This is a genomic window from Gibbsiella dentisursi (assembly GCF_039539505.1).
GTDB classification, from domain to species: domain Bacteria; phylum Pseudomonadota; class Gammaproteobacteria; order Enterobacterales; family Enterobacteriaceae; genus Gibbsiella; species Gibbsiella quercinecans.
This window is the reverse complement of record NZ_BAABDG010000002.1, coordinates 802472-860142: the sequence shown is the minus strand read 5'-3', so window position 1 is coordinate 860142 and position 57671 is coordinate 802472. Positions and strand designations below refer to the sequence as shown.

Sequence of the window (57671 nt, the reverse complement as noted above, 5' to 3'; positions counted from 1 at the left end):
ACAACTTAGGCGCACAGCCGTAGGCTTCAACAAACATATTCAGAACCATTATTTATAATACCGATTCTTTCATCAGGAGAAATAATGAACCTAAATTTTGGCAAGCTTCGCCTGCGCGCCGTTGCCGGCGCCCTGATGTTAGCCAGCCTGGGCACCTTTGCCACCCAGGCCCAGGCTGAAGGCAGCATCAGCATCGCGCAGCAATTTGGCATTGGTTATCTCATTCTGGACGTGGTGCGGGATCAAAAATTAATTGAAAAACACGGTAAGGAACAGGGGCTGGATATTAAAGTCGACTGGCGCACCCTTTCCGGCGCCACCGCCATTAACGAAGCGCTGCTTTCCGGCGCGCTGAACGTGGCTTCTGCCGGCGTGCCGCCAATGCTGACGGTGTGGGATCGCACCCGCGGCCGGCAGAACGTTAAGGCCATCGCTTCGCTCGGCTCCATGCCCAACTATTTGCTTAGCAATAACCCGGCGGTGAAAAGCGTTAAGGATCTAAGTGATAAAGACCGCATTGCCGTGCCGGCCGCCGGCGTTGGCTTCCAATCGCGCACCTTGCAAATCGAAACCGCCAAACTGTACGGCGACAGCGAATTCAAGCGGTTTGACAATATCAGCGTTAGCCTGCCCCACCCGGATGCCAGCGCGGCACTGATCGCCAACGGTACCGAGATCACCGCGCACTTCTCCAGCCCGCCGTTCCAGTACCAGGCGCTGGAGCACCCAAATGTGCATAAGATCCTCAGTTCATACGATGTGCTGGGCGGGCCGGGCACCTTCAATGTGCTCTACACCACGCAGAAGTTCCACGATCAAAATCCGAAAACCTACCGCGCTTTCTATGATGCGCTGGCAGAAGCCGCGCAGATCATCAAGGCAGACAAGGCCGCCGCCGCCCAAACCTATATCCGGGCGGAAAACTCTAAGCTGCCGCCGGCCCTGGTGCAGAAGATCGTGGAAGATCCGGAAATCGACTTCACCATTTCGCCAGAGCGCACCTTCGTTTATGCAGAAAAACTGCACCAGCTCGGCGTGCTCAAGAATAAGGCCGACTCCTGGAAGGATTATTTCTTCCCCGAAGCCTATGCCAACCCAGGCAGCTAACCCGAACCAAACAGGAGAACGATTGTGACCATTGCCCTTGCCGCTGAACCAACGATTGTCGGCCAGAATTTTACCGTACGTCCCCTGGGTGGGCTGGGTGCGGAAATCATAGGGCTGGATCTCGGCCAGCCGCTGAATGAGCGTGACTTTGCCCGCATTCATCGTGCCCATTTGGAACATCACGTGGTGGTGTTCCGTAACCAACAGATTACGCCGGAACAGCAAATCGCCTTCAGCCGCCGTTTCGGCAAACTGCAGATCCACGTATTGGCACAGTTCCTGTTGCCTGGCCATCCGGAGATCCTGATCGTTTCCAACATCATTGAAAACGGCAAACCGATCGGCCTGGGCGATGCCGGCAAATACTGGCACTCGGATCTCTCTTACAAAGCATTGCCAAGCCTTGGCTCGATGCTGTACGCACAGGAATTGCCTGCGGAAGGCGGCGACACGCTGTTCGCCGACATGCACCAGGCCTGGGATACCCTGCCGGCCGCACTGCGCGCCGCCGTTGAGGGGCGTAATGCGGTGCATGCCTACACCGCCACCTACAGCAAGCCGAAGTTCGGCGAACACTGGCGGCCACAGTTAACGGCGGAGCAGTTGGCGCAGGTGAAAGCCGTTTCCCAGCCCATTGTGCGTACCCACCCGGAAACCGGGCGCAAGGCGCTGTTCGTCAGCGAAGGTTTTACGACCCATATCGAAGGGCTGCCGGAAGACGAAAGCCGCGAGATCCTGCAGGCGCTGTATGCCCACAGTATCAAACCACAGCATATTTACCGGCACGTTTGGCAGCCGGGCGATCTGGTGTTTTGGGACAACCGCTCGTTGATCCATCTGGCGACCGGTTGCCCCGCACACCTGCGCCGCAAACTGTATCGCACCACCATCGAAGGTGATGCGCCGTTCTGATTTTCAGGCCTCGGGGGAAAACACCATGACTCACTCAAGCCAAAACCCGCTGTTGCAAGTCCGCAGCGTTGGGCTGGAATACCGCACCCGCCATCGCCAGGTGCGCGCCACCCACGATGTCAGCTTCGACGTCTGGCCCGCCGATCGCTTTATTTTGCTCGGGCCTTCCGGCTGCGGTAAATCCAGCCTGCTGAAAGCCATCGGCGGCTTTTTACCGCCGGTCAACGGTGAGATCCAGCTCGACGGCAAACCGGTGGTGCAGCCCGGCCCCGATCGCATGATGGTATTTCAGGAGTTTGACCAGTTGCCGCCGTGGAAAACCGTGCTGGAAAATACCCTGTTCCCACTGCTGGCCAGCCGCAAGGCCACCCGCGCCGAAGCGCGCGAGCGGGCGCTGCACTTTTTGGATAAGGTGGGGCTTGCCGGCTTTGCCGATGCGTTTCCCCACACCTTGTCCGGCGGCATGAAGCAGCGCGTGGCGATTGCCCGAGCCTTGACCATGCAGCCGAAAATTCTGTTGATGGATGAACCCTTCGCCGCACTGGACGCGTTGACGCGGCGCAAAATGCAGGAAGAGTTGCTGGCCCTATGGGAAGACGAGCGCTTCACGCTGCTGTTCGTCACCCATTCGATCGAAGAAGCGCTGGTAGTGGGCAGCCGCATTTTGCTGCTATCACCGCACCCAGGGCGGGTGCGTGCCGAGTTGAACAGCCACCAGTTCGCCCTGCACGACAGCGGCAGCGAACCCTTCCAGCATGCCGCGCGGCAGATCCACGATCTGCTGTTTACACCTGAACCTTCCGCGCCGCAGCCGGCGCCGCGCCCACTGTTGCCGCTAACCGCGAGTGCTTTGCAATGACCACACCAAGCCCTGAAACCCTGACGCCGCCGATCCGGCCCGAATACCAGCGTGAACTGACGCCGCTGCACAACCTGCCGCTTGAACGCCCGTTGCCGCTTGCCACACGGCTATGGAACCAAACCTGGCTACGTAAAAGCGTGCTGCTGGCGGCCTTGCTGCTGCTGTGGCAAGGGGCGGCGCAGTGGCAGCAAAACGATCTGATGCTGCCCAGCTTTACCCAAACGCTGCACGCCTTTGTTGATGATATGCTCAGCGGCGAACTGCCGGCTAAAATTGCCATTTCACTCGGCACCTTGCTGAAAGGCTATGCAATTGGCAGCCTATTGGCGCTGACGCTGAGCGCGCTGGCAGTTTCCACCCGCTTAGGGCGCGACTTGCTTAGCATGTTGACCTCAATGCTCAACCCGCTGCCCGCGATCGCCCTGTTGCCGTTGGCGCTGCTATGGTTTGGCCTGGGGGAGAAGAGCCTGATTTTCGTGCTGGTTCATTCCGTACTGTGGCCGATGGCGCTCACCACCTGGTCGGGCTTTATGTCGGTTTCCGAAACGCTGCGCATGGCCGGCCGCAACTACGGCCTGAGCGGATTACGCTATGTCTGGCATATTTTGATCCCGGCGGCGTTGCCCTCGATCCTGGCCGGCCTGAAGATCGGTTGGGCCTTCGCCTGGCGCACGCTGATCGCCGCCGAGCTGGTATTCGGCGCCTCCAGCGGCGCAGGTGGCCTGGGGTGGTATATCTTCCAAAACCGCAATGAATTGTTTACCGATCGGGTGTTTGCCGGCCTGGCTTCGGTGATTATCATCGGCCTGCTGGTGGAAAGCCTGGTGTTCGCCACGCTGGAGCGGATAACGGTGAAACGCTGGGGAATGCAGCGCTAGGCTTAGCGCAACTGCAACCCGCCTGCGGTGATGGCCGGCAGGCGGGTTGCGTGATATATCAGAGCGCAGGCGCCAGAGCCTGCAACTGTTGCCAGCTCACCTCGTCCACCTCAATGCCATGTTGCAGACGATGCTGATAGGCGTTGCGTTCGGCATCGCCCGGCAAGAGCAGTTCGCCGTCATCACGCGAACTGCGTACCCAGGCCAGCAATGCCGGCACTTCCTGCCGCCAACTCTCGGCGCCCCCCAAACGATCCGAATCGATATAAATCGACAGCATACTGTTGATGATGCGTTTTTTGCCTGGTGCAACATGGCGCTCGGTGATACCGCCGGTCAGCGCCGCCCCCAGCAGAGAACAGACCAGCGCCAGGCCGGATCCTTTATGTTTGCCGAACGGCAGCAGCGCGCCCAACGGCGGCTGCACCACCCAACGCGGATCCTGCGTCGGCTGGCCGGCATCGTCAACGATGCAGCCCGGCTCCACCTGCTTGCCGGCGTTCCAGGCAATGCGCGCCTTGTTGCCGGCAATCGCGCTGGTGGCGAAATCCAGGATCACCGGCGCCCCTTCGGCCTGTGGAATACCCGCGCAGAATGGGTTGGTGCCCAATCGCGAATACTGCCCTTGCCAGGGCATCACAATTGCCCGGCTGTTGACGTTGGCGAAGTGCAGCGAAACCAGGCCGGCTTGCGCCGCCTGCTCCGCAAAGGCGCCAATCCGCCCCAGATGATGGGCATTGGCCAACCCCACCACCGCCACCCCCAACTGTGCGGCGCGCGCAATGCCCGCCGCTGCCGCCTGGCGGCCCACCACCTGGCCAAAACCGTGCTGGCCGTCAAACGCCAAAAGCGCCCCGTTGTCTTGCAGCAACTCGGCGCTCGCTGCGGGGTTAAGCCCTCCCTCAGCAATGGCTTCCAGATAGCGCGGCAACATACTGACCCCGTGCGAATCGTGCCCCTTAAGGCACGCCTCCACTAAATTTTCAGCCACCTGTTCGGCGGTTGCCTGATTAACGCCCTTCTCGCCCAAACGGGCCGCGACATAGTCACGCAAAAAAGGCGCAGAAAAAGTCGGCATAGTGATCCCCCTGTAAAAGGCGCTAGCTTATTACTGCGTTTATCGAGCGCTAACTATGCCTTTCGCATAAGCAATGCCGTTTTTGTGCTAATGACGCCCGGTCGCCGCCCCTTTTCTGATCCCGCTGATGGCTAAAAACTCAACTTATGATCCAGGTCAATGTAACGCCATACCAATAAATGATAACAATAACGATTATCATTAACACGCTAATGGTGTGTGCCCCTAATGCCCATAATACGTTTTCTGCTCATCCTCCTCAGCGTACTGAGCAGCGCGGGTGTATGGTCAGCTTCTGGCTATGCGCCTTATATCAACGACATTCAATCCCGCCTGGACAAAACCGCCGCACTTTACCAAAACCAGCAAGCCAATGACGCCCGCCGCGAAGTGCAAATGGCGTATTTTGAAGTGTTTGAAAATCTTGAAGGCCCGATTCGCATTAATATCTCGGCGCAAAAAAGCTATCAGATGGAAGCCGCCTTTGGCGATATCCGCCGCATGATCGGCGAAGGGAAACCGCAGCCGGAAGTGCAGGCAAAAATCGACTGGCTGAAAAGCGAGCTTAGCGGCGTTGAAGCCGTGCTGGACGGCGGCCACCAGTTAGTGGCCGAACAGCAGCATGGCGCCTATGACAACCAGGCCATCGCGCTTTACTGGCAGCAGAGTTTTAAAACCATAGACGATCTGCTGGCCCAGGCCATCAGCCAATATCAGGCCGGCGACCGCGCCGCGGCGGCCAAAAGCATCCAGCAGGCACATTTTCAGGGCTTTAAAAATTCAGAAATGGAAATGTCGATCCGGCAGAACCGCGCTTCGCAAACGGCCGCCGGCATCAATCAGCAATTTACCGCGTTGATTGTGCTGAGCAACCAGCCAGACCAGTTGAGTGAACTGGGCTACCGCACCACCGAACTGCTGCAAACCCTGGAAGATATACTGCCTGGGCTGCCCACCACCCGCGCCGATCAGGCGGTGGCCGCACCGGGCCCCGCCGGCCAGCCCGCATCGGATGCTGATGCCAACGCCTCGGCGGACTGGAGCGCAGTGGCCGCCAGCATTAACCAAAGCGTGCAGGCGGCGATTCAACAATACCGCGCCGGGCAGGCACAGGATGCCATTCTGGCCATTCAGGACGCCTACTTCGATCACTTCGAAGCCAGCGGCATGGAAAACAAAATCGGTTCGCGCGACGCCGCCTTCAAAACCATGCTGGAGGGCCACTTTACCCGCCTGGTCAGCCTGATGAAATCCGGCCAGGCCGCCGCGCAGATAAACGCGGAAGCCGATGCACTGCAGCAAGATCTGGCCCAGGCGGTGGCGCTGATCGGCCAAAGCGGCGAAAGCCCGTGGAGCCTGCTGGTGTACAGCCTGCTGATTATCGTGCGCGAAGGGATGGAAGCGCTGCTGATCGTCGCCGCCATCGTCGCCTATCTGATTAAAAACCAACAGCATGACAAACTGCCGATGATCCGCCAGTCGGTGTGGGCGGCTCTGGCCTGCAGCGTGGTGACCGCGCTGCTGTTCCAGTGGCTGTTTACCAATTCGGGGGCCAGCCGCGAGCTGCTGGAAGGCATCACCATGCTGATCGCCGTGGTGATGCTGTTCTTCATGAGCTACTGGCTGCTGTCCAAGGTGGAAGCGCGCCACTGGAAAGCCTACCTGGAAGGCAAACTGTCGCACGCGCTGACCAGCGGCTCGCTGCTTGGCCTGTGGCTGACCAGCTTCCTGGCCGTGTACCGCGAAGGGGCGGAAACCGTGCTGTTCTACTATGCCTTGCTGGGGGATGCCCAGACGGTCACCGGCCATGCGGCCGTGCTGGCCGGGTTCGTGCTGGGTTGCATTATCCTGCTGCTGGCCTGGTTCATCATGCGCTACACCGTGCTCAAACTGCCGCTGAAGCCGTTCTTCATGTTTACCGGCTCGTTCATGTATTTGATGGCCTTTATCTTTGCCGGTAAAGGCATTTTAGAACTGGTGGAAGGCAAGTTGTTCCAGCCGACCCTGCTGCCGGGATGGCCGGAGATTGGTTGGCTGGGCGTCTACCCCTATGTCGAAACGCTGTTGCCGCAGGCGGTGCTGGTGCTGGCCGCGCTGGTCGCTCTGTGGATCATGCGGCGCCGCAATACCGCTTTACCACCCATGTAATGAACCACACAACCGTTAAACCAAGAGGATGAGTGAATGAGCATCAACAAAAGCCTGATCGCCGGCGCCATAATCACCAGCGTCTTCACTGCGCCCGCCGCTTTCGCCTTCAAAGAGTACCCGGCCGGCGAAGCCGTGAAGATCAATGAAATGGAAATCGCCGCCGTTTACCTGCAGCCGATTGATATGGAACCCCGCGGTATGGGGCTGCCCGCCGCCAAAGCTGATATTCACCTGGAAGCCGACATCCATGCGGTGGAAGGCAACAAAAACGGCTTTGGCGCTGGCGAATGGATGCCGTTCCTGACCATCGCCTATACGCTGGTCAACACCGATACCGGCGCCAAACAGGAAGGAACCTTCATGCCGATGGTCGCCAGCGACGGGCCGCACTACGGCGCCAACATCAAAATGATGGGGGTGGGCAACTACAAAGTAACCTACCATATCGATCCACCGTCCAAGGCCGGTATGCACCGCCATACCGACAGTGAAACCGGGGTTGGCCGCTGGTGGAAACCGTTTGACGTCAGCTATGACTTCAAATATGTCGGTCTGGAATAACAGCAGGATAACCGGTTACGCACAGGGGCGCACCGCCGCCCTTTTGCTTCATGCTGAGCCCAGGTTTTCATGAACTATTTTTTTGTCGTTACTCTGCAGGCGTTTGCCTGCGTCGCCCTGCTCGCCGGCCTTAATGGCTGCCGCCAGCCAAGGCCGGCGCTGCGCCGGCTGCTGTTGCTGAGCCTGATTGGGCTGCTGCTGGGGAGCTGGGCAGGGCTGAACGAGCCGAAATCCCAAACCCTGCAGTTGGCCATTACGGGAATTGAGATCGCCGCGCTGCTGCTGTTTTTACTCAGCCTGTGGCGCTGCCCTGCCCGCCTGGTCTATGCCTGGCAGGCGCTGTTGGTCTTCGGCGCCGCGCGCCATTGGGCCAACAACCCCAATCTTGGCGCACTGTCCACCACCCACGTGCTGAACACCGATCTGCTCATTAACCTTAGCGCATTGGTGCTGGCTTTCTTTTGCCTGGCGTTGGCCGCGGTGTTGACCGCCATGCTTTGCCGCCGCATCTCCTGGCTGCGCTGGCCGGTGGCGCTGATTACCGTGCTTTCCCTGCTGTTGCCGCTCACCGGCAACGTCCTGTTGCTGCTGATGAAACTGCAAGCGCTGGCGCTGACCAAGCCGCGGCTAAGCTTTGTCGCCCACGTCACCAATAATCTGCCACTGCTGATCTACCTGGCCGCGGCGCTGCTGTTGCTGCAGGCGTTGCTGTGGCTGCCTCAGGCGCTGGGGCGCCGGCAGGTTGCCCGGCAAACCCAGGCGGCGGTCGCCAGGCGGCTGGCGCTGGCCCGCGCGCGCAACGGCTGGCGTTTGTTTGCCGCACCGTTGGTGCTGGCCGCCTTTGTGGTTGCCAATCAGTTGTACTGGGACAACGTGGCCTCCCGGCCGCCGCGGCTCTCAGAAGCGACGCCGGTTCAACTTGCCGCCGACGGCCTGGTGCACCTGCCGATCGCCCAAATCCGCGACGGCAAACTGCACCGCTTTGTCTGGGTTGCCGACGATGGCAAAGCGGTGCGCTTTTTCGTGATTAACCGCTACCCGGATCGCCTGCGGCTGGGGGTAGTCTTCGACGCCTGCCTGCTGTGCGGCGATCAGGGCTACGTGATGGAAGGCAACCAGGTGGTCTGCGTGGCCTGCGGTGTTCACATCTTTATCCCGTCGATCGGCAAAGCCGGCGGCTGCAACCCGGTGCCGATCGACGGTTGGCAAAATAACGAGCAGGAACTCACTATCCCACGCGCAGCGCTGGAGGCCGGGGTCAATTACTTTTCTACCGTCGTTACGCTGCAAGTCACCGATCCGGTAGACGGCGGCCGGTTAACCAACGTGCAGGCGGAATACAAATATCAATACGGCGGTAAAACCTGGTTCTTCGCCTCCGAAGCCAACTACAACCGCTTCCGTAACGCGCCGGAGCAGTTCGTTGCGCCGGCGGAGGGGGAATAATCATGCTCTGGCGGATGCTGTGGCAATCCTGGCGGCGCAACCTGCGGCGCAAGGCGCTGGCGGTCCTGACGGTGTTTTTGGCCGCGGGGCTTATCTCGGCGCTGTTGGCGGTTTCTATCGACGTGGGCGATAAAATGTCGCGCGAACTGAAATCCTACGGCGCCAACATTCTGATCGAGCCCGCCAGCCAGGCCATTTTGCCGGCGATATCCGGCGAAAGCGGCAACCCGCTGGACGGGCAAGACTTCCTCGATGAAGCCGAACTGCCGGCAATCAAAGACATTTTCTGGCGCAACAATATCGTCGGCTTTGCGCCGCTGTTGAGCGGTGAAGTCACCGTGGGCAACGACCGCATCAGCGTGCTGGGGACGTTTTTCTTTCAGCCGGTGAATGTGCCGGACGAAGAAGATTATCGCACCGGCCAGCAGACGATCAGCCCATACTGGCAGGTTAGCGGCCAGTGGCCCGCGGAGCCGGCAACGCCGGGCAAGCTGCAGGCCCTGGCGGGCGCCGCGTTGGCGCGCCATTACGGTTGGAAGCCGGGCGACGCGTTGCAGTTGCATGGGCCGAGTGGTGAACGCACGGTAACGCTAAGCGGCATTCTGGCCAGCGGCGGCGATGAAGATAACCAACTGGTGATGCCGCTGGCGATCGTCCAGGATCTGTTAGGGCTACAGGGCAAAGTGCAGGCAATCCGCGTTTCCGCGCTGACCGTGCCGGAAAACGCCCTGTCCCGCCGGGCGCGGGAGAACCTGGATGCGCTGAATGCCGAGGAATACGATCTGTGGTACTGCACCGCGTACGTCTCCTCGATCGCCCATCAGCTTGAAGAGGCCATTTCCGGTTCCGTGGTGCGGCCCATCTGGCAGGTGGCCGCTTCCGAAGGGGTGATCATCGATAAAATCCAGCTGCTGCTGGGCGTGGTTACCGCAGCGGCCTTGCTGGCGGCGGCGATGGGCATTGCGTCGTTGATGACCAGCACCATTATGGAACGGGCGAAGGAGATCGGGCTGATGAAAGCGCTCGGCGCGCGCCAGTGGCAAATCCTGCTGCTGTTTTATCTGGAGGCGGCACTGAGCGGCGTGCTCGGCGGGCTGGCCGGTTGTCTGGCTGGCTGGGGGCTGGCGCGCGCCATCGGGCTGATGTTGTTTGGCGCGCCGCTTGATTTTGCCTGGGTGGTGGTGCCCTGCGTGCTGGTGGTTGCGGTGCTGATTGCGCTGATCGGCACCTGGTTCCCGGCGCGGCGTATCGCCCGGCTCTACCCGGTGGAGGTGCTGTATGGCCGTTAACGCCAGCATGTTCTGGCGCCTGGTTTGGCGCGCGTTGCGCCTGCGGCTACAGCGGGTGAGCGTGGTGTTCGCCGCCCTCACCGTGGGTGCGGCCATCGTTACCGCCATGTCGGCAGTGTGGTTCGATATCAATGCCAAAATGAGCGAAGAGCTACGCACCTTCGGCGCCAACTTTTACATCGGCCCGGGCCACGGCAATACCCTGGCGCAAGCACAGTTGCAACCGATACTTGACGCCGCGCCACCGGGGTTAATCAACGCCGCCAGCCCCTACCTGTACGGCATGGCGCGTACCGAGCTGGAAAAAGTGGCGCTGATGGGCGTGTGGTTTGAATCGCTGCAAAAGCTGGCGCCCTACTGGCAGGTTAGCGGCAGTTGGATCGGCGTCAGTTTTGACGATCGCAACGCCATGATCGGCGTGCGTCTCGCCCAGCGCCTGAACCTGCGGCTTGGCGACAGCGTTACCCTGGTCAACGGCAGCGAACGCCAGCGCCTGACGATCAAGGGCATCGTCGAAGCCGGCGACGCCACCGACAACATGTTAATCGTCAACCTGGATCTGGCGCAAAAATGGCTTAACAAAAGCGGGCAGATCAGCAACGCGCTGCTGAGCGTTAATAACGATCTGGGCCAGGTCGATCGTTACGCCGCGCGGCTGCAGCAAACATACCCGCAGCTTGAGATCCGGCCGATCCGCAAGGTATCGGCCTCTGAAGGCCAGGTGCTGGATAAGATCAAAGGGTTGATGGGGCTGGTATCGGTGGTGATCCTGGCGCTGTCTTCCCTGTGCGTGAACACCACGCTGATGGCGATTGTCAGCGAACGCGCGCGTGAATTCGCCTTGCAGAAAGCGCTCGGCGCCCGCAACCGCGACATTATTTACCAGATGCTGGCGGAAACCGCGCTGATCGCGCTGGCGGCAATCCTTTGCGGCTGCCTGCTCGGTTATCTGCTGGCGCAACTGCTGGGCCTGACGGTGTTTAACGCCACCATCTCACTGCGCCTGCCGGTGTTCCCGATCACGCTGGTGCTGTCGTTACTGATCGCCACGCTGGCGGCCATTGTTCCCGTCAGCCAGGCGGTGCGTATTGAACCCGCGAAGACCCTGAAAGGAGAGTAGCCTATGCCGTTGTCACCACGCCCCAACACGGTGATTGAAACCCGCCATCTGTTCAAACGTTTCGGGCAGGTAACCGCGCTGGACGACATTAACCTGCATATTCAACGCGGGGAGTTTGTCGCCATCATGGGCGCTTCAGGATCGGGCAAAACCACGCTGATGAATATCCTTACCTGCCTGGATACCGCCACCAGCGGCCAGGTGTTCCTGGACGGCACCGATGCCGCCACGCTGGATGAAGAAGGCCGCCGCCGCTTCCGCGCCGAGAAAATCGGCCTGGTGTTCCAGCAGTTCCACCTGATCCCGTTTCTGAATGCGCTGGAGAACGTCATGCTGGCCCAGCACTACCACAGCGTCACCGATGAGGCGGCGGCCAAAGCCGTGCTGGCGCAGGTGGGCCTTGAACACCGGATGACTCACCTGCCCAGCCAACTTTCCGGGGGCGAGCAGCAACGGGTGTGCATTGCCCGCGCGCTGGTCAATGAGCCGCCGGTGATCTTCGCCGATGAGCCCACCGGCAACCTGGACGAAGAAAACGAACAGCGCGTGCTGGACGTGCTGAAGGCCCTGCACCGCCAGGGGCGCACCATTGTGATGGTGACGCACAATCCGGCGTTGGGCGAATTTGCCGATCGCATTATCCGCCTGCAACACGGCAAATACCTTAGCGAGGAGGCGCCATTCCATGCGCTGGCTTAATCTTTTTCTGCTTATCTTGCTGCTGGCCGGCTGTAAACAAGAGCAGTTGGCGATCGGTGAACCGGCGCCGGCGCTGGCAGCATTCGATCTGCAAGGCAAACCAACGGCGCTCAGCCAATGGCAGGGGCGGCCGATCTATCTGAACTTTTGGTCAGCCAGCTGCGGCGGCTGCCTGGCGGAAATGGAAACGCTCAGCAAGCTCAGTGAACAATGGCAAGGCAAGGTGGTGGTGCTGGCCATTAACACCGACGCGGACGATTTGGACATCATGGCGCTGCTACGCCAGCGGCGTATCCATTACCCGGTGATCCGCGATCAGCTTAACATCACCCAAGAGCGTTACCAGGTCATCGGCACCCCAACCTCCTTCCTGCTGGATGCCCAGGGGCGGGTGATCGCCCAGCATCAGGGCGCCCACAGCCCGCAGGAACTGGCGGACATCTTTCGCCGCCTGGCGCAGGAAGGCTGACCATGAAAGCGTTGTTGCCGTCCACCCGCTCGCCGCTGCTCGTGGCAGGGCTTCTGCTTTGCACCCTGTTGCCGGTGGCCCCCAACGTGCGGGCAGACGTTGCACGGGATTATCAACGCGACTGCGGCGGCTGCCATGGCCGCAAGGCGGATAAACCGGCCTTCAACCGCGCGCCGCCGCTGACGAGCCTTTCCCGGCAGGAAATCATCGCCGGCATGACCCGGCTACGCGACGGCGGCGGCGTTGATGCCGCCAGCCGCGCCAAAGCCCGGCTCAGCGACGCGCAAATCAATGCCTTCGCCGATTACATCATTACGCTATCGCCCAACGTCACCGCGCCCGGCGGCCAGCCAGCGGCGCCAGACAACGCCGGGCAAACGCCCTAAAAGCAAAAAGCCCGCCGGCGTGTTGCCTACGGGCTTTTTCAGTGCGGTCTATCCAAAGACTGCCGGCGAGGGTTACTTCACTTCACCCATCGCTTTCAGTTTCTTCGACAGATCGCGGCGTTCTTTCGACAGATCGGCGTTTTTGATGATGTAGTCATCAACGCGATCTTCATAGTCGCTACGCATGTTGGCGATGATCGCCTGAATGTCTTCGATGCTCATACCCGGCTTGATATATTGACTCAGGTTGTCAAGCAACAGTACGCGCTTCTGGTTGTCACGAATTTTCTTTTCGTTGTCGATAATTTCACGCTGCAGCTTATTTTTACGGCGGAACATACGCACAAACTCCAGAACGTCCTGGAAACTCTGCTTATTTGCATTATCCATCTTCATACCCTTGCTTAAGTAATACACAGATTCATTTACTTACGGCCACGATGCCACCAAGATACAGGTTAGTGGCCGCCAGACACAACCGGTCATTTCCCTATCTTACCCGCTTTAGGCTCCCTGACCAAAACCCGAAGCGCCTGCTTCATGATCTCACCCCCTAATTTCGCAGCGGAGTGGTACAAAGCTTGAGCAAATCGCCCAGCTCTTCCAGCTGTTTCGCCAGTTCCATACTTAGCCAGACGTAGCCGTAGATAGGTGCTTCGTTGTGCGGGCTGGTGCTTGCCTGCTGCATCAGCGCCTTCAATTCACTGGAGATTTCGCTCAGTTCACTGGCCACTTCACGCTCTTCATCTTCCTGCACGCCGTTACGCATAATGTCGGCCAGGGATTCCAGCGAGCGCAGCGTCAGCAACTGCGCGCTGCGCAAGGTTTTGGCATTCAGCATGATGAAGTGCGTCTCACGCGAGGCCCAGTAGGCATCCGCCAACAATTCCAGCGTACACACCAGATTGCGGCTTAGGGTTTGCACAGCCTCAAGCACCGGTTTGGGAATATGGGTTTCATTGCTGCTGGGGGTGATCATCGTGCGCAGCTTAACCACCTTGGTGAGCAGTTTCTTCAGCCGCAGCTCAAGACGGGGGCGCTCGATGATGTTCAGCGACAGGTAAGCGCCGTAGATTTTACCCACTTCGTCCAGGCAATCCGCCATGTGCATACGCCAAAGTATGTAGGCGCGCTGCGGATAGATGCTGGTAAACAACAGCGCCAATAGCGAACCGATGATCACATCGCCGCTGCGCCACAGCGCGGTATACATATCCCCCGGGCTGGCACCGCACACCACCGCCAGCGTGATGCCGATCAGCAGCGCCATATAAGGCCGTTTGCCTAACGTCAGGTAGCCGCAGACAAACATCACCACACCGCACCACAGCAGCATAATCGGTAAGGAGAACAGCTCCAGATAGAGCGCGATCAAGCCGGAAACCGCGCCAAACACCGTGCCCGCAATACGCTGCAGCGCACGCTGCACCACGTTGCCCCAAAACGACAATGGCCCCATCACCACCACTAGCGTAATCAGCGGCCAGGACCCCTCGGGCACGTCCAGCAGGCGGACGAGCAAAAAGGTCAGGATGAATGCCAGCGCGATCCGCAGCCCATGCACAATGCGATGGTTACGGTAAATCAGTAATTCGAAGGGGGAAATTTTCCTGTCCAGACGCACAACGAAACTCACTTGCCAAAACAAAGAGCACATAGTTTAGCGGAGGAATCACTCCAGGGTATATCAGTTCTGTGTTGGCAGATATTTCCCCTCCGCCAATATCACCGGGGGTAATGACGTTAACCGGTGTATTTTTCCACCAGCGCCCGCAAGATTGCAGCGGTTTCCACATCCATCACGCCGCTATAGTGCTGTGGGCGGAAATGGAGCTGGAACGCGCGCACTAAATGGCGATAACCTTCATCGCTCTGCGCGCCGGCAATGTCGTAGCCGTATTGGGCAAAAGAGGCCAACAGCACTTGCCGATCCGGCAGGCCGTTGCGGCAATAGTCCTGCTGATAGTGCCGCTGGGTGGCCCGATCGTACCAGGCGCCAATCCCCGCCTGGTAAAGCTGGTGCCAGGGGAACTGCGGGCCGGGATCGCTTTTGCGCCCTGGCGCGATATCCGAGTGTGCGAGCACATTGGCCGGGGTAATATCGGGGTAGCGCGGCAGAATGTTTTGCACCAGTTGGATCACTGCCGCAATCTGCTCTGGGTGAAACGGGGGAAAAGTGGCCTCCTCACCGTCGCCGCTGGCCAGATTGACGATCTCAATACCGAGGGCGCTATCGTTGATATTGGTGCGATCGCCCCAGCGGCTGGCGCCGGCGTGCCAGGCGCGATCGTTTTCATCCACCAGATTGAAAATACGCAGATCGGTAAAGCCGGCCTGCCGATAGCTGGGATCGGCCGGATCCGGCACCAGATAATGCGCGCTGACCGCATCGCCGGTCAAAGACTGTACCGAGTCGGCAAAGTTCTGCGCGGTATAGTGCAGCACCAGGAAGCGAACACGGCGATTGAAACTGGCTACCGCCCGGTAGCTGTGGTAATCGATACTGAACATGAAGGCCCTCTTTTCGCTGGCAATACCGGCCCGGCGGCCTGGCTTTTTCGCCACGGTGGGATTTATCTTTTGGCTAAAGAGTGAGAGTATCGCGCAATGGAAACGAAAGAAATACGCCGCAATAACCTGCGCGATCTGATGGGGCACTTTGCTCGCCAGGGCGTTAGCCAGAATGCGTTCGCCATCCGGGTGGGCTCTTCCGCGCCGACGCTCAGCCAAATCATCGGTGAAAAATTCTCCCGCAACCTGGGCGATAACCTGGCCCGGCGCATTGAGGCCAGCCTGGATTTGCCCAAAGGCTGGCTGGACGTTTTCCATGAAAAGCATCTGGCGCACCCGTTCGACAACGCGGCAACGGAATCCGACTTTCAGTTGGCGCGGTTAAAGCCCGCCGTGTGGGAAGACACCCCGCAGGACAAAGAAGAATTTGTGGAGATATCACTGCTGGATATTGATTTTTCAGCCGGTGATGGCTGTTACGAGCTGATCGACCGCGAGGAGTTTTCGCTGATCTTCCGCCGTTACTATCTGCACAAAATGGGGGTGGCGGTGAATGCCGCCCGCATTATCCGCATCTGCGGCTCCAGCATGGAGCCACGCCTGCAGGATGGCGATGTGGTCGGCATCAATACCGCCGATACTCGCATCCGCGACGGCAAAACCTACGCCATTCGCCACGGCAGCCTGCTGCGCGTTAAAATGCTGCTTGAACAACCGGACGGCGGCGTGCTGATCCGCTCGCTCAATCAGGCGGAATACCCGGATGAATACCTAAGCTATGCGCAACGCAGAGATCAACTGGTGGTGCTTGGCCGGGTTTTCTGGTCGTCGTCGTCCTGGTGAATCCCCTGGGGGTTCACACCTAAATAACGCATTCGTTTAAAGAAAATAGATAAGTTTGCATCACACCTTGTCAGCCGCCTTATACTTTTTCCTTCACAACAATGCCCGCAGGAAATAACACAGCAAACCCTTTCCCCTCTCCAGCGAAAATAAAAAGGTAAAAAACCCGTAATGGCGGACAATAAAGTAATATAGCTAAGTTACAGTAAAATATTAATTTAACCATTAAGAAAAAAAATCATGATCATCCCGTTTAGCCGTGAATTGACATATCTTCAAAGAAAAATAAATAACATCAGATAAGATTATATTAGATTACATTGGTGAATGATAAGTAACAAAATGATAGGCATTGATTATGCATTTCCCACCGATGTTTAGTTTGCATTGAGGTTTCCTATGTTTTAATTAGCAGGAAATTTAAATCATCTCTCGCCAAGGAGCCGCTAATGAGCTACAACAGCAGGGTTTGGTGGTGTATGTTAGCCTTGTGTGCCTTGTTTTGGTTAACAGTGTTTGCTAGCCTATTTATGCTTCAGCAACATATTTTTGAAACCACGCACCACTACCAACATAAGACGATAACAACAACGCATTCAATGAATGATTATGAGGCGGCATCCTTGTTTGCCCATCATTCTGGCTAACAACAGCCAGCAATAGTGAGGTAATGCTACGCTATGGCGCCTTTCGGTTATAAGGAAATAACATGAACATGAAAGTGTGGTTAGGCATACTCATTATTTGCTCATCGTTTTGGTTGACAATCATCAGCAGTTTGCTCTTCATCTGCGATATATTTTGACCATTAACGAGGTGCCAATCGTCAAATTGCAACGTTCAGCGTTAACAATGGAAGATTCCCTTTAGCCAACGGGAGGTGAATATCATGGATAAAGACACAGTTCGCTCGTCACAGGCCGAAGATGAAAGAGTAGCGGCTGATTTGCTCGCGCTGACAGTGACCTATCACGAACGTTATGGTCACGAATCCAACCTGAAGACCGCCGAGAAACAGGTTCCAGCGCATTTGCGCAGTTACTTTCACCAGCAGCTCAAGAAATACCGCACTACACCATCGCTGGAAGGCTAACGTTTCTCTGGGCTGGTGCGCATTGCCGCCAAGCTTTACTTGGCATCAGGCATGGCGAGGTTACAATAGGCGCATAATCATTCCGCCACTGAAGAGATAACACGTTGAGTAGCAAGGCACCGGCCACATTCTACATTCACGATTACGAAACCTTCGGCAAGAGCCCGGCGCTGGATCGTCCGGCCCAGTTTGCCGGCGTACGTACCGATATGGACTTCAACATCATTGAAGATCCGCTGGTCATTTATTGCGCGCCATCAGACGACTACCTGCCCGAGCCGGAAGCCGTAATGATCACCGGCATTACGCCGCAGGAAGCCCTGGCCAAGGGCCTGAACGAAGCGGAGTTCGCACGGCAGATCCATGCCGCCTTCAGCCAACCCAATACCTGTGTCCTGGGCTATAACAACGTCCGTTTCGATGATGAAGTTAGCCGCAACATCTTCTACCGCAATTTCTATGATCCCTATGCCTACAGTTGGCAGAACGGCAATTCACGCTGGGATCTGCTTGATGTGATGCGTGCCTGCTATGCGCTGCGCCCAGACGGTATTATCTGGCCGGAGAACGAAGACGGCTTCCCCAGCTTCCGGCTGGAACACCTGACGCAGGCCAACGGGGTTGAACACGAACATGCGCACGATGCCATGTCCGATGTGTACGCCACCATCGCCATGGCAAAATTGGTCAAGCAAGCGCAGCCGCGGCTGTTTGATTACCTGCTGCAGCATCGCAGCAAACATAAGCTGAACACGCTGATCGATATCGTGGAAATGGCGCCGCTGGTGCACGTTTCCGGCATGTTTGGCGCCGCACGCGGCAACACCAGTTGGGTGGCCCCGCTGGCCTGGCACCCGGAAAACAAAAACGCCGTGATCATGTGCGACTTAGCCGGCGACATCACCCCGCTGCTGGAACTGGACGCCGATCAACTGCGTGAGCGGCTCTACACCCGGCGCGATCGCTTGGAAGACGGCCAGGCGGCGGTGCCGATCAAGCTGGTGCACATCAACAAATGCCCGGTGCTGGCGCCGGCGAAAACGCTGCTGCCCGCCAACGCCGAGCGGCTGGGCATTGACCGCCAGGCCTGCCTGAACAACCTGCAAACCCTGCGCCAGCACCCTCAGGTGCGGGAAAAAGTGGTGGCGCTGTATGCCGAGGCAGCGCCGTTTACCCCGCCCGATGACGTTGATGCCCGGCTATATGACGGTTTCTTCAGCGATGCGGACAAAGCCGCCATGAACATTATCCAGCAAACGCTGCCGCAAAACCTGCCGGCGCTGGATTTAACCTTCAACGACAGCCGGATGCAGGAACTGCTGTTCCGCTTCCGCGCGCGCAACTACCCAAAAACGCTGGATGACGCCGAGCAACGGCGCTGGTTACAGCACCGCCGGGACGTGCTGACGCCGGAGCGGGTACAAGCCTATGTGCTGCAGTTGGAAGCGTTATACAACCTGTATGAGGGCGATCAGGAAAAAATGGCGCTGTTGAAAGCGCTGTTTGACTACGGCCGTGAACTGGTGGAATAACAAAAGGGGCCTGCTGAGCAGGCCCCTTGCAACGTGAATACGGCCCGGCGCACGCCGGGCTGTTTCATCAATGGCTATCAGGCAAGATCTTCACTCGCCTGCGGCACCGGCAGGCGGAATCTGCGGGTAACGAACGCCAGATAGATCAGGCCGATCGCCGCCCATACCAGGCCCAGCGTCATCGAGCTGCTTTCCAGGTTCAGCCACAGCGCACCCACGGTCAACGCGCCGATAACCGGCAGCACCAGGTAGTTGAAGTTATCCTTCAACGTTTTGTTACGTTTCTCGCGGATGTAGAACTGGGAAATCACCGACAGATTGACAAAGGTGAACGCCACCAGCGCGCCAAAGTTGATCAGTGCGGTGGCCGTCACCAGATCAAACGATACGGCAGACAGCGCAATCACCCCCACCAGCAGCACATTCAAGGCCGGCGTACGCCACGTTGGGTGTACATAGCCAAAGAAGCGCGATGGGAATACACCGTCACGGCCCATCACGTACATCAGGCGGGAAACGCCCGCATGCGCCGCCATGCCGGAAGCCAACACGGTCACGCAGGAAAACACCAGAATGATCGACTGGAAGAACTTACCGGCCACGTACAGCATGATTTCCGGCTGCGATGCATCCGGATCTTTAAAGCGTGAAATATCCGGGAAATACAGCTGCACAAAGTAAGACACCACGATAAAGATGATGCCGCCGATCAGCGCCGTCAGGAAGATCGCCTTCGGGATCACCTTTTCCGCGTCTTTGGTTTCTTCAGACAGCGAGCTGATGCCGTCAAAGCCCAGGAACGAGAAGCAGAGGATGGTCGCACCGGTGATCATCGGCACCACGTGTGCGCCCTCGCCCCAGAATGGGCGGCTGCTCACCAGGGTACCCGCCCCTTCACCATGTGACACACCGTTGATCACCAGCCCCAGGAACACCACCATGATCGCCACCTGCACAACCACAATGATAGCGTTCAGGTTAGCCACCAGCTTAATGCCGCGCAGGTTAAAGAAAGTCATCAGCGCCACCAGCGCCGCGACAAAAATCCACGACGGCACGCCTGGGAAAATCGCCTCAAGGTAAATTTTCGCCAGCAGAATGTTGATCATCGGCATGAACAGATAGTCCAGCAGCGATGACCAGCCCACCATAAAGCCCACGTGCGGGCTGATGGCCTTCTGCGCGTAGGTATAAGCAGAACCGGCGGAAGGGAACTTACGCACCAGTTTGCCGTAGCTGACCGCCGTGAACAGAATCGCCAACAGTGCGAAAGCGTAGGCGGTGGCAACGTGGCCATCGGTCAGGCCAGAGACGATGCCGAAAGTATCGAAGATGGTCATCGGCTGCAAATAGGCCAGGCCCATCATCACCACAGGCAGCAACGTCAGAGATTTACGCAGCGTCGCGCGCTGTACCGGTGCGGCGGTGCAGATGTTATCGGACATTGTTCAGCCCTCCCTGACCTTCAACCTTGCGCAGAGTAGACACGCCAAGACTTAAGGCAGCAGGGAAACTTCGCAACGTGCGAACCAATGCTGAAAGAGGGGGATTTGACGCTGGATAACAGCGCAGAGCGGCCTGAATTGCTCCATAATCGCTGCCGACACAGCGGGATCCGGCGGGTACCGGCGCTAAGGTGAAAAATTGCCCCATCTTACTTATTCCTCAATAGTGGCGATCATGAAGTTTTGGTTGATCGCGCACAAAACAGTTTATCTATCCGGCTCTCAGTCCGGCCTCTCTATGAATGAAACACACGGTTGCAGAACGCAAATGCAAAAAAATAACCGACGCTTTAAGGCGTCGGTTATTTGCACGGCGCGTATTTTGCACCAAAAAAGCGCCGGAAGGCAAGATCGATAAAACAGACAACCGCTATTCTTTTACCGATCGTCTGGGAAACATCCGAACGGGCAAACGATTCGTCTGGTTATCCTCTCATTGGATCAGCGCCGCCGCGGAACCGGCCCAGATGATGCAGCCAATCGTTCGAGAAACAGGCTTTTACGCCACCATAACCACTTTTATCTTCGTTAGACCATTTAGTTTATTGCTAAAAAATAAATCTGTGTTAAAAAAGTGGTCTCTAGCCATCTAAACACCTAAACGTCTTTAAGTACATTATGCCAACCGTAACGCCCGCACGCCTTGAGATGCGCAATATTTCCATCGCCTTCGCCGGCTTTAACGCGCTGAAAAATGTCGATTTCACCCTGCAGGGCGGATCCACCCATGCGCTGATTGGCGCAAACGGCGCGGGGAAGTCCACGCTGATGTCGATCCTGTCCGGCGCCTACAGCCACTATCAGGGCGATATCTTCATCGACGGTGAAAAGGTGGACATTCACTCACCGCAGCAGGCGCGGCGCCATGGCATTCACGTGGTGCAGCAGGAAGTGGACGTCGCCCTGATCCCAACGCTCTCCGTTGCGGAAAACATCATGCTGGACTGGCTGAACCAGCCGGGCCACCTGCTCAGTTGGAAGCAATTACACCAACAGGCACGCTCGCTGCTTGGCCAGCTTGAGCTGACCATCAACCCGCGCCAGCCGCTGGCCGATTGCACCCTGGCGGAAAAACAACAGGTGCTGCTGGCCCGCGCGCTGTCGCACCGCTGCCGTTTTCTGGTGCTGGATGAACCCACCGCCCCGCTCGATCGCGCTGAAAGCGAACGCCTGTTCAAGGTTGTGCGCCGCCTGCGTGCCGAAGGTATCGGCATCGTGTTTATCTCACACCGCATCCATGAGCTGAGCGAAATCTGCGATCGGCTCACGGTGCTGCGCGACGGGCGCCACGTTAGCGAAGACGCCATGCGCGGCCTGAGCGGCGAGCAGATCGTGGAAAAAATGCTCGGTCATCGCCTGGACGATATTTACCCGCCGCGCCGGCCGCCGCACGGTTCACAGCCATTGCTCCAGGTGCGCGGGCTGAACGATCGCGACAAACTGGACGATGTGTCACTGACGCTGCATAAAGGGGAAATTCTCGGCATCGCCGGCCTGGCCGGCGCAGGGAAAACCGAGCTGTGCAAGGCGCTGTTCGGCGCCAGCCAGGCCAATGTGGCGCAAGGCGAGCTGCACGGCAAAGCCTGGGCGCCGCGTTCGCCACACCATTCCGTCGCGCAAGGGCTGGCGCTGGTGCCGGAAGAGCGCCGCAAGGAAGGCATTTTTATTGATGAAGCGATCCCGATGAACCTCAGCGTCAGCGCCGACGACAGCTTCTCACGCTGGAGCCTGTTTAGCCGCCGCCGGGAACTGCGCTGGGCGCTGGACATTATGCAGCGTTTGGGGGTGCGGGCCTCTGGGCCACAGCAAAAACTGGCACGCCTTTCCGGCGGGAACCAGCAAAAAGTGGCGATCGGCAAATGGTTGCGCGGCGGTGCCGACGTGCTGATCTTCGATGAGCCCACCAAAGGGGTGGATATCAAGGCCAAGCAGGATCTGTTTACCCTGATCGACGGCCTGGCGCGAGCCGGCAAAAGCATTATCTATGCCTCCGGCGAGTTCTCCGAGCTGGTTGGGCTGTGCGATCGCATTTGCGTGCTATGGGATGGCCGCGTGGTGGCGGAAGTGAACGCCGCCGATATTGATGAAGAAACCTTATTATTATATTCCACCGGAGGAAAACCAGAGTGAGTAAAGAATCATCCCTGCAGCGGGCGCTGCCGTGGCGCCACCAACTGTTTGAGTTTTTGTATAAATGGGGAATGTTACTCACCGTTGTCGTATTGATTGCCCTGTTCGGGCTGGCTTCGGATAATTTTCTCGATCCTAACAACATCATCAATATTCTGCGCTCGATCGCCATCGTCACCGTTATCGCTATCGGCGTGTCCATTTCGCTTTCTGTCGGCGGGTTCGATCTGTCGGTGGGCTCCACCGCGTCGCTGGCCAATGCGTTGGTGGTTTCCCTGTTCGTCTGGTACGGCTTCGGCACTACCGGCGCCATTGTGCTGACGCTGCTGATTTGTATGCTGGTCGGCCTGTTCAACGCCTTCCTGATCGTGGTGTTGAAAATTCCGGATATGCTGGCCACTCTCGCCAGCCTGTTCGTGATCCAGGGTGTCGCGATGACCTACAGCTACGGCGGTTCCATCACCGAGAATATGGTGCTGCCAAGCGGCGATATGGCGGAAGGGGTGATCCCGGCGGTGTTTTCCAGCCTGGGGCAGGTGCCGGTGATTGTGCTGATCATGCTGGCGGTGACCATTGTGATCCAACTGTTCCTGTCGTTGACCAAGCACGGCCGCCGCATGTACGCCATCGGCGGCAACCCGGAAGCGGCGCGCCTTTCCGGTATCCGTACCGTGCGTTACAAGGTTATTGCTTACATCATATCTTCACTGCTGGCGGCGCTTGGCGGCATTCTGCTCGCGTCACGTATCGGCTCATCACAGGTGAATGCCGGCGGCGGTTATCTGATGGATGCTGTCGCCGCGGCGTATATCGGCTTCTCACTGGCCGGCTCCGGCAAACCCAACGCATTGGGCACGCTGGTGGGGGCGGTGATCCTCGGCGTATTGCAAAACGGCCTGGTCATGCTCTCGGTACCCTACTATGCCATGGATATCATCAAGGGGCTGGTGTTGGCATTAGCGCTGGCAATCACCTATATCCAGAAACGCTAATCTTATCGGCACGGCGCCCAGCCGTGCCTTCCCCTGCAAGCCCCCTTCCCCCATCGCTCCCCAATCTATCACTCTGGCGGCTACGTTGATCGCCCAATAAACACATGAATGCTAGTGATTATTATTTGTGTTTACATTCCTTTCTATTTGCTTACAATGCCTTTGCAATAGACACACAGTGTGGAGATCGCTCGCACGCAGCGAACGCCACAATCAAACTTTAACGTAATGTGTTAACAGGGATTTTTTCCCCTCAAGCCAGGAAATTAGCAACATGGACAAGCTAAACGAGAACAAAATTGGGGCATTACTTATCGCAACGCTCGCCAGCACCGGCGCCTATGCCACCCAGGAAGACACCATGGTGATCACCGCCAGCGGCTTCCAACAACGGATTCAAGATTCCGCCGCGTCGATTTCAGTGATCCCGCGCCAGCAGATTGAGAATAAAGCCTACCGGGATATTACCGATGCGCTGAAAGACGTACCGGGCGTGGTGGTTACCGGGGGAGCCAGCAGCAGCGATATCAGCATCCGCGGTATGTCTTCCAAGTACACGCTAATCCTGATCGACGGGAAACGCGTGGACACCCGCGGCACCCGCCCCAATAGCGACAATGCCGGCATAGAACAAGGCTGGCTGCCGCCACTGGAAGCGATTGAACGCATTGAAGTGGTGCGCGGGCCGATGTCTTCGCTGTATGGCTCCGACGCCATGGGCGGCGTTATCAATATCATTACCCGCAAAACCGCCAATAACAAAAGCTGGCTGGCGTCGGTGCGCGGCGACGCCACCTTCCAGGAGCGCAGTGCCGCCGGCGATCAGTTCCAGACCAATGCTTACGCCGCCGGTCCGCTGATTGACGGGCTGCTCGGCCTGCGCGTCAACGGCCTGTTATCACGCCGGGCCGAAGATCGCATCATCAACGGCTATAACGAACAACGTATGCGCAGCGGCACCGCCGTCTTCAACCTGACGCCGGATGAAAAAAACGAGTTTGATTTTGAAATCGGCCGTTCATTGCAGGATCGCAACAGTACGCCGGGGTTTTCCATGGCGGCGGAAAACTGCCGCAACGGCCGATGCACGCCAAACAGCGCCAGCAACAGCCTTTATGCACGCACTAACTACGCCATTACCCATAACGGCTATTACGATTTTGGCACTACCACCAGCTACGTTCAGCGCGAAGAAACCACCAACCCCGGGCGCGATATGAAGCTGAACAACACCATCTTCAACACCCAAACCCAGTTGGATCTGGGCAGCCATCTGTTCAGCATCGGCGGCCAATACCGCTACGAAGATCTGCACGATGGCGGCAACCAGTTGGAATCCGCCGATGGCTTGAGTAAATTGACGCGCTGGAGCTGGGCGCTGTTCGCCGAAGACGAATGGGCATTGACCAATGATTTTGCCCTCACCAGCGGCATCCGTATGGATAACGATCAGAACTACGGCAGCCACTGGACGCCGCGCATGTATGGCGTATGGCACTTAACCGAACAGTGGACGCTGAAAGGCGGCGTTTCCGCCGGTTACCGCTCGCCCGATCTGCGCATGGCATCGGCCAACTGGGGCCAGATCACCGGCGGCGGCAGGAAATCCATTATCGTCGGCAATCCCGATCTGAAACCGGAGAAAAGCCTGGGTGAAGAGATTGGGGTGATGTGGGACAACCAGCAGGATATGAGCGCGGGTCTCACCCTGTTCAACACCGATTTTAAAGACAAGATCACCGAAATGCGCCGCTGTGACAGTGGCAACGGCGATCCGGTATGCGATCTGGGCGGTACGGCCTATTACTTCATCAGCGATCGCGTGAATGTGGATAAGGCCAATATCCGCGGGGTGGAAGGCAACGCCAGTTGGACGATCACCCCGGTCTGGCAAGTGACGGCCAACTATACCTACACCGAATCAGAGCAAAAAAGCGGTGTGCAGAAAGGCAAGCCGCTGAACAAAATGCCCAAGCATATGTTCAATACGGTTATCGACTGGAAAGCCACGCCGGATCTTGATGTGTGGTCGCGTCTTAATTTCCGCAGCAAAACCTCGGAGTATTTAAGCCGCGTTTCCATGAGCAAGGGTTCGCCGTCTTATACCTTTATTGATGTGGGGGTGAGCTATAAGGCGAATAAGCAGCTGACGGTGAATGGCGGGGTGTATAACCTGCTGGATAAGACGGTTGATTACAGTAACTATGAAACGGTGTTGGATGGGCGGCGTTATACCGTGGGGCTGGCGTATACGTTCTAAGCGTTACGCTGTTTGGCGCCTCCAATGGCTTCAACACCGGTGCTCCACTCACCAATGACATTGTCTTTCATAAAATCAATGAATGAAGCTATACCCAAAATAATTCGAGTTGCAGGACAAAAACGCAAAAGCGTTTTTGAACAGCGCTAGCGCTGGCCCCGAAGGGGTGAGGCCGTATGGCCGAATCACGCGGCAACGCAGCGAATCCCCAGGAGCTTACTCCAGTAAGTGACTGGGGTGAGCGAGGAAAGCCAACGCACCTGCGGCTCGAAGTATGAAGGGTATAGGGGTGTTGACCTTCAGCGCGCATCTCGGCCTGCCGAGCAAGGCACCGTTGCCAGGGGCAATCGGCTACGGACGGCCGACCCGCCCGGCGACGGGGACGGGGACGCCGCGAGGGCACCCGCGCAGCGGGCAGGCCATGTTAAGCGCAGGCCGGGGTGTCGGGGCCGGGCCTTCGGCCCTGACAATTGCCGTGCACGATTGCCGCAAAGAAACTCGGGGTGATAAGGCAATTCCCTTTACGCTGGTGGCGGTAGGGTACTGTTTTAGCAACGTTCTTTGCCCTGACCGAGAGGGTTTCGGTCGCCACAACGCCGCTGTTTTCTGTGGCACCACAGCCCGCGCCCGAGTTAGGGGCCGATGGCGCGGCCCCTAACGACCCGCGCCTGCGCCATATCAGGCGGCCGCTACGCGGCTGCCCTCACTGTGTCACTGCGCATTACGGAAGGCGTAGCAGGCGTCCCTGCCTGTCTCGCCTGAAACCGCCGTCCTGGCGGTTTCGCCTATGCTACGTTCCGCCGTTCGGCACCTTCAATGGCTTCAACACCCGTGCTCCACTCACCAAATCACTCGTCTTTGAGATTAACCCATGTCAAAACCAGTGGTTAGGTTGCCCGGTGGCGATAGATTGGGGGGTTGACGTTTAGCGCGCATCTTGGGCTGCCGAGCAAGGCACCGTTGCCAGGGGCAATCGGCCACGGACGGCCGGTTGAGGCGAGACAAACAGGGAGGTTTGTCGTAGCCGACCCGTCCGGCGACGGGGACGCCGCGAGGGCACCCGCGCAGCGGGCAGGCCATGTTAAGCGCAGGCCGGGGTGTCGGGGCCGGGCCTTCGGCCCTGACAATTGCCTGCCACTATTGCCGCAAAGAAACTTGATACGATTAAGGCAATTCCACTTACACAGCGGGTTACAGAGTACGGTTTCGTCAACATTCTTTGTTGGATTCGGAGAGGGTTTCGGTCGCCATCCTATCGTGGCTTTTTGCAACACCGTAGCCCGCGCCCGAGTTAGGGGCCGATGGCGCGGCCCCTAACGACCCGCGCCTTCGCCATATCAGGCGGCCGCTGCGCGGCTACCCTCACTGTGTCACTTCGCATTACGGCCGGCTACGACAGGCGTCCCTGCCTGTCTCGCCTGAAACCGCCGTCCTGGCGGTTTCGCCTATGCTACGTTCCGCCGTTCGGCGCCTTCAATGGCTTCCACACCCGTGCTCCACTCACCAAATCACTCGTCTTTGAGATTAACCCATGTCAAAACCGGTGGTTAGGTTGCCCGGTGGCGATAGATTCGGGCAATTCCATTTACGCCGGTGGTAGCAGCGTGCGGTTTCAGCAATACGCCAATTACATCACCGGCTCATTGATCAAACCATCAATCAGCACCTGCGGCGTTCCCCGCGAACAGCGCTCAATGCGCCCACGCACGCCATACACCTGCGCCAGACTCTCCGAGGTAATCACCGCCTCCGGTACCCCATCGGCAACCACATTGCCGTCTTGCAACATCAAGACGTGGTCACCGTGGCGCAACGCAATATTGATATCATGCACCACCACGATGGTAACGATATTGCGTTTGCTGGTTTCCCTGCGCACCAGATCCATCACGTGGAACTGATAATTGAGATCCAACGCGCTAAGCGGCTCATCGAGCAACAGTAAAGAAGGCTGGCGAATCAACGATTGTGCCAACCCCACCAGCTGCTTCTGGCCGCCAGAAAGCTGATCAAGATAGCTCAGCGCCAAATGGGCGATGCCCAATTGTTCCAACAGGGCCATCACGTCGGCCTCGCTGCCGGCATGGCTACGCCCGCCGGAGGCGCGCTGCGCCACAATCACCGATTCCAGCACGTGCAAATGCACGCCGGCCGGCAACGATTGTGGCAAATACACCACTTTCTCGGCCCGGCGGGCAAACGGCATTGCCATCAGGTTATCGCCATCCAGCCACAGCTTGCCCTGCGCCGGGTTCAGGCCAGCCAGCGAACGCAACAGCGTTGATTTCCCACTGCCGTTCGGCCCCAGCAGCACGGTGATTTTGCCGCGTGGCAACATCGGCACCGATAAGTTGCGGATAACCTGGCGCTTGGGATAACCAGCGCAAAAATCCTCAATCCGTAATCCAACGCTCATCAGACGTTCCCCCGATGGCGCAAAATAATACTCAGGAAGAACGGCACGCCCACCAGCGACGTGACGATACCGACCGGGATAATAATCCCAGGCACCAGGTTCTTCGACGCGACAGACGCCATCGACAGCACCAATGCGCCGATCAGCGCGCTCGCCGGCAGGTAAAAACGGTGATCCTCGCCAAACACCATGCGCGCGATATGCGGCGCCACCAGGCCGATAAAGCCGATAGGCCCAACAAATGCCACGGCCAGTGACGACAGGATACTGATGCGCAACAGCGTCGCCAGCCGCAGGCGGCGCACGTCAATACCGAAACTGACGGCGCGATCTTCCCCCAGGCGCAGCGCGGTCAGCTTCCACGAACTCATCATCGAGAGCGGCAACAGCACGGCAAACACGCCAAGCAAGATGCCCAGCTTTTCCCACGAGGCGCGCGCCAGGCTGCCCATGGTCCAGAACACCAGCCCTTGCAGGGTATCTTCGCTGGCGATGAACTGCATCATCGAAACCAAAGCATTAAAGGTAAACACCAGGGCAATGCCGAACAGCACCACGCCAGAGGTCGCAACGCGTGTCCAGCGCGTAATGCCATCCAGCATCAGCGCGGCAAACAAGGCGAACAGAAAGGCGTTGGCGGAAATAAACCATTGATCGGAAATGCCGGGGATACCGATACCCAGGACGATCGCCAGCGCCGCACCAAACGCAGCGGCGGAAGAAACCCCCAGCGTAAACGGGCTGGCCAGCGGGTTATTGAGGATGGTCTGCATTTCCGCGCCCGCCAGGCCAAGCGCCATACCCACCACCACCGCCATCAGCGCATAGGGCAAACGGATATCCCATACGATAACCCGCGTGCCGGCGTCCGCCGCGGCGGGATCGAGCAAGGTTTGCCACAGTGCGGCAAGAGAAAGCCCGGAAGGCCCCATGGTGAAATCCAGTAACAGCGATCCGACAATCGCCAGCGCAAACACGCCCATGATCAACAAACGGTGGCGGAGAATATGGTGATAGCGCCCCATGACGTGCGCGCCGGGCGAGCTTTTTACATCTGGCCTGGGATCGGTGGTTAGGCTCATTATTTCGGATACCTGTTACGACAATGACATACCGGCGCCCCAAAGGGCCGGTTTTACCTGGAAAGCGCGCTAACAATAAATGAAAGGATAATACTTATCAATCGTAGTCATAAGCCTGAGCGCCGTTCATTGCAGGTAACATGATCTTATATATCCCCTTCATACTGCAAGTTGCCGGTGTATTGGCCTGCTAACTCGCCCCATCGGGCCAGCGCTTAGCTCTGTTCAAAAACGCTTTTGCGTTTTTCCTGCAATGCGAATTATTTTGGGGAGATGATCGGGCTTTAACCACGGCGGCGGCGAAACTGGCAGGCAAACGGGAAACCATCACGCGGCAGGCCGCCGCGTGATGCCGGTGATTACTTCACCTCGGACGTCGGGAATTTCATCTCGCTGTATTTCACCACGCGGGTACCGCGGGTCAGTTTGTAACCAAACCAGATAAGCAGAAACAGCGGAATACCGATATAAGTGGCCGTCACGCCATACCAGTCAATCTTGTCTTCCAAAAATGCCTGGTAGTTCTGGCCCAGGGTGATGATAAGGCACAACACAAACGCAAAGATCGGCCCAAGCGGGAAGAAGCCAGAACGGTACGGCAATGCGTTCAGATCGAGCCCCTGCAGCTCATAACCACGGCGGAAACGGTAGTGGCTGATGGCGATGCCAAGCCAGGCGATAAAACCGGTCATGCCAGAGGTGTTCAGCAGCCACAGGTATACCGACTGGTTGCCGAACATGGAGGTCAGGAAGCACAGCCCGGCCACCACGGTGGTGGCATATAGCGCGTTGCGCGGCACGCCCCCTTTCGACAGGCGGGCAAATATACGCGGCGCCTTGCCTTCCGAAGCCAGGGTGAACAACATCCGGGTTGAGGCATACATACCGGAGTTACCGGCCGACAACACCGCCGTCAGGATAACGGCATTCATTACCGCCGCCGCGGACAGCAGGCCAGCATGCTGGAATACCAGCGTAAACGGGCTGACGCTGATGTCTTTCACATCGTTGCGCAACAGGCTCGGATCGGTATACGGAATGATCAGGCTGATGATCAGAATGGCGAAAATATAGAACAGCAGAATACGCCAAAACACCTGGCGTACCGCACGTGGGATGTTCTTCGCCGGGTCTTCGGACTCACCGGCCGCAATGCCGATCAGTTCCGTCCCCTGGAAAGAGAACCCGACGATCATCGCCACACCGATCATCGCCGCGAAGCCACCGGCAAACGGCGCATCGCCCACCGTCCAGTTCTGCCAGCCGGCGTGTTCGCCACCTTTCAGAATGCCGAAGATCATCAACACGCCAACCGCAATAAAGACGATAACGGTGGTAACTTTAATCAGCGAGAACCAGTACTCCGCCTCACCAAAGCCTTTAACCGAAATATAGTTCAACAGGAACATCAGGCTCAGGAACAGTGCGCTCCAGATCCAGCCCGGCGTATCCGGGAACCAATACCCCATCACCAACTGTGACGCCACCAGGTCAACCGCGATGGTCACCGCCCAGTTGTACCAGTAGTTCCAGCCCAGCGCGAAGCCAAAGCCTTCTTCCACATATTTGGCGCCGTAGGTGGAAAACGAGCCGGAAACCGGCATAAACGCCGCCAGTTCACCCAGACTGGTCATCAGGAAATAGACCATCAAACCGATTAACGCATAGGAAAGCAAAGCGCCGCCAGGGCCAGCCTGGGAAACCGTCGCGCCGGAAGCGACAAACAAACCAGTACCAATAGAACCGCCAATGGCAATCATGGCTAAATGCCGTGCTTTCAATTCACGGCGTAATCCGGGTGCTTGTTGCCCCTGTGTTTTTATATCCTGCTGAGCCATTCTAACCCTACTGCTCGTCGAAAAATGAGGCCGGATTGTAGCAAATACCCGCCGACGGACTAGTAAACATTGCCCTGATATAAGATAGCTTCATAATGAGGGGAACATTATTAGCAAAAACGCTGATATTAACGCCCGCATAAGCAGCGCTTACAGGCGGCAATAGTCCAGAAAGCGTTGCAGCGCGTTAGAGATATGCTTCTGCCGGTGATGGATCAGATACAGCGTTCGCATCAGCGGCGGCAACGGGATCGCCAGTTCAACCAGCGTGCCGCTCGCCAGCTGTTCCTCAATAACCCGCCGCGACAGGCAGCTGATGCCGATGCCGTGGCGCACCGCATGTTTGATCGCTTCTGAATTACCCAGTTCCATCACCAGCTTGAAATTGGGCAGACGTGACAACAACAGATGATCCAGCACTTCGCGCGTGCCAGAGCCGCGCTCACGTAGGATCCACGGCGCTTCGGCCAGGGTTTGCTGCGTCAACGGCTGGTGCGCCAACGGGCTTTCCGGCGCGGCGAACACCACCAGTTCATCCTCCAGCCATGGCTGAGTCACCAATTCAGGCATATGGCATGGGCCTTCGATCAGCCCCAGATCCACTCGAAAATCCGCCACCGCGCCGATCACATCCTGGCTGTTGCCCACGTTCAGCTCCAGCGGGGTTATCGGGAAATCCTGGCGGTAACGGGCGATCATCGCCGGCAGCATATAGTTGCCAATGGTGCTGCTGGCTGCGATGCGCAGCGCGCCGCCGTCGCACAGGAACAGCTGTTCAATCTCGCCCGCTTGCTCCAGCAGCGACAGCGCCTTGGGGTACAACAGCCGGCCATGCTCATTGATCACCAGCCGTTTGCCGACGCGATCAAACAATTGCACGCCCAGTTGCCCTTCCAGATCCGCCAGCGCCGCGCTAACCGCCGATTGCGATAAGGCCAGCACCACGGAAGCCTGGGTGGTTGAACCGCTTTTCAATACTTCAGTAAACACTTCTAACTGCCGCAGTGTGATATGCATAACTGTCTCGTGATCAAAACCGCCCCCGGCCATTCCTGGGTGATTATCGCCAACTCCATGCCATTACCACTTATAATGATAGATTATAAACATATAATCAATTTCTCTTTTATGCAGCCAAAACGTAGGCTTACGGGTAAACGATAAGACAAGGATTGAACCTATGGCTGCGGATATCACCCATATTACTCCCCGCCGGCACACGTTGCCGTTTCGGGCAACCCACCTGCTGCCGGGGCTGCTGTTAACCGCGTTAATCAGCGCAGTCGCCGTCTGGGCAGCCGCTATCCCCTTGGTGGCGGATCTGGGGCTTGGCGCCCTGACGCTGGCGATCATTTTCGGCATCCTGGCGGGCAATACGCTCTCCCCCTGGCTGCAACCGGTTTGCCACAGCGGCGTACAGCTGGCCAAACAACGCCTGCTGCGCCTGGGCATTATCCTTTACGGTTTCCGCCTGACGTTTCAACAGATTGCCGACGTCGGCGCCACCGGCATCATCATTGATGCGTTGACGCTGAGCAGTACCTTCCTGCTGGCCTGCTGGTTGGGCAAAAGGTGGTTCGGCCTGGATCGCCAAACCACCATGCTGATCGGCGCAGGCAGCAGCATCTGCGGAGCAGCGGCGGTGATGGCCACCGAGCCGGTATTGAAAGCCGATTCCAGCAAAGTCGCGGTTGCAGTATCCACCGTAGTGGTCTTCGGTACGCTGGCAATTTTCGTCTACCCGTGGCTGTACCAGCTCAATGCGCACTTTCAATGGGTTGGCTTCAGCGAGCAAACATTTGGCATCTACGCAGGCTCCACCATTCATGAAGTAGCGCAGGTGGTGGCCGCCGGGCACACCATTGGCCCGGATGCGGAAAATGCCGCCGTCATTGCAAAAATGATCCGTGTGATGATGCTGGCACCGTTTCTGCTGCTCCTTTCCGGCTTTATCAGCCGCAGCGGCAACGGCATGCAGGCAGAAAAATCCGCCATTACCATTCCGTGGTTCGCGGTGTTGTTCATCGCCGTGGCGGGCCTGAACTCGTTTCAGCTGTTGCCGGCGCCGCTCGTGCATACGCTGATCGCCGCCGATACCTGGCTGCTGGCGATGGCGATGGCGGCGCTAGGGCTGACGACTCATATCGGCGCAGTGCGCCAGGCCGGGATGAAGCCGATTCTGCTGGCGACGCTGCTGTTCATCTGGCTGATTATTGGCGGCGGCGCGATTAACCTGTGGATTTCACACCTGATGCATGCCTGAACGCGCTCGCCCATCTGGGCGGGCGCAACCCGTTGTTCCCCCATTCAATCTCGCCGCCATCAATGCCATAATGGCACCGATAATACAGGAGAATAAAAATGAAATTTGTCGGTGCACATGTCAGCGCTGCGGGCGGCGTGGATCAGGCGGTGATCCGCGCCCACCAACTGGAGGCAACCGCCTTCGCCCTGTTCACCAAAAATCAACGCCAGTGGAAAGCCGCCCCGCTGTCGGCTGAAACCATCGATAAGTTTAAAAGCGCCTGTGCACAGTATCACTATGGCCCGGAACAGATTCTCCCGCACGACAGCTACCTAATTAACCTTGGCCACCCGGTCGCGGAAGCGCTGGAGAAATCGCGCGAAGCCTTCCTGGATGAAATGCAGCGCTGCGAGCAACTGGGGCTGACATTACTGAATTTCCACCCAGGCAGCCACCTGATGCAGATCGATGAAGATCGCTGCCTGGCGCGCATCGCCGAATCCATCAACATTGCGCTGGATAAAACGCGTGGCGTCACCGCCGTGATTGAAAATACCGCCGGCCAGGGCAGTAATCTCGGCTTCCGTTTTGAGCATTTGGCGGCAATCATTGCCGGCGTGGAAGACAAAAGCCGCGTCGGCGTGTGTATTGATACCTGCCATGCGTTTGCAGCCGGTTACGATCTGCGCAGCGAGGAAGAGTGCGAAAAGACCTTCAGGCAGTTAGAAGAGGTGGTGGGGTTTCATTACTTACGCGGTATGCATCTCAACGATGCCAAGAGCGAATTCAACAGCCGCGTTGACCGTCACAACAGCCTGGGGGAAGGTAATATCGGCAAAACCGCGTTCAGCTACATCATGCGCGATCCTCGCTTTGACAATATTCCGTTGATTCTTGAAACGGTAAACCCGGATATTTGGGCGGAAGAGATTGCCTGGCTGAAGGCACAGCAATAACACGAGGAAACAGTGGGTTCGCCCCTCTGCTAACCCAGCCGGCGAGCGCCTGGCTGGGTTAGATAAAGCGCTATTTTAATGAACCGCCCGCATCAAAGCAGGCCGGCGATTAGCGCGTCTTGAAATCAATAACCATGCGGCCTTTGATTTTGCCCTGCTCCATTTCATGGAAGATGGCATTGATGTCTTCCACCGGGCGCAGGGTGACTTTCGGCACCACTTTGCCTTCAGCGGCGAAGGCGAACGCTTCCGCCAGATCTTTACGGGTGCCCACCAGCGAGCCCACAACCTGGATACCGTCCAGCACCAGGCGTGGAATGCTCAGGCTCATGGCCTCCGGCGGCAAGCCAACAGCAACCACGCGCGCGCCGGCGCGCACGGCGTCAACGGCAGAGTTGAAGGCAGCTTTGGCAACCGCAGTCACCACGGCGGCGTGTGCCCCGCCCACCTTTTCCTGGATCACTTTCGCCGCATCTTCATTGCGGGAGTTAATGACCAGATCCGCCCCCATATCACGGGCGAAATTGAGCTGTTCGTCATTCACATCCACCGCAATCACTTTGGCGTTGAAGACGTTTTTCGCATATTGCAGCGCCAGATTACCCAGGCCACCCAAACCGTAAATGGCGATCCATTCACCCGGCTCAATCTGCGAAACCTTAACCGCCTTATAAGTGGTCACACCGGCGCAGGTCACGCTGCTGGCAGCGGCTGAATCAAGCCCGTCAGGCACCTTGACCGAATAGTCGGCCATGACAATGCACTCTTCCGCCATCCCGCCATCCACCGTGTAGCCGGCATTTTTTACTGAACGGCACAGGGTTTCATTCCCCGAAGTACAGTATTCACAGTATCCACACCCTTCAAAGAACCACGCCACGCTGGCACGATCGCCCACTTTCAGCGACGTCACGCCAGGGCCGACGGCCGTCACCAGGCCAATGCCTTCATGACCGAGCGTCAGCCCCGTTCTGTCGCCGAAATCACCGTTTTTAACGTGCAAATCCGTGTGGCACACCCCACAGCAGTCCATTTTCAATAACGCTTCGCCGTGACGTAACGGACGAACTTCTTTATTCACCACCTCAACCTGATGATCCGCGGTAACTACTGCTGCTTTCATCGATTTACTCCCTAAACAGTAAAAAAGATAATGAAAACCATTATCCTTGCCAGTTTAAATTATTACGCTTGGTAATGGGAAGTGCATATCTTTGCGTCTTGCTCATGAATTACAAGAAGCGCTAAATCCGTCGATTTAATCGTAGCAGTATGAAATTTAATCGCAAAGACGATAATATGTAAGCAGAAATTACCATAGACACCGGATGGTTTTTCATAGAATCAAAATGAAGGTGGGCAGTTTGCTGTTTTCTGGTAGCCGTAATCCGTGCAACAACACATAAAGAAAATGCCAGTCAGATACGTTGACTGGCATTAATATTATTAATCTATCCGTTAATACTTCAAGTTACAGCCGTTTTGTATTTATGTTCTGCAACCCGAATTATTTTGGAAATATTATAAATTGTTCTGCGATTACGCTGCGCTGGCAGCCGGCACTTCCGCACGTTTCAAAATCGCGTAGGCCACGCCCGCTACGACCGTCCCGGCAATGATCGAGACCAGATACAGCAGCACTGGGCTAATGGCGCCAGGGATCAACAACACGAACAACCCGCCGTGCGGCGCCATCAGCTTAGCGCCAAAGGCCATCGACAGCGCACCGGTCAAGGCGCCGCCGACGATACAGCAAGGCAATACGCGCATCGGATCGCGGGCCGCAAACGGGATAGCCCCTTCAGAGATGAAGCACAGGCCCAGCACCAGCGCCGCTTTGCCCCCTTCGCGTTCAGACTTCTCGAATTTGCGTGCGGCCAGCAGCGTCGCCAGGCCCATGGCCAGCGGCGGTACCATGCCGGCAGCCATAATCGCCGCCATCGGCGCATAAACCGAAGAGCTCAGCAACGCCACACCAAAGGCATAGGCCGCTTTGTTTACCGGGCCGCCCATATCGGTACACATCATCCCGCCCAGAATGGCACCCAGCAGCACCGCGTTAGCCGTGCCCAGCGATTGCAGCCAGTTGGTCAGGCCTTCCATGATTTTCGCCACCGGCGTACCGACCACATAAATCATGACCAGACCGGTAACCAGGCTCGCCACCAATGGAATAATCAATATTGGCTTCAGCGCTTCCATACTCTGCGGCAAATGCAGCTTGCTGCTGATGAACTTCGCGACATAACCGGCCAGGAAACCGGCAATGATACCGCCGATAAAACCAGCACCCGTGCTCACGGCCAGCATCCCGCCGATCAACCCTGGGGTTAACCCCGGGCGGTCAGCGATAGAAAAGGCGATATACCCGGCCAGAACCGGCACCATCAGGGCAAAGGCCGAGCCACCGCCGATCTGCATTAACGCAGCCGCCAACGTGCCCTTAACTTCAAAGGCTTTAATGCCAAACACAAACGACAGCGCGATACACAAGCCGCCCGCCACCACCATCGGCAGCATGTAAGACACACCGGTCAACAGATGGCGATATGGGCCCGTCCCCGTCCCTTCTTTCTTGCCCTTGCCGCCAGCGTTGGAAGACGCGCTGTTTTTCTGCGGTTCGAACACTTCCGCTTCGGCCACCGCTTTATCCAGCTCCTGCGCCGTTTTCTTCAGCGCCAGGCCGGTGGTGGTCCGGTACATGCGTTTACCGGCGAATTTATCCAGATCGACTTCAATATCCGCAGCCACCACAACCAGATCGGCCGCTTCCACTTCTTCCGGCGTAATCACATTGCCGGCGCCCACGGAGCCACGGGTTTCCACCTTCACCCACCAGCCGCGTTTTTTCGCTTCGGTTTCGATGGCCTCTGCCGCCATGAAAGTATGCGCAACGCCGGTCGGGCAGGCCGTTACCGCCACGATACGCAGCGGGCCGCCGGCCTTTTTCGCCGGTGCGGCCGCCTGCGGCGCCTGGTAAGGTTTCGCTTCCGCCTGCGCCTGTTTCAGGAACGCTTCGGGTTCACGTACCGCGTGCTCCGCATCCCCGACGTACACTTTTTTGCCATTAAGCGCCGGATCCGCAGGCGCCGCCTGGCCAACCACGACCACCAATTCCGCATCAGCCGGCGTTTTGACCAGCGTCAGCCCGGCTTTCTCCGTCGCGGCACCCAAAATACGTTGCGCCAGGTGACCAGATGCTTGCCCCAGCGAACTGTCTATTATCAGCAGCGTTTTCATCCTGCCTCCTGTCCTAGCTATTAAAAGGTTTCAGATCGACGCGCGCCATCATCGCGGCCAACTGAGGGCGATCGGTCACGCCAACGTTGCTCTGGCTAACGGCCAGTGCAGCCACGGCGGTGGCCAAACGCAAAGTATGCTCGCTGGATTCACGCATCAGCAGGCCATAGATCAGGCCGCCGACCATAGAATCGCCGGCGCCCACGGTGCTCACCACTTCGCAAGCCGGCGGTTTGGCAATCCAGGCGCCAGAGGCGTTAACCCATAGGGCGCCTTCGGCGCCCAGTGAAATCACCACATGGGCAATCCCCTGTTCACGCAGCGCGTGCGCGGCTTCCACCACGTCTTGCAGCGTCGGCAATGGCCGCCCGGCCCAGATTTCCAGCTCGCGGCGGTTTGGCTTAACCAGCCAAGGCGAAGCTTTCAACCCCGCGACCAGCGCTTCGCGGCTACTGTCAAAAATGATGCACGGACACTGCGCGCGCAGGCGGGTCATCCAGTCGGTAAAGGCTTCCGGCGCCACGCCGGCCGGCAGGCTGCCGCTGACCGCCACCATATCGAACTGGCCCAGCCAGCTCAGGGAATCGGTGACGAAACGCTCCCAGTCCTGCTCCGTTACTTCAAAACCGGAGAAGTTCAGATCGGTCACTTCGCCGTCTTTTTCTGTCAGTTTCACGTTGATGCGCGTGCGGCCAGGAACAACCTGAAAACGGTTGGCAATTCCCAGATCGCTAAACAGCAGTTGGAAACCATCCTGATTCTCTTTGCCCAGGAAACCACCGACGGTGACGTCGATCCCCAGATCCTTTAATACCTTGGCAACATTTATGCCTTTGCCCGCCGCATGCAGCCCGGTGGTTTTCACCAGGTTAACTTCACCGCGTTCGATTGCCGGGCAAAACCCCACCAGATCGTAAGCAGGATTCAGCGTAATTGTTGCAACCCTTCTGCTCATGCTGCCCCCTCGCCCAAACCTTCACTAATTGCTTCGCCGATCGCTTTCAGCGCAGCTTCAGCATCCTCGCCGTTGGCGGTAAAGCGCAGGTGATGCCCTTTTTTGACACCCAACGCCACCACTTTCATCAGGCTGCGGCCATTAACCGGTTTGCCCGTACCATCCAGGTTGGTCACGGTGATTTCACTGTTGAATTTCTTGATCACGTTCACCAGCATTGCGCCTGGGCGAGCATGCAGGCCGTGATCGTTATGGATCACATATTCCGCCGTCAGCACTTCGCTTTGCTCTGCAACGTCGCTGGTCAGCAGCGCCAGCACACCGGCGGCATCAGCGTTCAGCAAACGTTCAGCTTTATTCGCCTGCAGCAAATCGCTCAGGTAATTCAGCACGGCCAGCGGTTGTTCATCGGCCACGGCAACGGTCAGCAGCAGCGCCACGTTTTCACCGTCTTCTTCAAATGCCTGCGCCGGGCGGCTTACCGTCGCCGCGCTGTGCAGGTTGCCTTCGGTGCTGTCGCTCAGCCAGATACCCTGCCCCAGATTCAGCGGCTTGCGGGTAATCACATCGCTGACAAAGCTGGCGTTTACCGCGCCCAGTTTTTGCAGGCGGCCGGCGTTCAGCGCCTGCAGCGTCATCAGGCTGTCTGCGGCAACGTCCAACGCGATTAATGAAGCGTCGAATTGGAATTCATCGGCTTGTTTTTCGCCCATCAGCAGGCTGCGTAACTCTTCCGTCGAGGTGGTCTTCGCCATTTGATCGGCCACGCTGTCGTCGCTCAAGACGTGCGTTAATTGGCGCAACAGCGCCAGGTGCTCATCGGAACGGGCAGCGATGCCAATCACGATATAGGCCGTCTGGCCTTCACCCCAAGTGATCCCCTGCGGGAACTGAAACACCTGAACCCCGGTGTTCAACACCAGATCGCGGGTGTCCGTGGTACCATGGGGAATGGCGATGCCGTTGCCCAAATAGGTGGAAGTTTGCAATTCGCGCTGCTTCATGCCGTCAACATAACCGGCGCTGACGCACCCGGCGGCGGTAAGCGCGGCGGCAACTTGCTCGATCGCGTCCTGTTTGCTGCTTGCGGTAGCGCCCAGGTGAATGTCTTGCTGTGACAACTGGAACATGACTCTCCTCTCCTGCCGAATTGAATCGTTTCAGCTTTATTGAGAAAAAGGAGCGTTACACAAACCAACCCAATCAGTTAGGTAACGCTGAAACGTTTCAAAGAGTGTGTGACCAGCACTGGCTGAAAGCAAGTTTTCTTAATTTTGACGTGATATATTTTTGACCTTACGCACACTTTCCTTAAGGGCGTGCTAAACAACACGGCAAAATAAGTCATAGCGCTGAAATTTTGCTGAAGGAGAAAACATGGCGGTACTAACAGGCATTGGGGTGATCATCGTTAACGCAAATGGCGAGATCCTGTTGGGCAAACGCTGCGGCAAACATGCCCCCTATTGGTCCATCCCCGGCGGCCACCTGGAGAGCGGGGAAAGCTTTGAACAATGCGCCCAGCGTGAAATCGCAGAAGAAACTGGCCTGCTGATTGCCCCACCGGCATTTATTGGCGTGAGCAACAACCTGGAAACCTGGCGCCAGGAAGGCAAGCATACGGTATCCATCTGCATGCTGGCGCAGCACCCGGGCGGTGAACCGGTGCTGAAAGAACCCGACAAATGCGCCGAATGGCGCTGGTGCCGGCCCGATGCCCTGCCGGAGCCCCATTTTGAAGCCAGCCGCAATGCTATCCAACTGTGGCAAACAGGGCGCGTTTACCCGCAATAACTCGCTCCGCCTGGCGGCAAACATGCGGCGCTAATCGCAGGAATAATATCTTTACGTTTTAGCGTGCTGAAACCGGTTTTGGTTTGTTTTCAACGCGCGTATGATGCGCGCGTCCGTTCCCTTTATTGGCCAAATAACCATCGCATGCGCACAACAACCGCAGTCACCCGGCGCCAACCCGATCTTACTTCGCTGGCTTTCATCATCGTCGCTTTTCTCACCGGTATTGCCGGCGCGTTGCAAACCCCAACGCTGAGCCTGTTCCTGACCACCGAGGTTCACGCCCGCCCAACCATGGTCGGGTTGTTTTTTACCGGCAGTGCAGTGATCAGTATCCTGATTAGCCAGTTCCTGGCCAGCCGCTCCGATAAAAAAGGGGACCGCAAAACGCTAATCTTCCTGTGCTGCATGCTGGGCGCATTGGGTTGCGTATTGTTCGCCTGGAACCGCAGTTATTATCTGTTGCTGATTGTCGGCGTGGTGTTGACCAGCCTGGGGTCTACCGCCAACCCGCAGATGTTCGCCCTGGCGCGTGAACATGCCGATCATACCGGGCGCGAAGCGGTGATGTTCAGCACTATCCTGCGCGCACAGGTGTCATTAGCCTGGGTGGTTGGCCCGCCGCTGGCTTTCGCCCTGGCGCTGGGGTTCGGTTTCAAAATCATGTATCTGGCCGCCGCGGCCGCGTTTATCGCCTGCGGCGTACTGGTATGGAAAACGCTGCCGTCCGTACCCAGAGCCCTGGCGCCCACGGGCGGCCGATTGGAAGCGCCACGCAGGAACCGGCGCGATACGCTGCTGCTGTTTGTGGCCTGTACCCTGATGTGGACAGCCAACTGCATGTACCTGATCAATATGCCGCTGTATGTTGTGCATGAGCTGCAAATGTCGGAAAAACTGGCCGGGGTGCTGATGGGCTGTGCCGCCGGGTTGGAAATCCCCACGATGTTGCTGGCAGGCATGCTGGCCAAACGCGCCGGGAAACGCTTGCTGATGCGCTATGCGGTGATTGCCGGCGTACTGTTCTATGGCGGGCTGCTGTTTATTACCGGCACCTGGCAACTGATTGCCTTACAGTTACTGAACGCGATGTTCATCGGCGTGCTGGCCGGAATCGGCATGCTCTATTTCCAGGATCTGATGCCCGGCCAGGCAGGTGCCGCCACTACGCTGTATAGCAATACCAACCGCGTTGGCTGGATCATTGCCGGTTCGGTTGCCGGCGCGGCGGCAGAAATATGGAGCTATCACGCAGTGTTCTATTTTGCACTGGCCGCCGTGATGGGATCACTCCTGTGCATGTGGCGGCTGAAAGACGCTTAGCCGCTATGGCCTTTAAGGAGCGGTATCCGCTTCCAGCCTGGCCAGATAGATCAGCGCCGCATCACGGTGATCGTGGCACATTTCACGGCTGGGCTGCAGGCTGGCGCAAACTTTTGGCCGCAGTGGGGAATGGAACAGCCCGCAGCGCCAGTGTTGATCCAGATGGATACAGCGCGTATTCGCCGGTTTGCCGTTCGGCATACCAGGCATAGGGCTGGATATAGAAGGCGCGATACAGCAGGCGCCACAGTCGGTACGACAATCCACGGCGCGCTCCAATAGGCTGGCGGCAAGAGAAAGGCGACAATAGCAGCGGCGCTATATTACCGCCAGCATAATCCCACGCCTGGCGCTGGAAATTTTCTCTTGTGTTATTTCCCTTCCCTTTTATAAGCAAATGGCGGTGCCAGGACACGCTCCTACCATCCCCGTTACCGGCGCCTCCTGATTGCCGTCGGGTAACAAAAACCATCGGCTGGCCTGCCGCATTTCTCACACCAAAAAACAAAAAAACCAAATATACGCACAAAATACGCATTAAATTATCTTTACACTCACCAATCACGCACGTACCATTCAACTAGTACAACAATCATCACCCGAAACCTTCAGGAACCTCATGCCCACGGATACCGTTCAGCCACTCGCCCGCCCCTCCGCACTCGGCGGCACCATGATTATTGCCGGTACCGCGGTCGGTGCCGGCATGTTTTCAATCCCGGTGGTCACGGCCGGCGTCTGGTTCAGCGGCTCGTTGGCGCTGCTGGTTTATACCTGGGCCTGCATGCTGCTTTCCGGCTTGATGATCATGGAAGCCACGCTCAACTACCCTTCCGGTGCCAGCTTCCATACCACCGTTAAGGATTTGCTCGGCAAAGGCTGGAGCACCCTCAATGGCATAGCGATTGCCTTTGTGCTGTATATCCTGACCTATGCCTATATTTCCGCCGGCGGCTCGATCATCGCGCATACCTTCGCCGGCACCATCAACGCCAACCAGGCGGCCTGCGGGCTGGCCTTTTCCTGCGTGATCGGGTTTATCGTGTGGCTTTCCACCCGCGCTGTCGATCGCCTGAGCACCATTCTGATTGGCGGCATGATCATCAGCTTTGTGATGTCGGTTGGCGACATGTTCACGCAGGTTCAGCCAGCTATCCTTTTCAACCGCAGCGATAGCCATGCCCACTACCTACCTTATGCGTGGGTCGCTCTGCCTTACCTGTTGGCGTCGTTCGGCTACCATGGCAACGTGCCGGGGTTAGTGAAGTACTATCATAAAGACAGCGGCAAGATTGCCCGCAGCTTGCTATACGGCACCTTACTGGCGTTGGCGATCTACATCCTGTGGCAGTACGTGATTCAGGGCAATATCACGCGCAGCGCTTTCAAACAGGTGATCGCCGAAGGCGGTAACATCGGCAGCCTGTTGCAGCAAATGGGCAATGTGGCTAACAACCACGCCGTGCGGCAATCGCTGAACGCATTCTCTTATATGGCGCTGGCCAGTTCGTTCCTGGGCGTGGCGCTGGGGCTGTTCGACTATATCGCTGACTTTCTCAAATTCAGCGATAGCCCCGCCGGCCGGGGTAAAAGCGTGATGGTGACCTTCATTCCCCCTACGCTGGCCGCCTTGCTGTTTCCAGATGGGTTCCTGTATGCCATCGGCTTCGCCGGGCTGGCAGCCACCGTTTGGGCGGTGATCACCCCGGCGCTGATGGCGCGGGCCAGCCGCCGGCGTTTCCCACAGGCGCCATACCGCACGCCCGGCGGCGGTTTTGCGATCCTGTTGGTGCTGCTGTTTGGCGGGATTAACGCTGCCGTCTATCTATTAGAACTTGCCGGCCTGTTACCGGTGTTCAAATAACCTGCAAAATCCCTCACCATCCAGCGATGGTTTTTGCGGGTTGTGCTTGCCTGAAACCGGCGGCGCGAGTAACGTGTCGCAACTTATTTAAACCACCCATTCACAGGTAAAAGTTATGGCAAGAGCTAACGAAATCAAACGTGGCATGGCGATCAACTACAACGGCAAATTGCTGCTGGTAAAAGACATCGACGTGCAAAGCCCAAGCGCCCGCGGCGCCAGCACATTGTATAAAATGCGTTTCTCGGACGTTCGCACCGGCTTAAAGGTGGAAGAGCGTTTTAAAGGCGACGATATTCTGGACACCATCACCCTTTCACGCCGTAAAGTCACCTTCTCTTATATTGATGGTGAAGAGTACGTCTTTATGGACGAAGAGGATTACACCCCATACATCTTCAAGAAAGAGCAGATCGAAGATGAGCTGCTGTTTATTCCCGAAGCCGGTTTGCCTGGGATGCAGGTGTTAACGCTGGAAGGCCAGGTGCTGGCATTGGAATTGCCGCAGACGGTAGATATGGAAATCGTAGAAACCGCACCGGGCATCAAAGGGGCTTCCGCCAGTGCGCGCAACAAACCCGCTACCATGTCGACCGGACTGGTGATTTCAGTGCCGGAATATCTGAGCGCGGGCGATAAAATCCGCATTCATATTCCAGAGCGCCGCTACATGGGCCGTGCCGACTAACCCAGGCGGGTATGGGCGGCAGTATGGATGGGCTTTGCCAGGACGATCGGCCTGGCATAGCCAAACGATTTAATTATAAGTAATGGTCATCATCGCAAGTTTTTGCTGTTGATTTACCCATGACACTTCGGAAAAACCAAGGTTTTGCGGCAGATCCCCGCGGGCAAAATCCGTGTTCTGCAAGGTGCGCTGCTGCCCTTGCAAATAGCCTCCATCACGGTAGCATGTCGTCTTCAATACAGTAGCCGATACCGTGAAAGAACAAGGGCTTTCCGCTACTGCCCCCGTAAAATAAATGGTACCGGAAGATTTCGCCTGGCTTGCCATCGTCCATGAAAACAATACGCCAACGATCACTAACAACCGACAGGTATTCATGGCAACCTCACTTATTGTTAAGCCTCTTTAACTATAGATGAGATTTATCAGAATAATCGTAGATTCGGAAAATTTATTATCATGATTGAAGAAATAGTGATTTAAAAACAAGCAATAAAAATCCTTCAGCCGTGGCGCCATGCGCTTTTGCTGAGAATTTTCCGACCGGCAACAACAGCGGAGCGCTTAGCGGCAAAAAGCACTTTTTGCCTTACCACACTAGTATTCATATAGGGCATATTACGCACCGAATTTGCTGCCGATGGCGGCGCGACCCGCTGAAGCATCGCGCCTGGCGGCAGCCTAAAAACAGGACTGTTCAATGACAAAAACCAACCTGATTACCGGCTTTCTCGGCAGTGGCAAAACCACCACCATCCGCCATCTGCTGGCCAGCAAGCCGGAAAACCAACGCTGGGCCGTTCTGGTCAATGAATTTGGTGAAATTGGCATCGACGGCGCCCTGCTGGCAGGCAGCGGCGCCGTCCTGAAAGAGATCCCGGGTGGCTGCATGTGTTGTATCAATGGCCTGCCGATGCAGATCGGGCTGAACATGCTGTTGCAGAAGGAAAAACCCGATCGGCTGCTGATCGAACCCACCGGGCTCGGCCACCCAAAGCAGATCTTATCCATTCTGGCACAGGATACCTATGCCGGCTGGATTGATTTACACGCTTCGATCTGCCTGCTGGATGCGCGCCAACTGGGCGATCCCCGTTATCGGGAAAATGAGAACTTCCGCGATCAGTTGGCCGCGGCAGACGTTATTATTGCCAATAAAAGCGATACCTATCAGCCAGCGGATTTTGCCGCGCTGGATGCCTGGCAAACAGCAAGCGGCGCAGAGCGCCCACTGCATGTGATTGAGCAAGGGCGCATGGATGTGGCGCTGCTTGATCTGCCGCGCACCAATCATGCCAAACTGCCCGATGCGCACCACCACCACGGGCACAGTAAAGCGCCGGGGCTGGCGGCCTTGCGCCTGCCGGAGAACTCCCGCTGGCGGCGCGCGCTGAATCAGGGCCAGGGCTATTCCAGCTGCGGTTGGATTTTTGACGCAGAGACGCAGTTCGATACCGTCGGCATGATGGAATGGATCCGGCTGGCGCCGGTTGAGCGCGCAAAAGCCGTGGTGCGCATCGCCGAAGGCACATTGTTGATCAACCGCCAGGGGCAGGATCTGAATATCGAAACGCGCCAGTTGCCGCCATTGGACAGCCGTATCGAATTGATCCACAACGATGATGCCGACTGGAATAGATTACAGTCGGCTTTGTTTAAGATTCGTTTAAGTTAACCCTTTTACCGTAAACAGATTTGTTTAACCACAACAGGCTTCATCATGACACGCCATCATCTTCCGTTAATACTCTTGTGTAATCTGTTGGGGATTGCACTTTTCCTTTCTTGGTATTTGCCGGCCAATCACGGCTATTGGTTTACGCTGGACTCGTCCATCTTTTTCTTCTTCAACCGGCACCTGGCAAGCGATCCGGCGTTTCTGCACCTGGTGGCGCTCACCAATAACCGCGCCTTTGATATGATATCCCTGCTCGCCATGGGCCTGTTGTATTTATACTTCTTCCTGAAACAGGATGCCGAAGGCCGCCGCCGCCTGATCATGACCGGCATCGTGATGCTGCTCACCGCAGTGGTATTGAACCAATTGGGCCATCTGTTGCCGGTTAAACATGCCAGCCCAACCTTGACCTTTGATAATATTAATCGCGTCAGCGAATTAACCGGCATCCCGACCAAAGATGCTTCCAGCGATAGCTTCCCCGGCGATCACGGCATGATGCTGATTATTTTTTCCTGCTTTATGCTGCGCTACTTCAACCTGTGGGCATTCGTTATTGCGCTCTTGATCACCGTGGTCTTTTCACTGCCGCGCGTGATGATTGGTGCGCACTGGTTCACCGACATCGCCGTTGGCTCGCTTTCCGTGGTGTTGGTGGGGATCAGTTGGATCCTGATGACGCCGGCCAGTGATACGCTGATTAACTGGCTAAACGGCCATTTGCCGGGTAAACACCGCCCGCAGTAATCCGGCGCGCATGATTATTCATATGGCCGGCCTAATCTATATATTGAATTACGCATAATTAGGCCGTGCCCGAAAATAGCATTTTATTAACAAAACGATTTCAATCCAATATCACTAAAAAATGAGCCTGGGTAAAAACCCAGGCCGGGTAATCATTATTCAAAAAGGACACTACGGCGCCATTTACGCCGCAATGGCGATAATGCGCGGCTTCCCGCATGGTAAGTTTAACTTTTGACCATGTTGTAACAAGAAGTTTTGCTAAAGCATTTTCTACCACCCCCTTTGCCGCCGATACCCACAGTGAATAAAAAACAACCAATTGAATATTAATTAGTTTATTATCCAGCCACCGGCCAGGTATTTGGCAATCGGTTATAACGCATCCCGCTGTGTTACATCACAAATTCATATAAAAAAGGGGTGAAAAAGGCTCGCAATCGCCTATGGCTTCCGGTAATCTCGGGCGTAATGTGTCTGCTTTAGCACGGCTCGCCCTCAAATCCACTAAAAATGTGCGTTCCAGCACAATTTGGTAGATAACCGATTGTCGATACAGCAGCAGCGCATTAGGCTCGTTCAGTTTGGCATTTTCAGGTAGCGACTTTTGTCGTTAAGGACAAAAAGGGAAAACGATAATAATGGTCAAATCTCAACCGTTCCTGAGATATATTTGGCGGATTGCCCCTGCAATCGCCGCTGCGGTTATACTCTCCGCCTGTAGTTCAAACCACACTTCGAATCTTGATAACGCACAAACTGAGATGCGTGCAGTTAATGACCGCGATGGCCTTTTACTGCAAGCCTCTCAGGATGAATTCGAAGCCATGGTGCGTAACGTTGATATCAAATCAAAAATCATGGATCAGTATGCAAGTTGGAAAGGCGTCCGCTACCGGTTGGGTGGCGAAAGCAAGCGTGGCATCGATTGCTCGGCCTTTGTACAACGCACCTTCCGTGAACAGTTTGGTATGGACCTGCCCCGCTCCACCTACGAACAAGAAGATCTCGGCAAGAAAATTCAGCGCACCAAGCTTCGCCCTGGCGATCTCGTCTTATTCCGCGCCGGCTCAACCGGGCGCCACGTCGGCATTTATTTAGGTAACGATCAGTTCGTGCATGCCTCCACCAGCAGCGGCGTGATGATTTCAAGCCTGAACGACAACTACTGGAATAAACGCTACCGTGAAGCGCGGCGGGTGCTGACCAACAGTTAACGCCCTCTCCCTTACGTTACCTGAACGATAAAAAATGCCGCAGCCAAGCGGCATTTTTATTTGCCTGTCTCACGGCATATTTGCACTTTCCCCTTCAGGCTCTTAGATTGAATGGAAGCCCCCTCTTTGCTGAAAGATAAATGTCATGGCGCCTGCATTGAACATTAACCGCGAAACCGCCCATAAAAACCCGCGTAAGAACGATCCCGACGGCCTGAAACAACGTATCTTTGCCAGCGTGCTGGCCGAATTTTCCGAATCCGGGTTGAAAGGGGCCAGGCTGGAGCGTATTGCTGAACAGGCAGGCACCACTAAACGGATGGTGGTTTATCACTTCAAAAACAAAGAGGCGCTATACATCGCCGTACTGGAATATGCCTACGCCCATATCCGCCAGGATGAACTGGCGCTAAATCTCGCCACCCAGCCGCCGGCAGAGGCCATACGGCAACTCACCGAAGCCAATTTCAATTACCATGCCAGCCACCCGGCCTTTATACGCCTGATCAGCATGGAAAATATGCAACGGGGGCAATATGCCCGCCGTTCAGAGAAGCTCCGGCAACTGAACAGCAGCGCGTTGCAAACGCTGGAAGAGATCCTGCAACGTGGCAAACAGTTAAAGCTTTTTGCCGCCGAGGTTAACGCGCTGGATTTGCACCGAATTATCAGCTCGTTGTGTTTTCATTATTCTGCTAACCAATATACTTTCGAAACGTTATTCGAAAGCACTCGCTCAGAGGAAGAAAAACTGGCCTATTATCGTCAAATGACCGTCGATGTGGTGATGCGTTATCTAAAATATGATCATTACTGATACAAATAAATAACAAAGGCTGGCGGAAACATTAAGTCTATTGGATGAACATTAAAAAGCCTTATACTTAACCAGGGGATGGTTTTATGAGTTTAAAGCAAGATTTTACACAGCACCGTTCACAAAAGCGGCGCAATTTGTTTAACTGCGGGGCGATTGCCCTATTGGCCTTTATGGTATTTAGCGCCGTGGCTTTATTGCTGATTCAGCAACTGCGTGTGCAATACCAGCACTCCGTCGAAGAACGTACGCATCAATACGCCATAACTTACCTCAATGAACTGACGTCGGTCATGCGCGGAATTATGCCGCAGGCGCAAAAAAGCTGTGCGTCAATCACGCCGGAACTCACCTACAAGGCGGCCTTTACCAGCAGCGTTCGCGCTTTCTTGTTGATTAAAAACGGTGTGGCCTATTGTTCTTCCGCCACCGGCGAAATGGCAACTGAACTGCGCGAAATTTACCCGGAGATCAACTGGCACCAGCCGCTGGATATGAAGTTGCAACAAGGCACGCCGATAGTCCCGAACAAACCGGTAGCCGCCATCTGGCTGCAGCAACCGGGCAGTGAAGACAGCGGCGTATTGGCAACCCTGGATATCGATCTGGCCCCGTATCTGCTGTTTTCCTCACATGACGATCGGGCGCCGGGGTTGGCGATTATTATGGGCAACCGCGCATTGACCACTTTCAGCCCACAGTTAATACCGGTGGAACAATTACCCCAGGCCAACGCCCATCGTTTATCCATCAAACATTACCCGATGGCCGTTGTATTTTATAACCAAAACCTGACATCGAACGATATACGGCTTAGCCTGCTGGGCAGCCTGGTTCTGGCGGTGTTAATCAGTGTGCTGGCTTATTACATGCTCCTGCTGCACCAAAGCCCTCAGCGCGCGTTGCTTAACGGCATACGCCACGGTGAGTTTGTGGTGGAATACCAACCGGTATTTGCCTGCGCAGACCGCGCACTGGTGGGCATGGAAGCATTGATCCGCTGGTGGCACCCCACGGAAGGACTGATCCCGCCGGACGTATTCATTCCCTATGCCGAAAGCAACGGGCTCATTGATCCGCTAACCCGCCACCTGTTCGAACTGATTATCCATGATCTCCCCACGTTGGCGCCGGTGCTGCCGGAAAACGCCAAAATGGGCATCAACCTCCCCCCTTCCTACCTGGTCGATCCGGCATTCCGCCAGGATATACAGCCGTTGTTGGCGGCGATGGCGCGCAATCATTGCAAACCGGTGTTCGAAGTGACCGAACGCGGCATGGTGGAAGCCGACAATGCACTGGCGGTGTTTAACTGGCTGCAAAGCCAGGGGATTGAAGTTGCCATTGACGATTTCGGCACCGGCCACAGCGCGCTGATTTATCTGGAACGCTTCGCATTGGATTATTTGAAGATCGACCGCGGTTTTATCAACGCCATCGGCCGGGACAGCATAACCACCCCGGTGCTGGACGCCGTGATCGCCCTGGCGAAGCGCCTGGACATGCAAACCATCGCCGAAGGGGTCGAGACCGCAGAGCAGTTTGCCTTCTTACAGGAACAAGGCGTTAACTATATGCAGGGCTATTACTTCAGCAAACCGCTCGGCCTTCATGCCTTCACCGAATTTGCCCAAGCCTGGCAAAATGGCCGCGATCTTTAATTTTCTTTACCCTGTAAGCGGTTATCGGGTGTTATGCTAGGCTGTATTTTATCAAGCAGCAGTTCAGCCGAATTTTATTTACACAGCAGGAGCTTACCGTATATATGTTGATGCGCGTTTTTGCTGCCATGGCGTTTGCGGCATGCAGTTTTGCTCTGCACGCCGAAGACATCAATGAAAGCTACGCTTTCGCTCTGCTCGGCGAACCCAAATATTCCAACGATTTCACCCACTACGACTACGTTAACCCTGCCGCGCCAAAAGGCGGGGACGTACGCCTGGCGGCTATAGGCACCTACGACAACTTTAACCGCTTTGCCTCCAGAGGGGTTCCCGGCCAGGGCACCGGCGATCTGTACGACACACTGTTCGCCAGTTCCGACGATGAACCCGCCAGTTACTACCCATTAATCGCCGAATCGGCACGCTACCCTGCCGATATGCGCTGGATGGAGCTCAGCATCAACCCGCGCGCCCGTTTCCAGGACGGCAGCCCGATCACCGCCGCCGATGTCGCCTTCACTTTCAATAAGTTCATGACCGAAGGCGTGCCGCAGTACCGTGTCTATTACAAAGGGGTAAAGGTCAAAGCGATTTCCCGCCTGGTGGTGCGTATCGAACTGCCGGAAACCGACAGGGAGAAAATGCTCAGCCTGCTTGGCACGCGGGTACTGCCGGAGAGCTTTTGGAAAGATCACAATCTCAGTGAACCGCTCGGGACGCCGCCACTGGGCAGTGGCCCCTACAAAGTCGGCAGCTACCGCGCCGGCCAATACATCACCTACCAACGGGTGCGTGATTACTGGGCGGCCAACCTGCCGGTGAACCGTGGGCGTTTTAACTTCGATACGATTCGCTACGATTATTATCTGGACGACAAAGTGGCGCTCGAGGCTTTCAAGGCCGGCGCGTATGACTTCCGTAGCGAAAGCGCCCCCAAAAGCTGGGCGACCCAATACGAGGGGGGCAACTTCGCACGTAACTACATCATCAAACAGGATGAAACCAACCAGGCTGCGCAAAATACCCGCTGGTTGGCGTTTAATATCCACCGGCCAATCTTTGCCGACCGCCGGGTGCGTGAAGCCATCACGCTGGCGTTTGATTTCGACTGGATGAACAAAGCGCTGTACTACAATGCCTATCAGCGCACCCGCAGTTATTTCCAGAATACCCCCTATGCGGCCAGCGGCTACCCCGATGCTGCGGAGCTGGCGGTGCTGGCGCCGCTTAAAGATCGGGTGCCGCCAGAGGTATTCAACCAGATTTATCAGCCCCCAGGCACCGACGGCAGTGGTTACGATCGGCAAAATCTGTTGAAGGCCACCCAATTGCTGCAGGAAGCCGGGTGGGAGGTGAAGAACCAGCGCCTGATCAACAGCAAAACCGGCAAACCTTTTGTCTTCGAACTGATGCTGCTAAGCGGCAGTAATTTCCAGTACGTGCTTCCCTTCAAGCACAATTTGCAGCGGCTGGGGATCACCATGGAAATCCGCGAAATAGACGCCACCCAGTACACCCGCCGGATGCGTGAACGCGATTTCGACATGATGCCGACCGTTTATCCGGCGATGCCGTTCCCCAACGCCAATCTGGAGATGTATTGGGGCACCCACTACATCAACTCCAGCTATAACTCACCGGGCGTCAGCGATCCGGCGGTTGACGCACTGTTGGCGCAAATCCTGAAAAGCCAGGGGGATGAAGCCGCGCTGTTGCCGCTGGGGCGGGCACTGGACCGGGTATTAACATGGAATATGTTTATGCTGCCAATGTGGTACTCCAACCACGATCGCTTCGCCTACTGGGACAAATTCTCCATGCCATCCATTCGCCCAGCCTACGCCGTTGGCTTTGAAAACTGGTGGTATGACGTCAACAAAGCGGCACGTTTGCCGGCACAGCAGCACTAAAGGAGCCGGTGATGGCCGCTTACCTGATACGCAGACTATTGCTGGTGATCCCCACCCTATGGGCCATTATCACCATCAACTTTTTCATCGTGCAGATCGCCCCCGGCGGGCCGGTGGACCAGGCGATTGCCGCCATTGAGCTGGGCCAACACAGCGGCTTTAGCGGCGGTGGGGTCAGCGAAGGGCTCGGCCATGCCAAAGCCGGCGTCGGCAATGCGGGCGAAGGCCACTACCGGGGATCGCGCGGGTTGGATCCTGAAGTGATCGCCGAAATTACCCAGCGCTACGGCTTTGATAAGCCGCTGCACACGCGTTATTTCACCATGTTGTGGAATTATATCCGCCTGGATTTCGGCGATAGCCTGTTCCGCGGCGCATCGGTGATGCAACTGGTTGGCCAAAGCCTGCCGGTTTCCATCAGCCTGGGGCTGTGGAGCACGCTGATCATCTACCTGGTGTCGATCCCGCTTGGCATCCGCAAGGCCATTCACAACGGCAGCGCATTTGATGCCTGGAGCAGTTGGCTGATTATTATCGGCTATGCCATCCCGGCCTTCCTGTTTGCCATCTTGCTGATTGTGCTGTTCGCCGGCGGCAGCTACCTTGACTGGTTCCCGCTGCGCGGGCTGGTTTCAAGCAATTTCGATAGCCTGCCCTGGTACAGTAAAATCACCGACTATCTGTGGCACATTACGCTGCCGGTGCTGGCAACGGTGATCGGCGGTTTCGCGGCGTTAACCATGCTGACCAAGAATTCCTTTCTTGATGAAATCCGCAAACAATACGTCATCACCGCGCGCGCCAAAGGGCTGGATGAAAAAAAGATCCTTTATCGCCACGTATTCCGCAACGCCATGCTGCTGGTGATTGCCGGCTTCCCGGCCACGTTTATCAGCATGTTTTTTACCGGCTCCCTGCTGATTGAGGTGATGTTCTCTCTCAACGGGCTGGGGCTGCTGGGCTATGATGCCACCCTGCAGCGTGATTACCCGGTGATGTTCGGCACGCTGTATATTTTCACCCTGATCGGCCTGCTGCTGAATATCGTCAGCGACATCACCTATACCCTGGTCGATCCGCGTATTGATTTCGAGGCACGCCAATGAGCCGTTTAAGCCCGATCAATCAGGCGCGCTGGGCACGTTTTCGCAGCAACCGCCGCGGTTACTGGTCACTGTGGATTTTCCTGGTGTTGTTCGTTCTCAGCCTGGCCGCCAACCTGATCGCCAACGATAAACCCCTGCTGGTGCGTTATGAAGGGCGTTTCTACCAGCCCTTTATGGTCAACTATAGCGAAGCCACCTTTGGCGGCCAGTTGCACACCACCACGGACTATCAGGATCCGTTTATCCAGCAACAGATCGAAAACCACGGCTGGGCAATCTGGGCACCGATTCGCTATAACTACGACACCATCAATTTCGCCACCGATGTGCCCTTCCCTTCCCCGCCTTCGCGCCATAACCTGCTTGGCACCGACAGCAACGGCAGCGATGTGCTCGCCCGGGTGCTGTATGGGTTCCGTATTTCCATGCTGTTTGGCCTGGCGCTGACGCTATTTTCCAGCCTGATCGGTATTTTCGCCGGCGCGATTCAGGGGTATTACGGCGGCAGGATCGATTTGTGGGGGCAACGCTTCATTGAGGTGTGGTCGGGCATGCCGACGCTGTTCTTGATCATTTTGCTGTCCAGCATTGTGCAGCCCAACTTCTGGTGGCTGCTGGCGATCACTATTCTGTTTGGCTGGATGAGCCTGGTCGGGGTGGTGCGAGCCGAGTTCCTGCGCACCCGCAATTACGACTATATTCGCGCCGCCCGCGCCATGGGGGTTGCCGATCGGGTGATCATGTACCGCCATATGCTGCCAAACGCCATGGTGGCGACGCTGACGTTCCTGCCGTTTATTCTGTGCGGCTCAATAACCACCCTCACTTCACTTGATTTCCTTGGTTTCGGCCTGCCGCTCGGTTCGCCTTCGCTGGGCGAACTGCTGCTGCAAGGCAAGAATAACCTGCAGGCGCCCTGGCTTGGCATTACCGCCTTTATCGTGCTGGCCCTGCTGCTTTCGTTATTAATTTTCATCGGCGAAGCGGTACGCGATGCCTTTGATCCCAGCAAGGCGCATTAATATGGCTACATCCCCACTGCTTTCCATTGAGGATCTCCACATCGCCTTCCGCCAGGGGGGCGAGCTTAGCCCGGTGGTCAACGGCATCTCGCTGCAGGTTGAGCAGGGCGAAACGCTGGCGCTGGTCGGCGAATCCGGCTCCGGCAAGAGCGTAACTGCGCTGTCGGTGCTGCGGCTGCTGCCCGCGCCGCCGGTGGTCTACCCGCACGGCGATATTCTGTTTGGCGGCCAATCCCTGCTGCACGCGCCAGAAAGTGCATTGCGCAAAGTGCGTGGCAACCAGATCGCCATGATTTTCCAGGAACCGATGGTGTCGCTCAATCCCCTGCACACCATTGAAAAACAGCTGGCCGAAGTATTGGCGCTGCACCGTGGGATGGGGCGTGAAGCGGCGCGCGGCGAAATCATTCACTATCTGGATCGTGTGGGGATCCACAATGCCAAAAGCCGGCTGAAAGATTATCCGCACCAGCTCTCTGGCGGGGAACGCCAACGCGTGATGATCGCCATGGCCACCCTGACCCAGCCGAAGCTGCTGATCGCCGATGAGCCGACCACCGCACTGGACGTCACCATTCAGGCGCAGATCCTGCGTTTGCTGCAAGAGTTGAAGCAAGAAATGGGCATGGGGCTGCTGTTTATTACCCATAACCTGAATATCGTGCGCCGCCTGGCGGACAACGTAGCCGTGATGCGCCAGGGGCAATGCGTTGAACAGGGCGCGCGTGACCGGTTGTTCCAGGCACCGCAGCATGCCTATACCCAGCAACTGTTGGCAGCGGAAAACGTCGGTGAACCGTTGCCACTGCCGGCCGCTCGCCCCGGCGATGAACCGCCGTTGCTGCGGGTGGAGAACCTGCAGGTCAGCTTCCCGATAAAACGCGGCTTGCTGCGCCGCACCGTTGCCGAACACTACGCGCTGAAAAATCTGAGCTTCGAGCTCCGGGCCGGCGAGAGCGTGGGGCTGGTGGGCGAATCCGGCTCTGGCAAGAGCACCACCGGGCTGGCCCTGTTGCGCTTGCTCGCTTCACGGGGCGCCATCTGGTTTAACGGCCAGCCACTGCACCAGTTCAATATGAAGCAAATGCAGCCGTTCCGTAGCCAGATACAGATCGTGTTTCAAGATCCCTACTCCGCCCTTAATCCACGGCTTAACGTGTTGCAGATTGTGGCCGAAGGGCTGGAGGTGCACCAGCAGCTTAGCGCCGAACAGCGCGAGCAGCGGGTGATTGCCGCATTAACGGAAGTGGGGTTGGATCCGGCGCTGCGCCACCGCTACCCGAATGAATTTTCAGGCGGCCAGCGCCAACGCATCGCCATCGCCCGCGCGCTGATTTTGCAGCCAAAGCTGCTGATTTTGGATGAGCCTACGTCATCGCTGGATAAATCAGTGCAAGCGCAGATCCTGCTGCTGCTGAAATCGCTGCAACGGCAGCACGGGCTGGCCTACCTGTTTATCAGCCACGATTTGCAGGTGGTGCGTTCGCTGTGCCATCAGGTGATTGTGCTGCGCCAGGGGGAAGTGGTGGAACAGGGCGATTGCCGGGCAATCTTCAATGCCCCCACGGCGGCCTATACGCAGCAATTATTGCAATTAGCTGAGTAACGCAGCAGGGTTAGAAAGGATATTGGGCGCTTACCGGCTCGGCGATCGCCGCCCCGACGTTTTTTAACCGGCAGAGGGTGGCGCTTTCATCGCTGCGATGAACAAACAGGCAAGGTTCCCCTTCCCATTCCACCACGGCGCAATCGACCTGAATTTCTTGCAAAGACAGGTTCAACTGATGCATTACCTGCCACGCATCGCAACCATCATGGCTGAGCAACTTCAAGCCAATCAGATTGTTATCTTCGTCTATGCCGTTCAGCGGCATCGGTTCCACCTTGACGCCGGTAAAGCCCGATAGCCAACGATAACTTTGCGGTAAGCGGTGCACCACCGAAAGTTGGATACTGTCCACGTGAAATCCCTAGGTTGAAAAAGTGAAGTACGCGTTACTGACTCACTAAAGTATAGCCGCAGTGAATTATCCTAGTGGCCATAATTTTACTTATTAGCAACAATTAATACACAAGAATAACCTTTATCCCACGTTTGCCGTTCGCTGCTGCAGCAATCATCCGCGTTGCCTGTACAGCATTTTGCGACTCAGCTCGCATTTTTGCGTTATATGTACCCCTTTCACCGCCGGATCTCAACCTTTTTTCTTGCATTGGCGTTACTTTTTAATCGCCATATTTTTACAGAAAATAAACAAGCACCCATAAGGCGATTTGAGGGGGAATGAATAACTATTTGAATTTTGATTAAAAAAAGGTAAACACCACGTGGAGTATGAAAAGAAATTAAAGGGTTGGCAGGTGAACAGCACCCGCTAAACGGGCGCCATTTTAACAAAAAATACACAGTGATTCGTTTGCAATTTATTAGCAGGATTATTTTTCCGCCGGCCATGCAAGGGCGCGAGTGGCCGGCATAGCGGTATGGCCGATGGCCGGGCGGAAAACGCAATTCGCCTTAATCTTGCAGGTGCGGGGCGCCAACGCTGGCGATTTCTTCCTCGGTCAGCGGGCGATATTCCCCCGGCGCCAGATCGTCATCCAGCGCGATGGCGCCAATACGTTCACGGTGCAGTTCAACCACCCGGTTGCCTACTGCGGCAAACATGCGTTTTACCTGATGGTAACGCCCTTCACTGATCGTCAGGCGCACCAGGGTATCCTCCAGCTTTTCCAACTGGGCCGGCTTGGTGAGATCTTTTTCATTATGCAACTGCACGCCGGCGGCAAAGCGCTGTGCGGTATCTTCCGCCAGCGGTTGCTCCAGCGTAACCAGATAGGTTTTTTCGCAGTGATGCTTCGGCGAGGTGATACGGTGCGACCACTGGCCGTCGTCGGTCATCAGCACCAGGCCGGTGGTATCAATATCCAACCGCCCTGCCGCATGCAGCTTATAAGCCACCGGTTCATCAAGAAAATAGAGCACCGTGGGGTGGTCGGGATCTTCGGTGGAACACACGTAGCCCTGCGGTTTGTTGAGCATAAAGTAGCGCGGGCCGTTCATTTGCTGGAGCACGTTGCCGTCAAAGGCCACTTCCTGCTCCGGCGCCAGTTTCATGGCGCCGCTTTTCACCACCTCGCCATCCACGGTAACGCGCTTTGCACGGAGTTCACGGGCTACCAGCGCACGGCTGATACCTAATTGCTGAGATAAAAACTTGTCCAGTCGCATTGAGTCTACTTTGCCTGCCGTTATTGTGATCGTGTTGATCATACTGCTAAAAC

General features: G+C 56.7%; 52 protein-coding genes. 35 read left to right on the top strand and 17 right to left on the bottom strand.

What is annotated here, in order from left to right:
- Window positions 1-135 precede the first annotated feature (135 nt).
- The 4 genes from ABFX35_RS04350 to ABFX35_RS04335 are packed head-to-tail and all read left to right on the top strand — an operon-like array spanning window position 136 to window position 3759.
- A complete protein-coding gene (locus ABFX35_RS04350; RefSeq protein WP_279024941.1) occupies window positions 136-1107 on the top strand; it encodes an ABC transporter substrate-binding protein in 972 nt (323 codons plus the stop codon).
- A 24-nt stretch (window positions 1108-1131) separates the two neighbouring features.
- Entirely contained in the window at window positions 1132-2019 is an 888-nt protein-coding gene (locus ABFX35_RS04345) for a TauD/TfdA dioxygenase family protein (protein ID WP_279024929.1), read from the top strand.
- Between the two features lie 25 nt (window positions 2020-2044).
- Window positions 2045-2878: an ABC transporter ATP-binding protein gene (locus ABFX35_RS04340; protein ID WP_095848904.1), complete on the top strand. Its 834-nt coding sequence runs from the start codon at window positions 2045-2047 to the stop codon at window positions 2876-2878.
- Window positions 2875-3759, top strand: a complete 885-nt coding sequence (locus ABFX35_RS04335; RefSeq protein ID WP_279024926.1) for an ABC transporter permease — start codon at window positions 2875-2877, stop codon at window positions 3757-3759. The genes ABFX35_RS04340 and ABFX35_RS04335 overlap by 4 nt, the downstream gene beginning before the upstream one ends.
- A gap of 58 nt (window positions 3760-3817) precedes the next feature.
- Here the strand turns inward: ABFX35_RS04335 and ABFX35_RS04330 are convergent, their stop codons facing one another.
- On the bottom strand, window positions 3818-4837 hold the full coding sequence (locus tag ABFX35_RS04330; protein WP_346079397.1) for a malate/lactate/ureidoglycolate dehydrogenase: 1020 nt from the start codon (window positions 4835-4837) through the stop codon (window positions 3818-3820).
- Window positions 4838-5065: 228 nt separating this feature from the next.
- On the opposite strand from ABFX35_RS04330, the gene ABFX35_RS04325 reads away from it, so the two are divergent.
- The 8 genes from ABFX35_RS04325 (at window position 5066) to ABFX35_RS04290 (ending at window position 12958) form a co-directional block, all read left to right on the top strand.
- Complete coding sequence (locus ABFX35_RS04325; RefSeq protein ID WP_346079395.1) at window positions 5066-6985, top strand: FTR1 family iron permease; 1920 nt, start codon at window positions 5066-5068, stop codon at window positions 6983-6985.
- 36 nt (window positions 6986-7021) lie between these two features.
- Window positions 7022-7549, top strand: coding sequence for an iron transporter (locus tag ABFX35_RS04320; protein WP_095845091.1), 528 nt, complete (start codon window positions 7022-7024; stop codon window positions 7547-7549).
- 69 nt (window positions 7550-7618) lie between these two features.
- Window positions 7619-8995: a Fe-S-containing protein gene (locus tag ABFX35_RS04315; protein ID WP_346079394.1), complete on the top strand. Its 1377-nt coding sequence runs from the start codon at window positions 7619-7621 to the stop codon at window positions 8993-8995.
- 2 nt (window positions 8996-8997) lie between these two features.
- Entirely contained in the window at window positions 8998-10284 is a 1287-nt protein-coding gene (locus ABFX35_RS04310) for an ABC transporter permease (RefSeq protein ID WP_346079392.1), read from the top strand.
- Window positions 10274-11404: an ABC transporter permease gene (locus ABFX35_RS04305; protein ID WP_279024917.1), complete on the top strand. Its 1131-nt coding sequence runs from the start codon at window positions 10274-10276 to the stop codon at window positions 11402-11404. Before ABFX35_RS04310 ends, ABFX35_RS04305 begins: the two co-directional genes overlap by 11 nt.
- 3 nt (window positions 11405-11407) lie before the next feature.
- Entirely contained in the window at window positions 11408-12103 is a 696-nt protein-coding gene (locus ABFX35_RS04300; RefSeq protein ID WP_279024915.1) for an ABC transporter ATP-binding protein, read from the top strand.
- Complete coding sequence (locus tag ABFX35_RS04295; protein WP_346079389.1) at window positions 12090-12572, top strand: TlpA family protein disulfide reductase; 483 nt, start codon at window positions 12090-12092, stop codon at window positions 12570-12572. Before ABFX35_RS04300 ends, ABFX35_RS04295 begins: the two co-directional genes overlap by 14 nt.
- A gap of 2 nt (window positions 12573-12574) precedes the next feature.
- Window positions 12575-12958 carry a c-type cytochrome gene (locus tag ABFX35_RS04290; protein WP_279024911.1) on the top strand — a complete coding sequence of 128 codons (384 nt, stop codon included), beginning with the start codon at window positions 12575-12577 and terminating at the stop codon, window positions 12956-12958.
- A 72-nt stretch (window positions 12959-13030) separates the two neighbouring features.
- Here the strand turns inward: ABFX35_RS04290 and tmaR are convergent, their stop codons facing one another.
- The 3 genes from tmaR to ABFX35_RS04275 all read right to left on the bottom strand — a co-directional run bounded on the left by tmaR (window position 13031) and on the right by ABFX35_RS04275 (window position 15469).
- A complete protein-coding gene (tmaR, locus tag ABFX35_RS04285) occupies window positions 13031-13348 on the bottom strand; it encodes a PTS system regulator TmaR (RefSeq protein ID WP_095845098.1) in 318 nt (105 codons plus the stop codon).
- 163 nt (window positions 13349-13511) lie between these two features.
- Window positions 13512-14582, bottom strand: coding sequence for an FUSC family protein (locus ABFX35_RS04280; protein WP_279024907.1), 1071 nt, complete (start codon window positions 14580-14582; stop codon window positions 13512-13514).
- Window positions 14583-14701: 119 nt separating this feature from the next.
- Window positions 14702-15469: an N-acetylmuramoyl-L-alanine amidase gene (locus ABFX35_RS04275; protein WP_346079386.1), complete on the bottom strand. Its 768-nt coding sequence runs from the start codon at window positions 15467-15469 to the stop codon at window positions 14702-14704.
- A gap of 96 nt (window positions 15470-15565) precedes the next feature.
- Between ABFX35_RS04275 and ABFX35_RS04270 the strand changes: the two genes are divergently transcribed.
- The 4 genes from ABFX35_RS04270 (at window position 15566) to sbcB (ending at window position 18937) form a co-directional block, all read left to right on the top strand.
- Entirely contained in the window at window positions 15566-16312 is a 747-nt protein-coding gene (locus ABFX35_RS04270) for a S24 family peptidase (RefSeq protein ID WP_346079384.1), read from the top strand.
- 449 nt (window positions 16313-16761) lie between these two features.
- Window positions 16762-16959: a hypothetical protein gene (locus ABFX35_RS04265; RefSeq protein WP_147439854.1), complete on the top strand. Its 198-nt coding sequence runs from the start codon at window positions 16762-16764 to the stop codon at window positions 16957-16959.
- Window positions 16960-17201: 242 nt separating this feature from the next.
- Window positions 17202-17405, top strand: a complete 204-nt coding sequence (locus ABFX35_RS04260) for a DNA polymerase III subunit theta (protein ID WP_095845101.1) — start codon at window positions 17202-17204, stop codon at window positions 17403-17405.
- 104 nt (window positions 17406-17509) lie between these two features.
- Window positions 17510-18937, top strand: coding sequence for an exodeoxyribonuclease I (sbcB, locus tag ABFX35_RS04255; protein WP_279024898.1), 1428 nt, complete (start codon window positions 17510-17512; stop codon window positions 18935-18937).
- A 77-nt stretch (window positions 18938-19014) separates the two neighbouring features.
- Here the strand turns inward: sbcB and ABFX35_RS04250 are convergent, their stop codons facing one another.
- Complete coding sequence (locus ABFX35_RS04250) at window positions 19015-20382, bottom strand: APC family permease (protein ID WP_279024896.1); 1368 nt, start codon at window positions 20380-20382, stop codon at window positions 19015-19017.
- 302 nt (window positions 20383-20684) lie between these two features.
- On the opposite strand from ABFX35_RS04250, the gene ABFX35_RS04245 reads away from it, so the two are divergent.
- The 4 genes from ABFX35_RS04245 to ABFX35_RS04230 all read left to right on the top strand — a co-directional run bounded on the left by ABFX35_RS04245 (window position 20685) and on the right by ABFX35_RS04230 (window position 25824).
- Complete coding sequence (locus ABFX35_RS04245; RefSeq protein ID WP_346079381.1) at window positions 20685-21035, top strand: hypothetical protein; 351 nt, start codon at window positions 20685-20687, stop codon at window positions 21033-21035.
- A gap of 25 nt (window positions 21036-21060) precedes the next feature.
- Window positions 21061-22572, top strand: coding sequence for a sugar ABC transporter ATP-binding protein (locus ABFX35_RS04240; RefSeq protein ID WP_346079379.1), 1512 nt, complete (start codon window positions 21061-21063; stop codon window positions 22570-22572).
- Complete coding sequence (locus ABFX35_RS04235; RefSeq protein ID WP_346079377.1) at window positions 22569-23564, top strand: ABC transporter permease; 996 nt, start codon at window positions 22569-22571, stop codon at window positions 23562-23564. The genes ABFX35_RS04240 and ABFX35_RS04235 overlap by 4 nt, the downstream gene beginning before the upstream one ends.
- A gap of 274 nt (window positions 23565-23838) precedes the next feature.
- Window positions 23839-25824, top strand: coding sequence for a ligand-gated channel protein (locus ABFX35_RS04230; protein WP_346079375.1), 1986 nt, complete (start codon window positions 23839-23841; stop codon window positions 25822-25824).
- Between the two features lie 1627 nt (window positions 25825-27451).
- Here the strand turns inward: ABFX35_RS04230 and ABFX35_RS04225 are convergent.
- From ABFX35_RS04225 to yieE, 4 genes are all read right to left on the bottom strand, one after another.
- Window positions 27452-28240, bottom strand: a complete 789-nt coding sequence (locus tag ABFX35_RS04225; RefSeq protein WP_346079373.1) for an ABC transporter ATP-binding protein — start codon at window positions 28238-28240, stop codon at window positions 27452-27454.
- The gene (locus ABFX35_RS04220; protein ID WP_346079371.1) at window positions 28240-29322 is read right to left on the bottom strand and encodes a FecCD family ABC transporter permease; all 1083 of its coding nucleotides are present in this window, start codon (window positions 29320-29322) and stop codon (window positions 28240-28242) included. Before ABFX35_RS04220 ends, ABFX35_RS04225 begins: the two co-directional genes overlap by 1 nt.
- A gap of 359 nt (window positions 29323-29681) precedes the next feature.
- Window positions 29682-31160, bottom strand: coding sequence for an amino acid permease (locus tag ABFX35_RS04215; protein ID WP_346079369.1), 1479 nt, complete (start codon window positions 31158-31160; stop codon window positions 29682-29684).
- Between the two features lie 150 nt (window positions 31161-31310).
- Window positions 31311-32177: a DNA-binding transcriptional regulator YeiE gene (yieE, locus tag ABFX35_RS04210; RefSeq protein ID WP_095848906.1), complete on the bottom strand. Its 867-nt coding sequence runs from the start codon at window positions 32175-32177 to the stop codon at window positions 31311-31313.
- A 163-nt stretch (window positions 32178-32340) separates the two neighbouring features.
- On the opposite strand from yieE, the gene ABFX35_RS04205 reads away from it, so the two are divergent.
- Together ABFX35_RS04205 and nfo are read left to right on the top strand one after the other, a co-directional pair.
- Entirely contained in the window at window positions 32341-33423 is a 1083-nt protein-coding gene (locus tag ABFX35_RS04205) for a YeiH family putative sulfate export transporter (RefSeq protein ID WP_346079366.1), read from the top strand.
- A 98-nt stretch (window positions 33424-33521) separates the two neighbouring features.
- Window positions 33522-34361 carry a deoxyribonuclease IV gene (gene nfo / locus ABFX35_RS04200; RefSeq protein ID WP_346079364.1) on the top strand — a complete coding sequence of 280 codons (840 nt, stop codon included), beginning with the start codon at window positions 33522-33524 and terminating at the stop codon, window positions 34359-34361.
- A gap of 109 nt (window positions 34362-34470) precedes the next feature.
- Here the strand turns inward: nfo and adhP are convergent, their stop codons facing one another.
- The 4 genes from adhP to fruB form a co-directional block, all read right to left on the bottom strand.
- Window positions 34471-35484, bottom strand: coding sequence for an alcohol dehydrogenase AdhP (adhP, locus tag ABFX35_RS04195; RefSeq protein WP_279028004.1), 1014 nt, complete (start codon window positions 35482-35484; stop codon window positions 34471-34473).
- A gap of 416 nt (window positions 35485-35900) precedes the next feature.
- Window positions 35901-37601 (bottom strand): PTS fructose transporter subunit IIBC, encoded by a 1701-nt coding sequence (gene fruA, locus ABFX35_RS04190; protein ID WP_346079362.1) that lies wholly within the window; start codon window positions 37599-37601, stop codon window positions 35901-35903.
- A 13-nt stretch (window positions 37602-37614) separates the two neighbouring features.
- Window positions 37615-38556, bottom strand: a complete 942-nt coding sequence (fruK, locus tag ABFX35_RS04185) for a 1-phosphofructokinase (protein WP_346079360.1) — start codon at window positions 38554-38556, stop codon at window positions 37615-37617.
- Window positions 38553-39686, bottom strand: a complete 1134-nt coding sequence (gene fruB, locus ABFX35_RS04180; protein WP_121555717.1) for a fused PTS fructose transporter subunit IIA/HPr protein — start codon at window positions 39684-39686, stop codon at window positions 38553-38555. The genes fruK and fruB overlap by 4 nt, the downstream gene beginning before the upstream one ends.
- A gap of 247 nt (window positions 39687-39933) precedes the next feature.
- On the opposite strand from fruB, the gene ABFX35_RS04175 reads away from it, so the two are divergent.
- Both ABFX35_RS04175 and ABFX35_RS04170 read left to right on the top strand, forming a co-directional pair.
- Entirely contained in the window at window positions 39934-40350 is a 417-nt protein-coding gene (locus tag ABFX35_RS04175; RefSeq protein ID WP_279027998.1) for a nucleotide triphosphate diphosphatase NUDT15, read from the top strand.
- 144 nt (window positions 40351-40494) lie between these two features.
- On the top strand, window positions 40495-41673 hold the full coding sequence (locus ABFX35_RS04170) for a sugar efflux transporter (protein WP_279027996.1): 1179 nt from the start codon (window positions 40495-40497) through the stop codon (window positions 41671-41673).
- A gap of 12 nt (window positions 41674-41685) precedes the next feature.
- Here the strand turns inward: ABFX35_RS04170 and ABFX35_RS04165 are convergent, their stop codons facing one another.
- On the bottom strand, window positions 41686-41940 hold the full coding sequence (locus ABFX35_RS04165; RefSeq protein WP_095845119.1) for a YkgJ family cysteine cluster protein: 255 nt from the start codon (window positions 41938-41940) through the stop codon (window positions 41686-41688).
- A 352-nt stretch (window positions 41941-42292) separates the two neighbouring features.
- On the opposite strand from ABFX35_RS04165, the gene mtr reads away from it, so the two are divergent.
- Both mtr and yeiP read left to right on the top strand, forming a co-directional pair.
- Window positions 42293-43537, top strand: coding sequence for a tryptophan permease (mtr, locus tag ABFX35_RS04160; protein ID WP_346079357.1), 1245 nt, complete (start codon window positions 42293-42295; stop codon window positions 43535-43537).
- A gap of 115 nt (window positions 43538-43652) precedes the next feature.
- A complete protein-coding gene (yeiP, locus tag ABFX35_RS04155) occupies window positions 43653-44225 on the top strand; it encodes an elongation factor P-like protein YeiP (RefSeq protein ID WP_121555721.1) in 573 nt (190 codons plus the stop codon).
- 69 nt (window positions 44226-44294) lie between these two features.
- Here the strand turns inward: yeiP and ABFX35_RS04150 are convergent, their stop codons facing one another.
- On the bottom strand, window positions 44295-44603 hold the full coding sequence (locus ABFX35_RS04150; RefSeq protein ID WP_279027526.1) for a type 1 fimbrial protein: 309 nt from the start codon (window positions 44601-44603) through the stop codon (window positions 44295-44297).
- A gap of 322 nt (window positions 44604-44925) precedes the next feature.
- Here ABFX35_RS04150 and ABFX35_RS04145 point away from each other — a divergent pair, with 322 nt between their 5' ends.
- From ABFX35_RS04145 to yejF, 9 genes are all read left to right on the top strand, one after another.
- Window positions 44926-45900 (top strand): CobW family GTP-binding protein, encoded by a 975-nt coding sequence (locus tag ABFX35_RS04145; protein WP_279027524.1) that lies wholly within the window; start codon window positions 44926-44928, stop codon window positions 45898-45900.
- A gap of 45 nt (window positions 45901-45945) precedes the next feature.
- On the top strand, window positions 45946-46650 hold the full coding sequence (locus tag ABFX35_RS04140; protein ID WP_279027521.1) for a phosphatase PAP2 family protein: 705 nt from the start codon (window positions 45946-45948) through the stop codon (window positions 46648-46650).
- Between the two features lie 641 nt (window positions 46651-47291).
- Window positions 47292-47867 carry a bifunctional murein DD-endopeptidase/murein LD-carboxypeptidase gene (gene mepS / locus ABFX35_RS04135; protein WP_279027519.1) on the top strand — a complete coding sequence of 192 codons (576 nt, stop codon included), beginning with the start codon at window positions 47292-47294 and terminating at the stop codon, window positions 47865-47867.
- Window positions 47868-48012: 145 nt separating this feature from the next.
- Window positions 48013-48684 carry a TetR/AcrR family transcriptional regulator gene (locus ABFX35_RS04130; RefSeq protein WP_346079353.1) on the top strand — a complete coding sequence of 224 codons (672 nt, stop codon included), beginning with the start codon at window positions 48013-48015 and terminating at the stop codon, window positions 48682-48684.
- Window positions 48685-48770: 86 nt separating this feature from the next.
- A complete protein-coding gene (locus ABFX35_RS04125) occupies window positions 48771-50345 on the top strand; it encodes a cyclic di-GMP phosphodiesterase (protein ID WP_279027514.1) in 1575 nt (524 codons plus the stop codon).
- Window positions 50346-50449: 104 nt separating this feature from the next.
- Window positions 50450-52258, top strand: a complete 1809-nt coding sequence (locus ABFX35_RS04120; RefSeq protein WP_279027512.1) for an extracellular solute-binding protein — start codon at window positions 50450-50452, stop codon at window positions 52256-52258.
- An 11-nt stretch (window positions 52259-52269) separates the two neighbouring features.
- Window positions 52270-53364, top strand: coding sequence for a microcin C ABC transporter permease YejB (locus ABFX35_RS04115; RefSeq protein WP_346079350.1), 1095 nt, complete (start codon window positions 52270-52272; stop codon window positions 53362-53364).
- On the top strand, window positions 53361-54386 hold the full coding sequence (locus ABFX35_RS04110) for an ABC transporter permease (RefSeq protein ID WP_346079348.1): 1026 nt from the start codon (window positions 53361-53363) through the stop codon (window positions 54384-54386). The genes ABFX35_RS04115 and ABFX35_RS04110 overlap by 4 nt, the downstream gene beginning before the upstream one ends.
- Before the next feature lies 1 nt (window position 54387).
- Entirely contained in the window at window positions 54388-55992 is a 1605-nt protein-coding gene (gene yejF, locus ABFX35_RS04105) for a microcin C ABC transporter ATP-binding protein YejF (RefSeq protein ID WP_346079346.1), read from the top strand.
- Between the two features lie 10 nt (window positions 55993-56002).
- Here the strand turns inward: yejF and ABFX35_RS04100 are convergent, their stop codons facing one another.
- Together ABFX35_RS04100 and rsuA are read right to left on the bottom strand one after the other, a co-directional pair.
- Window positions 56003-56347, bottom strand: a complete 345-nt coding sequence (locus ABFX35_RS04100; protein WP_095845130.1) for a YejG family protein — start codon at window positions 56345-56347, stop codon at window positions 56003-56005.
- 557 nt (window positions 56348-56904) lie between these two features.
- Window positions 56905-57618, bottom strand: a complete 714-nt coding sequence (gene rsuA, locus ABFX35_RS04095) for a 16S rRNA pseudouridine(516) synthase RsuA (RefSeq protein ID WP_279027502.1) — start codon at window positions 57616-57618, stop codon at window positions 56905-56907.
- Between the last annotated feature and the right edge of the window lie 53 nt (window positions 57619-57671).

Excerpts from the sequence above, each read along its gene's own strand:
- ABFX35_RS04350 (WP_279024941.1), top strand. The coding sequence starts at position 136 with ATGTTAGCCAGCCTGGGCACCTTTGCCACCCAGGCCCAGGCTGAAGGC.
- ABFX35_RS04340 (WP_095848904.1), top strand. The coding sequence starts at position 2,045 with ATGACTCACTCAAGCCAAAACCCGCTGTTGCAAGTCCGCAGCGTTGGG.
- ABFX35_RS04335 (WP_279024926.1), top strand. The coding sequence starts at position 2,875 with ATGACCACACCAAGCCCTGAAACCCTGACGCCGCCGATCCGGCCCGAA.
- ABFX35_RS04330 (WP_346079397.1), bottom strand. The coding sequence starts at position 4,837 with ATGCCGACTTTTTCTGCGCCTTTTTTGCGTGACTATGTCGCGGCCCGT.
- ABFX35_RS04325 (WP_346079395.1), top strand. The coding sequence starts at position 5,066 with ATGCCCATAATACGTTTTCTGCTCATCCTCCTCAGCGTACTGAGCAGC.
- ABFX35_RS04320 (WP_095845091.1), top strand. The coding sequence starts at position 7,022 with ATGAGCATCAACAAAAGCCTGATCGCCGGCGCCATAATCACCAGCGTC.
- ABFX35_RS04315 (WP_346079394.1), top strand. The coding sequence starts at position 7,619 with ATGAACTATTTTTTTGTCGTTACTCTGCAGGCGTTTGCCTGCGTCGCC.
- ABFX35_RS04310 (WP_346079392.1), top strand. The coding sequence starts at position 8,998 with ATGCTCTGGCGGATGCTGTGGCAATCCTGGCGGCGCAACCTGCGGCGC.
- ABFX35_RS04305 (WP_279024917.1), top strand. The coding sequence starts at position 10,274 with ATGGCCGTTAACGCCAGCATGTTCTGGCGCCTGGTTTGGCGCGCGTTG.
- ABFX35_RS04300 (WP_279024915.1), top strand. The coding sequence starts at position 11,408 with ATGCCGTTGTCACCACGCCCCAACACGGTGATTGAAACCCGCCATCTG.
- ABFX35_RS04295 (WP_346079389.1), top strand. The coding sequence starts at position 12,090 with ATGCGCTGGCTTAATCTTTTTCTGCTTATCTTGCTGCTGGCCGGCTGT.
- ABFX35_RS04290 (WP_279024911.1), top strand. The coding sequence starts at position 12,575 with ATGAAAGCGTTGTTGCCGTCCACCCGCTCGCCGCTGCTCGTGGCAGGG.
- tmaR (WP_095845098.1), bottom strand. The coding sequence starts at position 13,348 with ATGGATAATGCAAATAAGCAGAGTTTCCAGGACGTTCTGGAGTTTGTG.
- ABFX35_RS04275 (WP_346079386.1), bottom strand. The coding sequence starts at position 15,469 with ATGTTCAGTATCGATTACCACAGCTACCGGGCGGTAGCCAGTTTCAAT.
- ABFX35_RS04270 (WP_346079384.1), top strand. The coding sequence starts at position 15,566 with ATGGAAACGAAAGAAATACGCCGCAATAACCTGCGCGATCTGATGGGG.
- ABFX35_RS04265 (WP_147439854.1), top strand. The coding sequence starts at position 16,762 with ATGAGCTACAACAGCAGGGTTTGGTGGTGTATGTTAGCCTTGTGTGCC.
- ABFX35_RS04260 (WP_095845101.1), top strand. The coding sequence starts at position 17,202 with ATGGATAAAGACACAGTTCGCTCGTCACAGGCCGAAGATGAAAGAGTA.
- ABFX35_RS04250 (WP_279024896.1), bottom strand. The coding sequence starts at position 20,382 with ATGTCCGATAACATCTGCACCGCCGCACCGGTACAGCGCGCGACGCTG.
- ABFX35_RS04245 (WP_346079381.1), top strand. The coding sequence starts at position 20,685 with ATGAAACACACGGTTGCAGAACGCAAATGCAAAAAAATAACCGACGCT.
- ABFX35_RS04240 (WP_346079379.1), top strand. The coding sequence starts at position 21,061 with ATGCCAACCGTAACGCCCGCACGCCTTGAGATGCGCAATATTTCCATC.
- ABFX35_RS04230 (WP_346079375.1), top strand. The coding sequence starts at position 23,839 with ATGGACAAGCTAAACGAGAACAAAATTGGGGCATTACTTATCGCAACG.
- ABFX35_RS04225 (WP_346079373.1), bottom strand. The coding sequence starts at position 28,240 with ATGAGCGTTGGATTACGGATTGAGGATTTTTGCGCTGGTTATCCCAAG.
- ABFX35_RS04220 (WP_346079371.1), bottom strand. The coding sequence starts at position 29,322 with ATGAGCCTAACCACCGATCCCAGGCCAGATGTAAAAAGCTCGCCCGGC.
- ABFX35_RS04215 (WP_346079369.1), bottom strand. The coding sequence starts at position 31,160 with ATGGCTCAGCAGGATATAAAAACACAGGGGCAACAAGCACCCGGATTA.
- yieE (WP_095848906.1), bottom strand. The coding sequence starts at position 32,177 with ATGCATATCACACTGCGGCAGTTAGAAGTGTTTACTGAAGTATTGAAA.
- ABFX35_RS04205 (WP_346079366.1), top strand. The coding sequence starts at position 32,341 with ATGGCTGCGGATATCACCCATATTACTCCCCGCCGGCACACGTTGCCG.
- nfo (WP_346079364.1), top strand. The coding sequence starts at position 33,522 with ATGAAATTTGTCGGTGCACATGTCAGCGCTGCGGGCGGCGTGGATCAG.
- adhP (WP_279028004.1), bottom strand. The coding sequence starts at position 35,484 with ATGAAAGCAGCAGTAGTTACCGCGGATCATCAGGTTGAGGTGGTGAAT.
- fruA (WP_346079362.1), bottom strand. The coding sequence starts at position 37,601 with ATGAAAACGCTGCTGATAATAGACAGTTCGCTGGGGCAAGCATCTGGT.
- fruK (WP_346079360.1), bottom strand. The coding sequence starts at position 38,556 with ATGAGCAGAAGGGTTGCAACAATTACGCTGAATCCTGCTTACGATCTG.
- fruB (WP_121555717.1), bottom strand. The coding sequence starts at position 39,686 with ATGTTCCAGTTGTCACAGCAAGACATTCACCTGGGCGCTACCGCAAGC.
- ABFX35_RS04175 (WP_279027998.1), top strand. The coding sequence starts at position 39,934 with ATGGCGGTACTAACAGGCATTGGGGTGATCATCGTTAACGCAAATGGC.
- ABFX35_RS04170 (WP_279027996.1), top strand. The coding sequence starts at position 40,495 with ATGCGCACAACAACCGCAGTCACCCGGCGCCAACCCGATCTTACTTCG.
- mtr (WP_346079357.1), top strand. The coding sequence starts at position 42,293 with ATGCCCACGGATACCGTTCAGCCACTCGCCCGCCCCTCCGCACTCGGC.
- yeiP (WP_121555721.1), top strand. The coding sequence starts at position 43,653 with ATGGCAAGAGCTAACGAAATCAAACGTGGCATGGCGATCAACTACAAC.
- ABFX35_RS04150 (WP_279027526.1), bottom strand. The coding sequence starts at position 44,603 with ATGAATACCTGTCGGTTGTTAGTGATCGTTGGCGTATTGTTTTCATGG.
- ABFX35_RS04145 (WP_279027524.1), top strand. The coding sequence starts at position 44,926 with ATGACAAAAACCAACCTGATTACCGGCTTTCTCGGCAGTGGCAAAACC.
- ABFX35_RS04140 (WP_279027521.1), top strand. The coding sequence starts at position 45,946 with ATGACACGCCATCATCTTCCGTTAATACTCTTGTGTAATCTGTTGGGG.
- mepS (WP_279027519.1), top strand. The coding sequence starts at position 47,292 with ATGGTCAAATCTCAACCGTTCCTGAGATATATTTGGCGGATTGCCCCT.
- ABFX35_RS04130 (WP_346079353.1), top strand. The coding sequence starts at position 48,013 with ATGGCGCCTGCATTGAACATTAACCGCGAAACCGCCCATAAAAACCCG.
- ABFX35_RS04125 (WP_279027514.1), top strand. The coding sequence starts at position 48,771 with ATGAGTTTAAAGCAAGATTTTACACAGCACCGTTCACAAAAGCGGCGC.
- ABFX35_RS04120 (WP_279027512.1), top strand. The coding sequence starts at position 50,450 with ATGTTGATGCGCGTTTTTGCTGCCATGGCGTTTGCGGCATGCAGTTTT.
- ABFX35_RS04115 (WP_346079350.1), top strand. The coding sequence starts at position 52,270 with ATGGCCGCTTACCTGATACGCAGACTATTGCTGGTGATCCCCACCCTA.
- ABFX35_RS04110 (WP_346079348.1), top strand. The coding sequence starts at position 53,361 with ATGAGCCGTTTAAGCCCGATCAATCAGGCGCGCTGGGCACGTTTTCGC.
- yejF (WP_346079346.1), top strand. The coding sequence starts at position 54,388 with ATGGCTACATCCCCACTGCTTTCCATTGAGGATCTCCACATCGCCTTC.
- rsuA (WP_279027502.1), bottom strand. The coding sequence starts at position 57,618 with ATGCGACTGGACAAGTTTTTATCTCAGCAATTAGGTATCAGCCGTGCG.